Origin of the sequence: Candidatus Nitrososphaera evergladensis SR1, assembly GCF_000730285.1 — an archaeon.
GTDB classification, from domain to species: Archaea; Thermoproteota; Nitrososphaeria; order Nitrososphaerales; family Nitrososphaeraceae; genus Nitrososphaera; species Nitrososphaera evergladensis.
On sequence record NZ_CP007174.1, the window covers coordinates 1,744,274 to 1,798,974 of the forward strand.

General features: G+C 51.0%; 66 protein-coding genes, 2 tRNA genes and 1 pseudogene (2 of these 69 running past the window's edge). 28 read left to right on the forward strand and 41 right to left on the reverse strand.

Features of this window, described 5'->3' with window-relative positions:
* Nucleotides 1–981, forward strand: partial view of a sensor histidine kinase gene (locus tag NTE_RS09485; protein WP_158385369.1) — the 3' portion only. It extends 822 nt beyond the left edge of the window; only the last 981 of its 1,803 coding nucleotides appear in the window; its start codon lies beyond the left edge, outside the window; its stop codon occupies nt 979–981.
* A gap of 108 nt (nt 982–1,089) precedes the next feature.
* On the opposite strand, the gene NTE_RS09490 is transcribed toward NTE_RS09485, so the two are convergent.
* On the reverse strand, nt 1,090–1,461 hold the full coding sequence (locus NTE_RS09490; protein WP_158385372.1) for a response regulator: 372 nt from the start codon (nt 1,459–1,461) through the stop codon (nt 1,090–1,092).
* 266 nt (nt 1,462–1,727) lie between these two features.
* Between NTE_RS09490 and NTE_RS09495 the strand changes: the two genes are divergently transcribed.
* Both NTE_RS09495 and NTE_RS09500 read left to right on the forward strand, forming a co-directional pair.
* Complete coding sequence (locus tag NTE_RS09495; RefSeq protein ID WP_148700802.1) at nt 1,728–2,246, forward strand: hypothetical protein; 519 nt, start codon at nt 1,728–1,730, stop codon at nt 2,244–2,246.
* 157 nt (nt 2,247–2,403) lie between these two features.
* Entirely contained in the window at nt 2,404–2,691 is a 288-nt protein-coding gene (locus tag NTE_RS09500) for a single stranded DNA-binding domain-containing protein (protein WP_148700803.1), read from the forward strand.
* A 4-nt stretch (nt 2,692–2,695) separates the two neighbouring features.
* Here the strand turns inward: NTE_RS09500 and NTE_RS09505 are convergent, their stop codons facing one another.
* From NTE_RS09505 to NTE_RS09530, 6 genes are all read right to left on the reverse strand, one after another.
* The gene (locus NTE_RS09505; RefSeq protein WP_148700804.1) at nt 2,696–3,493 is read right to left on the reverse strand and encodes a proteasome assembly chaperone family protein; all 798 of its coding nucleotides are present in this window, start codon (nt 3,491–3,493) and stop codon (nt 2,696–2,698) included.
* A 141-nt stretch (nt 3,494–3,634) separates the two neighbouring features.
* On the reverse strand, nt 3,635–4,186 hold the full coding sequence (locus NTE_RS09510) for a hypothetical protein (RefSeq protein WP_148700805.1): 552 nt from the start codon (nt 4,184–4,186) through the stop codon (nt 3,635–3,637).
* Nucleotides 4,187–4,233: 47 nt separating this feature from the next.
* Nucleotides 4,234–5,058 (reverse strand): hypothetical protein, encoded by an 825-nt coding sequence (locus tag NTE_RS09515; protein ID WP_148700806.1) that lies wholly within the window; start codon nt 5,056–5,058, stop codon nt 4,234–4,236.
* A 104-nt stretch (nt 5,059–5,162) separates the two neighbouring features.
* Complete coding sequence (locus tag NTE_RS09520) at nt 5,163–5,444, reverse strand: hypothetical protein (RefSeq protein ID WP_148700807.1); 282 nt, start codon at nt 5,442–5,444, stop codon at nt 5,163–5,165.
* Nucleotides 5,445–5,619: 175 nt separating this feature from the next.
* Complete coding sequence (locus tag NTE_RS09525; protein WP_148700808.1) at nt 5,620–5,877, reverse strand: hypothetical protein; 258 nt, start codon at nt 5,875–5,877, stop codon at nt 5,620–5,622.
* Nucleotides 5,878–6,104: 227 nt separating this feature from the next.
* On the reverse strand, nt 6,105–6,380 hold the full coding sequence (locus NTE_RS09530) for a hypothetical protein (RefSeq protein WP_148700809.1): 276 nt from the start codon (nt 6,378–6,380) through the stop codon (nt 6,105–6,107).
* Nucleotides 6,381–7,081: 701 nt separating this feature from the next.
* Between NTE_RS09530 and NTE_RS09535 the strand changes: the two genes are divergently transcribed.
* Nucleotides 7,082–7,252, forward strand: coding sequence for a DUF1059 domain-containing protein (locus NTE_RS09535; RefSeq protein WP_148700810.1), 171 nt, complete (start codon nt 7,082–7,084; stop codon nt 7,250–7,252).
* A gap of 1,519 nt (nt 7,253–8,771) precedes the next feature.
* Here the strand turns inward: NTE_RS09535 and NTE_RS09540 are convergent.
* Nucleotides 8,772–8,845 (reverse strand) — tRNA-Thr (locus tag NTE_RS09540).
* 87 nt (nt 8,846–8,932) lie between these two features.
* On the opposite strand from NTE_RS09540, the gene NTE_RS09545 reads away from it, so the two are divergent.
* Nucleotides 8,933–9,055: transfer RNA gene (locus NTE_RS09545), tRNA-Leu, on the forward strand.
* A 198-nt stretch (nt 9,056–9,253) separates the two neighbouring features.
* On the opposite strand, the gene NTE_RS09550 is transcribed toward NTE_RS09545, so the two are convergent.
* Together NTE_RS09550 and NTE_RS09555 are read right to left on the reverse strand one after the other, a co-directional pair.
* Nucleotides 9,254–9,514, reverse strand: a complete 261-nt coding sequence (locus NTE_RS09550) for a hypothetical protein (RefSeq protein ID WP_148700811.1) — start codon at nt 9,512–9,514, stop codon at nt 9,254–9,256.
* Nucleotides 9,515–10,162: 648 nt separating this feature from the next.
* Nucleotides 10,163–10,747, reverse strand: a complete 585-nt coding sequence (locus tag NTE_RS09555; protein WP_226986939.1) for a pyruvoyl-dependent arginine decarboxylase — start codon at nt 10,745–10,747, stop codon at nt 10,163–10,165.
* A gap of 431 nt (nt 10,748–11,178) precedes the next feature.
* Here NTE_RS09555 and NTE_RS16635 point away from each other — a divergent pair, with 431 nt between their 5' ends.
* Nucleotides 11,179–11,319 (forward strand): hypothetical protein, encoded by a 141-nt coding sequence (locus tag NTE_RS16635; protein WP_158385374.1) that lies wholly within the window; start codon nt 11,179–11,181, stop codon nt 11,317–11,319.
* A 115-nt stretch (nt 11,320–11,434) separates the two neighbouring features.
* The gene (locus tag NTE_RS09560) at nt 11,435–11,830 is read left to right on the forward strand and encodes a hypothetical protein (protein ID WP_226986940.1); all 396 of its coding nucleotides are present in this window, start codon (nt 11,435–11,437) and stop codon (nt 11,828–11,830) included.
* Between the two features lie 23 nt (nt 11,831–11,853).
* On the opposite strand, the gene NTE_RS16640 is transcribed toward NTE_RS09560, so the two are convergent.
* Nucleotides 11,854–12,015, reverse strand: coding sequence for a hypothetical protein (locus NTE_RS16640; protein WP_158385376.1), 162 nt, complete (start codon nt 12,013–12,015; stop codon nt 11,854–11,856).
* Nucleotides 12,016–12,236: 221 nt separating this feature from the next.
* Complete coding sequence (locus NTE_RS09565) at nt 12,237–12,569, reverse strand: hypothetical protein (RefSeq protein ID WP_148700812.1); 333 nt, start codon at nt 12,567–12,569, stop codon at nt 12,237–12,239.
* A gap of 192 nt (nt 12,570–12,761) precedes the next feature.
* On the opposite strand from NTE_RS09565, the gene wecB reads away from it, so the two are divergent.
* Nucleotides 12,762–13,883, forward strand: coding sequence for a non-hydrolyzing UDP-N-acetylglucosamine 2-epimerase (wecB, locus tag NTE_RS09570; RefSeq protein WP_148700813.1), 1,122 nt, complete (start codon nt 12,762–12,764; stop codon nt 13,881–13,883).
* A gap of 25 nt (nt 13,884–13,908) precedes the next feature.
* Here the strand turns inward: wecB and NTE_RS09575 are convergent, their stop codons facing one another.
* The 8 genes from NTE_RS09575 to NTE_RS09610 form a co-directional block, all read right to left on the reverse strand.
* Nucleotides 13,909–14,742: a class I SAM-dependent DNA methyltransferase gene (locus NTE_RS09575; RefSeq protein WP_148700814.1), complete on the reverse strand. Its 834-nt coding sequence runs from the start codon at nt 14,740–14,742 to the stop codon at nt 13,909–13,911.
* A complete protein-coding gene (locus NTE_RS09580; protein ID WP_148700815.1) occupies nt 14,739–15,749 on the reverse strand; it encodes a glycosyltransferase family protein in 1,011 nt (336 codons plus the stop codon). Before NTE_RS09580 ends, NTE_RS09575 begins: the two co-directional genes overlap by 4 nt.
* Before the next feature lie 84 nt (nt 15,750–15,833).
* On the reverse strand, nt 15,834–17,060 hold the full coding sequence (locus tag NTE_RS09585) for a glycosyltransferase (RefSeq protein ID WP_148700816.1): 1,227 nt from the start codon (nt 17,058–17,060) through the stop codon (nt 15,834–15,836).
* An 82-nt stretch (nt 17,061–17,142) separates the two neighbouring features.
* Nucleotides 17,143–17,514 carry a winged helix-turn-helix transcriptional regulator gene (locus NTE_RS09590; protein ID WP_158385379.1) on the reverse strand — a complete coding sequence of 124 codons (372 nt, stop codon included), beginning with the start codon at nt 17,512–17,514 and terminating at the stop codon, nt 17,143–17,145.
* Nucleotides 17,498–17,905, reverse strand: coding sequence for an SHOCT domain-containing protein (locus tag NTE_RS09595; protein WP_148700818.1), 408 nt, complete (start codon nt 17,903–17,905; stop codon nt 17,498–17,500). The genes NTE_RS09590 and NTE_RS09595 overlap by 17 nt, the downstream gene beginning before the upstream one ends.
* A complete protein-coding gene (locus tag NTE_RS09600) occupies nt 17,902–18,357 on the reverse strand; it encodes a hypothetical protein (protein ID WP_148700819.1) in 456 nt (151 codons plus the stop codon). The genes NTE_RS09595 and NTE_RS09600 overlap by 4 nt, the downstream gene beginning before the upstream one ends.
* On the reverse strand, nt 18,338–18,757 hold the full coding sequence (locus tag NTE_RS09605) for a type II toxin-antitoxin system RatA family toxin (protein WP_148700820.1): 420 nt from the start codon (nt 18,755–18,757) through the stop codon (nt 18,338–18,340). The genes NTE_RS09600 and NTE_RS09605 overlap by 20 nt, the downstream gene beginning before the upstream one ends.
* Nucleotides 18,758–18,768: 11 nt before the next feature.
* Nucleotides 18,769–19,164: a hypothetical protein gene (locus NTE_RS09610; protein ID WP_148700821.1), complete on the reverse strand. Its 396-nt coding sequence runs from the start codon at nt 19,162–19,164 to the stop codon at nt 18,769–18,771.
* 243 nt (nt 19,165–19,407) lie between these two features.
* Here NTE_RS09610 and NTE_RS09615 point away from each other — a divergent pair, with 243 nt between their 5' ends.
* The 3 genes from NTE_RS09615 to NTE_RS09625 all read left to right on the forward strand — a co-directional run bounded on the left by NTE_RS09615 (nt 19,408) and on the right by NTE_RS09625 (nt 22,130).
* On the forward strand, nt 19,408–19,707 hold the full coding sequence (locus NTE_RS09615; RefSeq protein ID WP_148700822.1) for a winged helix-turn-helix domain-containing protein: 300 nt from the start codon (nt 19,408–19,410) through the stop codon (nt 19,705–19,707).
* A gap of 52 nt (nt 19,708–19,759) precedes the next feature.
* Complete coding sequence (locus NTE_RS09620; protein ID WP_148700823.1) at nt 19,760–20,200, forward strand: hypothetical protein; 441 nt, start codon at nt 19,760–19,762, stop codon at nt 20,198–20,200.
* 106 nt (nt 20,201–20,306) lie between these two features.
* Nucleotides 20,307–22,130, forward strand: coding sequence for a sensor histidine kinase (locus NTE_RS09625; protein WP_148700824.1), 1,824 nt, complete (start codon nt 20,307–20,309; stop codon nt 22,128–22,130).
* Between the two features lie 46 nt (nt 22,131–22,176).
* On the opposite strand, the gene NTE_RS09630 is transcribed toward NTE_RS09625, so the two are convergent.
* From NTE_RS09630 to NTE_RS09640, 3 genes are all read right to left on the reverse strand, one after another.
* Nucleotides 22,177–22,374 carry a hypothetical protein gene (locus NTE_RS09630; RefSeq protein ID WP_148700825.1) on the reverse strand — a complete coding sequence of 66 codons (198 nt, stop codon included), beginning with the start codon at nt 22,372–22,374 and terminating at the stop codon, nt 22,177–22,179.
* A 178-nt stretch (nt 22,375–22,552) separates the two neighbouring features.
* Nucleotides 22,553–22,744 carry a hypothetical protein gene (locus tag NTE_RS09635; RefSeq protein ID WP_148700826.1) on the reverse strand — a complete coding sequence of 64 codons (192 nt, stop codon included), beginning with the start codon at nt 22,742–22,744 and terminating at the stop codon, nt 22,553–22,555.
* Between the two features lie 148 nt (nt 22,745–22,892).
* Nucleotides 22,893–23,705 carry a hypothetical protein gene (locus NTE_RS09640; protein WP_148700827.1) on the reverse strand — a complete coding sequence of 271 codons (813 nt, stop codon included), beginning with the start codon at nt 23,703–23,705 and terminating at the stop codon, nt 22,893–22,895.
* A 131-nt stretch (nt 23,706–23,836) separates the two neighbouring features.
* Here NTE_RS09640 and NTE_RS09645 point away from each other — a divergent pair, with 131 nt between their 5' ends.
* The 7 genes from NTE_RS09645 to NTE_RS09675 are packed head-to-tail and all read left to right on the forward strand — an operon-like array spanning nt 23,837 to nt 28,766.
* Nucleotides 23,837–24,748: a formyltetrahydrofolate deformylase gene (locus tag NTE_RS09645; protein WP_148700828.1), complete on the forward strand. Its 912-nt coding sequence runs from the start codon at nt 23,837–23,839 to the stop codon at nt 24,746–24,748.
* 30 nt (nt 24,749–24,778) lie between these two features.
* Nucleotides 24,779–25,495 carry a creatininase family protein gene (locus NTE_RS09650; protein WP_148700829.1) on the forward strand — a complete coding sequence of 239 codons (717 nt, stop codon included), beginning with the start codon at nt 24,779–24,781 and terminating at the stop codon, nt 25,493–25,495.
* Between the two features lie 54 nt (nt 25,496–25,549).
* Entirely contained in the window at nt 25,550–25,780 is a 231-nt protein-coding gene (locus NTE_RS09655) for an LSM domain-containing protein (protein WP_015019730.1), read from the forward strand.
* Nucleotides 25,781–25,796: 16 nt separating this feature from the next.
* Nucleotides 25,797–25,967 (forward strand): 50S ribosomal protein L37e, encoded by a 171-nt coding sequence (locus NTE_RS09660; protein ID WP_075054179.1) that lies wholly within the window; start codon nt 25,797–25,799, stop codon nt 25,965–25,967.
* 48 nt (nt 25,968–26,015) lie between these two features.
* Nucleotides 26,016–26,621 (forward strand): hypothetical protein, encoded by a 606-nt coding sequence (locus tag NTE_RS09665; protein ID WP_148700830.1) that lies wholly within the window; start codon nt 26,016–26,018, stop codon nt 26,619–26,621.
* Between the two features lie 44 nt (nt 26,622–26,665).
* Nucleotides 26,666–27,883: an asparagine synthase-related protein gene (locus NTE_RS09670; protein WP_158385382.1), complete on the forward strand. Its 1,218-nt coding sequence runs from the start codon at nt 26,666–26,668 to the stop codon at nt 27,881–27,883.
* Between the two features lie 43 nt (nt 27,884–27,926).
* The gene (locus NTE_RS09675) at nt 27,927–28,766 is read left to right on the forward strand and encodes a glycosyltransferase family 2 protein (RefSeq protein ID WP_158385385.1); all 840 of its coding nucleotides are present in this window, start codon (nt 27,927–27,929) and stop codon (nt 28,764–28,766) included.
* On the opposite strand, the gene NTE_RS09680 is transcribed toward NTE_RS09675, so the two are convergent.
* A complete protein-coding gene (locus NTE_RS09680; protein WP_148700833.1) occupies nt 28,763–29,224 on the reverse strand; it encodes a hypothetical protein in 462 nt (153 codons plus the stop codon). The two genes, NTE_RS09675 and NTE_RS09680, sit on opposite strands and share 4 nt — an antisense overlap.
* Nucleotides 29,225–29,328: 104 nt before the next feature.
* On the opposite strand from NTE_RS09680, the gene NTE_RS09685 reads away from it, so the two are divergent.
* A complete protein-coding gene (locus NTE_RS09685) occupies nt 29,329–30,183 on the forward strand; it encodes a bifunctional 5,10-methylenetetrahydrofolate dehydrogenase/5,10-methenyltetrahydrofolate cyclohydrolase (protein ID WP_148700834.1) in 855 nt (284 codons plus the stop codon).
* Nucleotides 30,184–30,220: 37 nt separating this feature from the next.
* Entirely contained in the window at nt 30,221–30,754 is a 534-nt protein-coding gene (locus tag NTE_RS09690) for a 5-formyltetrahydrofolate cyclo-ligase (protein ID WP_226987267.1), read from the forward strand.
* Here the strand turns inward: NTE_RS09690 and purD are convergent.
* Together purD and NTE_RS09700 are read right to left on the reverse strand one after the other, a co-directional pair.
* On the reverse strand, nt 30,751–32,046 hold the full coding sequence (gene purD / locus NTE_RS09695; protein WP_148700836.1) for a phosphoribosylamine--glycine ligase: 1,296 nt from the start codon (nt 32,044–32,046) through the stop codon (nt 30,751–30,753). The genes NTE_RS09690 and purD overlap by 4 nt on opposite strands.
* A 34-nt stretch (nt 32,047–32,080) precedes the next feature.
* The gene (locus NTE_RS09700) at nt 32,081–32,389 is read right to left on the reverse strand and encodes a hypothetical protein (protein WP_148700837.1); all 309 of its coding nucleotides are present in this window, start codon (nt 32,387–32,389) and stop codon (nt 32,081–32,083) included.
* 50 nt (nt 32,390–32,439) lie between these two features.
* On the opposite strand from NTE_RS09700, the gene NTE_RS09705 reads away from it, so the two are divergent.
* The gene (locus NTE_RS09705) at nt 32,440–33,204 is read left to right on the forward strand and encodes a metallophosphoesterase (protein WP_158385390.1); all 765 of its coding nucleotides are present in this window, start codon (nt 32,440–32,442) and stop codon (nt 33,202–33,204) included.
* Here the strand turns inward: NTE_RS09705 and carB are convergent.
* Together carB and carA are read right to left on the reverse strand one after the other, a co-directional pair.
* Nucleotides 33,201–36,549, reverse strand: a pseudogene (carB, locus tag NTE_RS09710) (carbamoyl-phosphate synthase (glutamine-hydrolyzing) large subunit). The gene NTE_RS09705 and the pseudogene carB sit on opposite strands and share 4 nt — an antisense overlap.
* The gene (gene carA / locus NTE_RS09715) at nt 36,488–37,699 is read right to left on the reverse strand and encodes a glutamine-hydrolyzing carbamoyl-phosphate synthase small subunit (protein ID WP_148700840.1); all 1,212 of its coding nucleotides are present in this window, start codon (nt 37,697–37,699) and stop codon (nt 36,488–36,490) included. The pseudogene carB and the gene carA overlap by 62 nt, the downstream one beginning before the upstream one ends.
* Before the next feature lie 261 nt (nt 37,700–37,960).
* Here carA and NTE_RS09720 point away from each other — a divergent pair, with 261 nt between their 5' ends.
* Complete coding sequence (locus NTE_RS09720; RefSeq protein WP_148700841.1) at nt 37,961–38,254, forward strand: hypothetical protein; 294 nt, start codon at nt 37,961–37,963, stop codon at nt 38,252–38,254.
* 5 nt (nt 38,255–38,259) lie between these two features.
* Here NTE_RS09720 and NTE_RS09725 read toward each other — a convergent pair whose 3' ends face one another.
* From NTE_RS09725 to ilvB, 4 genes are read right to left on the reverse strand one after another with little or no spacing between them, the layout of a single operon-like run.
* Nucleotides 38,260–39,288, reverse strand: coding sequence for an isocitrate/isopropylmalate dehydrogenase family protein (locus NTE_RS09725; protein WP_148700842.1), 1,029 nt, complete (start codon nt 39,286–39,288; stop codon nt 38,260–38,262).
* A gap of 33 nt (nt 39,289–39,321) precedes the next feature.
* Nucleotides 39,322–40,833, reverse strand: coding sequence for a 2-isopropylmalate synthase (locus NTE_RS09730; protein ID WP_148700843.1), 1,512 nt, complete (start codon nt 40,831–40,833; stop codon nt 39,322–39,324).
* Nucleotides 40,830–41,333 (reverse strand): acetolactate synthase small subunit, encoded by a 504-nt coding sequence (gene ilvN / locus NTE_RS09735; protein WP_148700844.1) that lies wholly within the window; start codon nt 41,331–41,333, stop codon nt 40,830–40,832. Before ilvN ends, NTE_RS09730 begins: the two co-directional genes overlap by 4 nt.
* An 11-nt stretch (nt 41,334–41,344) precedes the next feature.
* On the reverse strand, nt 41,345–43,033 hold the full coding sequence (ilvB, locus tag NTE_RS09740) for a biosynthetic-type acetolactate synthase large subunit (protein WP_148700845.1): 1,689 nt from the start codon (nt 43,031–43,033) through the stop codon (nt 41,345–41,347).
* A 198-nt stretch (nt 43,034–43,231) separates the two neighbouring features.
* Here ilvB and NTE_RS09745 point away from each other — a divergent pair, with 198 nt between their 5' ends.
* Nucleotides 43,232–43,642, forward strand: coding sequence for a YybH family protein (locus NTE_RS09745; protein ID WP_226987268.1), 411 nt, complete (start codon nt 43,232–43,234; stop codon nt 43,640–43,642).
* On the opposite strand, the gene lsrF is transcribed toward NTE_RS09745, so the two are convergent.
* The 4 genes from lsrF to NTE_RS09765 all read right to left on the reverse strand — a co-directional run bounded on the left by lsrF (nt 43,643) and on the right by NTE_RS09765 (nt 48,322).
* A complete protein-coding gene (gene lsrF, locus NTE_RS09750) occupies nt 43,643–44,488 on the reverse strand; it encodes a 3-hydroxy-5-phosphonooxypentane-2,4-dione thiolase (RefSeq protein ID WP_148700847.1) in 846 nt (281 codons plus the stop codon). It lies immediately after the preceding gene.
* Between the two features lie 33 nt (nt 44,489–44,521).
* Entirely contained in the window at nt 44,522–45,568 is a 1,047-nt protein-coding gene (locus NTE_RS09755) for a zinc-dependent dehydrogenase (protein WP_148700848.1), read from the reverse strand.
* A 132-nt stretch (nt 45,569–45,700) separates the two neighbouring features.
* Complete coding sequence (locus NTE_RS09760; RefSeq protein WP_158385396.1) at nt 45,701–47,413, reverse strand: discoidin domain-containing protein; 1,713 nt, start codon at nt 47,411–47,413, stop codon at nt 45,701–45,703.
* A gap of 726 nt (nt 47,414–48,139) precedes the next feature.
* Complete coding sequence (locus NTE_RS09765) at nt 48,140–48,322, reverse strand: hypothetical protein (protein ID WP_148700850.1); 183 nt, start codon at nt 48,320–48,322, stop codon at nt 48,140–48,142.
* Nucleotides 48,323–48,582: 260 nt separating this feature from the next.
* Between NTE_RS09765 and NTE_RS09770 the strand changes: the two genes are divergently transcribed.
* Genes NTE_RS09770 through NTE_RS09780 form a run of 3 tightly spaced genes read left to right on the forward strand, consistent with a single transcriptional unit; the run spans nt 48,583 to nt 50,151 of the window.
* Nucleotides 48,583–48,987: a transcriptional regulator gene (locus tag NTE_RS09770; protein ID WP_148700851.1), complete on the forward strand. Its 405-nt coding sequence runs from the start codon at nt 48,583–48,585 to the stop codon at nt 48,985–48,987.
* Between the two features lie 54 nt (nt 48,988–49,041).
* Nucleotides 49,042–49,260 (forward strand): hypothetical protein, encoded by a 219-nt coding sequence (locus NTE_RS09775; protein WP_148700852.1) that lies wholly within the window; start codon nt 49,042–49,044, stop codon nt 49,258–49,260.
* A gap of 60 nt (nt 49,261–49,320) precedes the next feature.
* Complete coding sequence (locus NTE_RS09780) at nt 49,321–50,151, forward strand: helix-turn-helix transcriptional regulator (protein ID WP_148700853.1); 831 nt, start codon at nt 49,321–49,323, stop codon at nt 50,149–50,151.
* A gap of 24 nt (nt 50,152–50,175) precedes the next feature.
* Here NTE_RS09780 and NTE_RS09785 read toward each other — a convergent pair whose 3' ends face one another.
* The 3 genes from NTE_RS09785 to NTE_RS09795 all read right to left on the reverse strand — a co-directional run bounded on the left by NTE_RS09785 (nt 50,176) and on the right by NTE_RS09795 (nt 51,951).
* Nucleotides 50,176–50,799, reverse strand: coding sequence for a dihydrofolate reductase family protein (locus tag NTE_RS09785; RefSeq protein ID WP_148700854.1), 624 nt, complete (start codon nt 50,797–50,799; stop codon nt 50,176–50,178).
* Between the two features lie 16 nt (nt 50,800–50,815).
* On the reverse strand, nt 50,816–51,253 hold the full coding sequence (locus tag NTE_RS09790; protein ID WP_226986941.1) for a DUF1801 domain-containing protein: 438 nt from the start codon (nt 51,251–51,253) through the stop codon (nt 50,816–50,818).
* A gap of 224 nt (nt 51,254–51,477) precedes the next feature.
* Nucleotides 51,478–51,951 carry a hypothetical protein gene (locus NTE_RS09795; RefSeq protein ID WP_148700855.1) on the reverse strand — a complete coding sequence of 158 codons (474 nt, stop codon included), beginning with the start codon at nt 51,949–51,951 and terminating at the stop codon, nt 51,478–51,480.
* Between the two features lie 208 nt (nt 51,952–52,159).
* Between NTE_RS09795 and NTE_RS09800 the strand changes: the two genes are divergently transcribed.
* Complete coding sequence (locus NTE_RS09800) at nt 52,160–53,563, forward strand: dihydrolipoyl dehydrogenase family protein (protein WP_226986942.1); 1,404 nt, start codon at nt 52,160–52,162, stop codon at nt 53,561–53,563.
* A 101-nt stretch (nt 53,564–53,664) separates the two neighbouring features.
* Here the strand turns inward: NTE_RS09800 and NTE_RS17145 are convergent, their stop codons facing one another.
* On the reverse strand, nt 53,665–54,078 hold the full coding sequence (locus NTE_RS17145) for a DNA-directed RNA polymerase subunit K (protein WP_148700856.1): 414 nt from the start codon (nt 54,076–54,078) through the stop codon (nt 53,665–53,667).
* Between the two features lie 132 nt (nt 54,079–54,210).
* Here NTE_RS17145 and NTE_RS09810 point away from each other — a divergent pair, with 132 nt between their 5' ends.
* A complete protein-coding gene (locus NTE_RS09810) occupies nt 54,211–54,573 on the forward strand; it encodes a cyclophilin-like fold protein (protein WP_158385399.1) in 363 nt (120 codons plus the stop codon).
* 3 nt (nt 54,574–54,576) lie between these two features.
* On the opposite strand, the gene NTE_RS09815 is transcribed toward NTE_RS09810, so the two are convergent.
* A protein-coding gene (locus NTE_RS09815; RefSeq protein WP_158385402.1) for a MarR family transcriptional regulator crosses the window boundary here: on the reverse strand, nt 54,577–54,701 show its 3' end. 193 nt of this gene lie beyond the right edge of the window; the window shows 125 of its 318 coding nt (coding positions 194–318); the start codon falls outside the window, past its right edge; its stop codon occupies nt 54,577–54,579.

Below are 54,701 nucleotides of genomic sequence, written 5' to 3' on the forward strand. Positions count from 1 at the left end.
TTGGACGGAAAACAGTTTGGAGCTCTTTACGTCATAGCCTCCCATGCACAGGCGTCCGATACTGCGGCGCTGGTCAACGCGCAAAAGAATCTTTCCACAGGCGTAATCGGAGTCATCGGGGCTTCGGCGCTGGGGATAATATTTGCAATTCTTTTATGGAACAAAAGACTGGAAGAAACCGTAAGTGCACGGACCGGCGAATTAAAGACCGCAAATGAGCAGCTAAAAGCTCATGACAAGATGCAGACAGAATTTGTCAATATTGCCGCTCACGAACTGAGGACGCCTGTTCAGCCTATTGTTGGGATGATTGACATGCTAAAGTACAGGCTTGATAGCAACGGCAGCGGCAATGGCAAGAGCAGAGTAGAAGTGACAGAAGAACAACTCGCATTGATGGACAGAAACGCCAGGCGGCTTCAGAAACTGTCTTCTGAGATTTTGGACGCCACGAGGATTGAAGCAGGCACGCTCAGGCTGGATATGGAAGTGATGGACATCAATGACAAGGTAAGAAGCGTGATTGCAGATGCCAAGAGCATGGTTCCTTCGGATCAAAGCATAGACATACAATTCAAGCCGGCCACAGATGATTCGGGCCGGCCCATTCCGCTGCTTGTCAAGGCCGACAAACTCAGGATATTTCAGGTAATTTCAAACCTTGTTAGAAACGCAATCAAGTTCTCAGCCGAAGGTGGTGTCATCACAATTACAACCGACAAGAGAGAAGATGGCTATGCAATAGTGTCAGTCAAAGACCAGGGAGCAGGGATAAGCGCGGAGGTGCTTCCAAGGCTGTTTACCAAGTTCTCAACGGACAGGGAAAGGGGAGGCACGGGCCTTGGCCTTTTCATTGCAAAAAACATCGTCGAAGCTCACGGTGGAAGGATATGGGCGGAGAACAACAAGGATAACAAAGACGGCGAAAGAGGCGCCACTTTTTCTTTTACTCTGCCGCTTGCTGCTACAAAGCCTTGTTAATTTTGAAAAAGATTTTGGCAGATATGGCGAAAGTGGAACATTGTGTTTTTTGTAAATGCAACCAAGTTGCGTTATAGTATAAGGGGCGAAAGGTCAGATTTCTTGCATCTAGTTCTTTTTGTGATACGTTTCCAAAGTCTTGGCCAAGCTCTCCGGGGAAAATGGCTTTCGGAATACCTTCATCACGCCTGCGTCTCTCATCAGTTTCTCGCTCTCTGGTGAAATATCCATGGCCGTAATGACAAACACCGGCTTTCTTCTGAGGATCCCTTTGTACGCAAGAGCCCTTAAAGAATCAAAGCCATTGATTCCTGGCATCGACAAGTCCAAGAGAGCGACGTCGAATGAACCCTCGCTGCTCATGGCTTTCAGGCCATCCTCTCCATTGTTGTATACTCTGCAAACTTCTCCCCTCTCTCTAAAATAGTCGGCAAGCGTTTCTGTAATGTCGGGGTCATCATCGATTATCAGGATTTCCAATTCCCTTGTTTCTTTTATACCGAGAACATAGCATTAAGTCTTGTTAATCTTTCGTCATTAGCTTTCTATTGTAGGTTTTGTCGATGGCAAATACAAAAGTTGCTCTACTTTCGTTCTTTTTGATATTCCTTTTTCTATCTTCGCCTGTCCTCTCTATTGATGTGGCTAATTTGTCTTGCACTTCTCAATCATTATAGAAGAATTATATCGAGTGTTTTTTCATGCTTTGCAACAACTATAATAGTCATAGAGGGAGTTTGAGCTCTATGTCGGAAAACGACAATGTTTCCATTACATTCCGCGTTGATTCGAGAAGAGTCGATCAGCTGCGCATAATCGCCGCTGAGCAGGGCATGAGCTTGAACCTTCTTGTGTCGCATATACTTTCAAGTTACTTGGAGTGGGAAAGCATTGCCCCAAAGGCGGGGCTGGCCATTGTCCAAAAAGAAGTAATAAAGGCGTTCGTCAACCAGATGGGTGACGACGAATTAAAAAAGACCGCAATAAAGGCCGCAGATAGTTTTTTGGAGACTCTTCTTCTAATGACTGGCAAAAAGGACGTGGATTCCGTTCTCTTTGTACTTCGAAGTAAATTCAAGAGATCGGGATTCACCATAAGATCTTTTGAAGAAACCGATGGAAGGAAAATATTAGTTCAGCATGATATGGGGAACAAAGTATCTATTTTCTTCAAGATGTATGTTGAAAGACTTATCAACAATGCAGGCAGTCCTGTTAAAATCGACACCACCGACAAGAGTCTGATAATAGAGATTCCAAACTAGAGTAAAAAATTGCTGCGATAATTTTTTTTACTCCACTATCATAGCGACATCGGGCGACAACGACGGCAAGCTATCTGCGATCTCTTTCGTTATCCGCTCCTTCTGACTAAATCTGTAAAGCTAACCTTTATTACGAGAATATTCTCATCCTTCTGGCATGAAGATAAGCGAACTGAAGCCCGGTATGCGCAACGTCAGCGTCACCGCCAAGGTGGACTCTGTCGGCCAGCCAAGGACCGTGAACCTAAAGGCAGGCGGCACAAACACCGTGGCCGATGCCATAATTTCTGACGACAGCGGCAGCATAAAGCTGTCCCTGTGGGGCGACGACATCAACAAGATTCAGGCTGGCGACAGGATATCTGTAGAAAACGGCTACATCAACACGTTCAAGGGCGAAAACAGCATCAGCGTCGGCAAGTTTGGCAAGCTGACAAAAGCTTGATCGGCTAGCTGATGTATCCCGTGTTGCGCGGCTTTTGAGGCTGCTGCTGTTGCTGGCCTTCTTGGGCCAGACCGCCTCTTCCAGCTGCCATCTGCTGTTCTATCGTTTGTATCAGCATCTCTGTGTCTTTTGCGCGTTTTTCAAGGTTTGACATGTCCACGTTGATGCCTATTATCGAAAGCAATGTCTCAAGCACCGCCTTGGACGCCTTGGCATCAACCACATAGCCGGATGTCTCGCCAAGCAGGCACGTGCCCTTTATGCCACGCAGTTTTGCTATCCCGATGACAAGGCCGTTCATGCCCGTGATGCTGCCGCTGTCCATGAGGGACACGCCATGCGATGCAAAATTCCCGACAAGGGAGGCATCCGTGGCAGTCCCAAAGACGCGGGGCTTATCCACAAAGACGCCCGTTATGTATGCGGCAAGGGTAAACACCTGCTTTGCGCCAAACTGCGCGCCAAAGTCAAGTATGTGTTCTGCAAGCGCGTATTCAGAGTCAGGATCTGACGGTTGCGAGTCGCCTGTAAGAAGGAGCAGGCTAGTTTCTTTGCCCTGCCAGGAAAATATGCTGTTTTTCATGAGATCTGCCGTGCCGTCGGTGCGTATCATCACCTGCGGGGGAAAAGAGCTTGAATAGATATCCGCAAGGTGTGTCGCATGGAGCTCCTGTATGAGGTGGTCTATTGCCAGCTTGCCGACATAGCCCGAGCCGGGAAAGCCGCACACTAGGCGGGGCTCGGTCGCAAACTTGGGCATTTCCTTGGCAGAATATACAAACTGGATCTCGCCGGCAGGCACTATGCTCTCTTGAGCGCCTCATGCTCTTTAAAGCCTTTCCTGCAGGCAAAAAAATCCACGCCAAGAAGTGTCTTCATCTGTTTTTCTTGAGCTCGTCGCTATCCTTTATGAATGGATAGTGGTCTTTTTCTGAAAAGACTGCTAGCTGTCGTCATCATGCAGGCTGGCGGCACTACTGCCATACATCTGGGCCAGCGCGGCATCAACCTGCCCTTCCGGCACGCCAAAAAAGGAAAACACCTCTGCCATGCTTGCCGCATAGTACTTTCTTTGCCCTGGTGCCGCGGAAGCGACATAGGCGTTTGAGGCTTCTTCAAGCAGCAGTCTTGCTTGCCTGTTCCACTCTGCGACATCGCCTGCCATGACAAGTGGGCCGAGCCTTGCAAAAGCCGCTATGATGCCTATCCTGTATTTTTGCAGCTGCACCTTGACAGGGTTCTTGTCGGCAAGTGACGGGGCGAGTGCGCATATCTTGCTCTGGTACTCGTCAAGGTTCTTGGCGATGCTGAACGTCTCGCCGAGCGCCGGCACGCTTTTTCTAGCCGCCCTTGCGTCGACGGACACGCCCTCTTCAATGACGCCCAAAAGCGGCAGGAGCACAAAGTCTGGAGAGGTTATGCCGTCGCCGGCAAGAAATTTTCTGCACTTTGCGGCAGAAATGTGCGCAACTATTGCGGCAAGAATTGTCATCATGCGCGTGCATGTGGCGCGCGTCGGGAGTATAAATTGTATAATAATGATTAGATTAACCCTGCAGCGGTTTGTTCTTTTACCGACAGCGTCTTGGCACCTTTCAGCCTAGAGTACGTATTGAGCATGGCTCCTGCAAAGCAGAGGTATGAAAGGCAGTAGAGCAGATCCCACTCTGCTCCCTCTGCAGATCTGTCTTGCAGTGCTACATAGCCAAAACCCGTGTCTGCCACTGCAATGGAAATGAGCGCCGCAACAAGCATGATGATCGAAAACTTGTCGATGAGGGCCGACCTGTAACCGACCACGATGACTGCTGCAGGCACGATGAGCGCGCCGTCAAGAAGAGGGTAGGCTACGCTTATTGCAAGCACGACAGGATCGTTGTTGTTGCCTGCCGTACCAAAACCCATCGCGCTTTCGACTATTTGTATCAAGAACAAGTTCAGAAACAGCGCCTCGACTGTTACCGCCCCGACAAGCAGGACCATCCTGGTTTCCTGAGTTCTTGCGGCAAGCGTCCTGTACAGCGAAAACACCACGTATGCGGCAAATCCGTATCCTGCCAGGTACAAAAGGTCGGCCGCCGACGGGTACGGGTCAATATCGAGCACAAAGAGCATGTAACTCCATGCCAGCTCTGCGGCAAGCCATGAAAACAGCGCGGCCGCAAGAAAGCCCACGAGCCTCTTTCCGGCCGGAACCTTTTGGGCCCTGACGGCAAAAACCGACGAACCTGCCGCCGCTATTGCCGTGGCGTTTATGCTCATGTCCCTTGCAAGGTCGCTTTTGTCACCTGCAAGCGCTATGCTTGCAGCTATGGCCGCCATTGCAGCCGTAATCGCGGCAAGCGTGAGCCCATGCGCTTTTTGCAACAATGACAGTGTGCGTATGCCGGTTGCAAGGGCCGGTAAAAATACTACACTACTCTTGCCGCATAAAAGCCCAAGCCGGCCCGTCCGTGATCTAGGCTCTCCCTCTAGCGTCCATCTGGAATGGCTGTCTTCTTTTTTGTGTTGTCTGCAAAAAATTCTAAAAGGACCATGGTGGCGCCTGCCTCGTCGGCTGTTAGGTTCACTAATTTATAGTCGTATGCGCCCAATATGAGTCGCCAGTCTTCAAGCGTCTGTTCCTTGGTTATCTTGGCACGTTGCCGCGCTACAAATCTTTGAAACGTCTTCGTAAATGCAATGTCAGTTTGGTATTTTTCAACGGCATGGGCTTCAATCAGCTTTTGGATCAGCCCATTCTCCACCCACAACAATTGCCAATAATGGCGACTATTAGCACTCTATTAACCATATGCGGAGCAAAATCTAGATAAATTATCAAGAGTCTGTGCTTTAATGGGATTATGCATCATGCGTGAGGTTGCAAACGCAATACAATAACAATAATAATACGACACCCGCCGACCTGACTCCTATATACACGCGTCAATAGTTTTTTCTGCGGTGCACCGTAGAATAAATGAAAAGCGACAGGATGGCAGATATCTCTTCGCTTGACAGACCGGAAAGCGCCGGATGGTAGCTGGACATGATTGACCGCCAGTTTTCAGTCGTCTTTGGGTTGTTCTCACATACGGCTCTGAACAACATCCTGCTAAATCCCGCGTTAAATGCGATGTTCTCCTTGCCCATTTGCACTGCGTGGACTTTTTGCAACTTGCTTACTAGGCCGTTGATCTGCATGGCAATTATGGTGGTATATGTGCCATTAATAGGCAATGTGGTCAACTAAATATCCCATAAACGCAAAGCAGACAGTATTATTGAGGTTAAACCTTATTTGAAAGCAAAAGTATGGCGGATTGCGCAAGCCGATTGGTCAAATACATGGGGGGGGGGAAAGAAAAGGATGGAGAAAACCTGGCAGAAACAGGACGCCACTGTGTGTATATACTTGCGCGTGTCTGCTCCTAGCGCTCATCTACAATAGCCCGCTGGGCGTGGTTCAGGTAATAGTCTAGCAGCATCACGGTTGCTTCTATCTCCTCCGTTGTCAGGTTTGCCAGGGAAGATTCGAAATTTGCTAGGATCTCGCGCCAGCCTTGGATGGTGTCTATCTTTATAAAACTGCAAGATATGCTGCAAAGAAGATACCCGCCAAAGGAATTTGTAAAGGTAAGTTCGCCGTCGCGTTTTTCGGCTACTCGCGCTTTCAGCAATTTATCAATCAGTCCATTGACGAGCATGAGGCATTACAATGTCTGACCCTATTAACGCCCTATGACCAAAACACGTCCTATAAAACGAGCATTTTAACTAAGAAACCTGCTTTATATGCCGCGCTTGTTACATTAAATGAACCTAGTAGAATATCCCTGAATATTGTTCTTTGATTGCTAGCCTGCTTATAAGCGCCTGGCCGCATCATCTGGATCGCGCCTGCAAGTGCTAAAATGTTTTTAGTACACGATAATCTTATTATTGACAAACTCCAAGAGATCCTAGGGGAGCTTGCAGCCCCTTGAATCCGTAAGGAACTGCGCCGGGGTCAGGCTCTGGCCGGTCCAGTCCGTTCCGTCTAATCAAAACGTCTGTTCCGACCCGTCCTGATCCCGATTGATTTTTCAATAATGCCTCGTGCTATGTGTTGCCCATTTATGCGTCGCGCCAAGATATATGCTGATATATTCTGCCGTTGTACAGGTATAACTGCGGAGTAGGCCTTTCAGGGACGCCCTTTTGCCCTAAAGAAGCTCTTGGACGTTTCTTGTTGCATTTGACATGCTGGTCTACTCCGCACTTTTGGTTCTTTATTAAATGACTACGTTCAATCATGTGTGCGTGATTTAGGAAACATACATGCTGATATTCTATAACTTGCACAGGTGTTTGATCAACTGGAAGCAGATTAGATCACGCTTAAAGTAAACGCGCTCGTAAAGATGCCATGGAAATGAAATGTAGAGACGTCGGGTTTAACTGCGACTTTGTGGCAAAGGGTAACTCGGAGCAAGAAATCATGCAGCAAGCCGCAGCGCACGCACAAAGGGACCACGGCATGAAGCCAGAAGAAATCACCGAGGATTTACAAAACAAAATCCGTGCAAACATTCACTAGAGATTTTTTTCCCTTTTTTGTAAGGAGCAAAAATCTCTGCGTATCTGTTAATTTCGCTTAGTTTTTGACGCTTTCTTTTATACGTCTGCAAGTTTTGGCAGATGTCGGTAGGGGCCTTTAGCGCATACGCTGCCATTTGCTATGTTGAAATGAATGCCGCAGTTTTTGATGGCTAACACGGACAAATTCGATATCATATTGGTCAGGGAGCGCCAGATGGGCAAAATGAATTCCCACCATGGCCCCGCCCTGACCGTTCGTCTGAGGCAATCTTGGCAGCTTCTTTGGCTTGCTTCGACTATGACATTATTGCCACATAATGAACTAAAACAGATTCGGATACTTTGAATTAAATTATTAAACAGTTATCGATAATTGTGTGTATACGTGCAGACGGGCTTAGATAGCATGAGACTGTCTCTCTTTATCATGAATTCCGTGGGTACGTACCCTTTTGCCGCAGGTGGGACAGTAGACCGTGTTGAGCGGTCTTAACACCTCGCATACGCTACAAAATGTGTTTGATGAATAATCGATCTTCATCTGCCGTAATTTTCTTCACTCTAATTAAAATGAGATTTGCTTGAATCCCGATCTGTGTTATCATTTGTCATTTTTCTGATTCAGAACGTTATCTAAAGCCAACATTGTAATCTGTCTTACTGCTTTTTTCAGATTTCTAACTTCATTCTATATTGCATTTTTATGATCATTTGCGTATGTGTCTTCCGATCGAACTTGTGGTGAAGGCATATGTAGCATTATGTGCCAATTCCACCAGATCAGGGCGACCAAGGCGGCAATGAACCACACCTTGACCAGTTATCCCTGATCTCGTTCGACCTAACTGTAGTGGGGTAAGATGCGCTCAGTATCTGCATGAGTAATTAAAACAGTTAGGGGTACAGTGCAATCATTTCTGCATCAAAAACGTGGGTTCCCTTGCATCGATTCTTTTCTCTTATCATATTTCTTGTTGCTATTGTTGCAGCGGGCATCATCTGTCTGTTTTTTTTGCATCTGTTTGCTGTGTATACCTGATGGTTTTATGATAGGCAGATAATCCTAGTTTACTCTCAAATGTGGGCGGCCTCGTCGGACCCACCTATAATGCTCTTTGGCATCCGGCGGGGCCATATGTACAAAAAGAATATCAGACTAGACTATTCCATGTTTCTCTTCGAGCTTATCTTGTAAATAGCAAAGAGACTGCCAGCAATTGCCACCAGTATGCCTATGACCAAAAGATCTTGATTGCCCATTTGTCTTTCTCTACGGCCGTAAAACTCGCAGTCCCAGAATATTAGATAATGAGGAATGGACTTAGTAGAGAATTTTACACGCGTATACAAATACGAGATGGCAGGTCGGGATGGCGCAATGAAATTCCACAATACGCGTATATGTGCACCTTTCAAGTGACACTGGACCTTTTGATCTGCCCGGTGTCTGGCGATTTTTTCAGCACAATATAATGTCAAGCACGCTGGCATAATGATATGCGTGTGTATAGGAAAAGAGCCTTGGACGGGATTTGGACCCGTGACCTCTACCTTACCAAGGTAACGCTCTACCAGGCTGAGCTACCAAGGCTCAACGTTCAAAAAACACGAGGGTTTGATTAAGGTATCGAAGATACCGCCAAGATTTAATTAGTGACAGAGCTTTTTTCGGCTGTGCGCGGGGGTTGTAGAGCCCGGCCAAATAGAAGAAAGATGCAGTCTTGGAGACGCGGGACTTAAGATCTCACAATGGGTTATCCCGTCCCTCAGGGGTCCGTGGGTTCAAATCCCACCCCCCGCACTTTTTTCATTGCTTCATGTTTGAACCCTTTCAAATCTAGGCTTAAAATTGTCCCACTTTGACGGACAAGATTTTGCTTGTATATCAAAGATGCGCTAAAACGCTACTATCTGCCTGTATGTAAAATACAAAAAAAGTGAGAAGGTAAAGCGCGCTCTTCTTTTTACGCCACTGTCTAATGCTGCCCGCCTTTGCTTGCTATGCGCTTTCTTCTTCTGACCTGGACGCATAGCCGCGCTTCTCAGAGCCGCCTTGGCTTCCCTCATTACTACTGCCACCGCCGTGAGAAGCCTGGCCCCCTTCTCTTGCTACTCTTTCTCTTGTTTGTTCATCTGCAGCCTGCAGTCCTCTTTCCTCATGCGGCGCTTCTCCGCCAGCACGCGCTACCCTCTTTCTTGTTTGTGCGTCTGCAGAGGCCAAACCCCTCTTGCTGCCCCTGTCGCGTTCTGATGATGGCATGGTACGCTCCTCTTCCACTTCATTTCTTTAATTAGTCACGGTACGAGATTAGCAGGAAATCTGCTTAAACAAGTTAGCGTGCAATTGCAGGTAAGAAAAAGAACAAAATTGTTGTCTGTTGTTTTTTACTTGTGTTACATTTCGTGATATGTGCAATGGGAATTTGCGCATGACGATCACAAAGGTTTTTGCCTTTTATGGTCTACTGCCAGTAGCGGCGCCGTTGCCAATCACAATTTGTTTTACACAAAAATCTGCATGTGATGCGATCAAGGGTCAGGGGTGGCTGGCGCAAATTGCAAGCCGTTGCTCACAAACCAGCCCGAGCCTGACCCTGTAGTCTACTTCTGGTGTCGGTACATACGTGTATGTGTGCATGGTGTAGGGTGTCGCCGTCGTCTCTATGGCAGTAACGATTATGCTAACTAATAGGCTGCATTATCGAATAAAAGATTCGCGATTACAATGAGCTATTATTATTGCACTGAGCTGCAATCATTCAATTTGATTTTGTCGCAGATTCCAAGTAGCACGTATGTATATTCCATATCTCCGCTCTCTTGTGCCTCTTGCTACTCATAGCACATCACAGTCAGAATCATGTAAACTAAAAAGAATGATGTGTAAACGGATTGACAAAAAAATCTCTTACAGGATCAGAACGGCAGCGCTTACTACCGTAGTCCATAAACCGTCTTTGTTGCCCTCTGCAGACTGGGTGAAATTCTGCGTCTTGTAGATCTTGCCTGAAAGCTTCCACTGTTCCTCCTTCTGGTCCCACGTAAGGCTAGGGTCGTTGGGCAGCCCAAGCGTGGTGGCAAGCATCTCCATGGCCATGTCCTCTGCATAATCTCCGGCTTTTTGCGCAGTTTCGCCTGTTGAGTGGTGTTCTGACAGGTACCCGTACTGGCTGTCATCAGCAGGCATTGCAAGTCCGATCGATGCTGCAATCAACCGGTTTGGTTCGTTTGTGGCCGAGCGGGCCATGATTGTAAATACTATCTGGCCGGGACGCAGGTGGGTTCTTCCTTCTTTTGTGCTGGTGATCTTGCAGTGAGGCGGCTTTATGCTAGAGACGGCGACCAGGTTGAGGTCGGCAATTTCGGCATCTCGTAATGCCAGCTCGAAACTTGTAAGATTGTCTTTGTGGATGCCCTTTCCTTTTGTAAAAAACATCATCTTTGGTACGTACAGCAGGGGACTGGCAACCGGCATGTTGCTGCTTGATTCCATATCATAGTTTGACAAAATGATCTAATTAGCGTGTATGCTATCCTCCTCTTCTTGCCTGTATATGCGCCGCGATTCAAGCCTGATCTGCCAAAATTGACAAAAAGTTTTTTTCCCCTGCAGGCTCGGCGAGATCCCTGCACCTTTGCAGATGCAGTTCCTCTCACCTGCCCTGCGAGGGTTTTCCATGCGCTAATAGTGGCATTTCGCAAGCCTAAACTTGCTTCGTGCCATTTTCGCACACGGTTAAAAGTCCTTCACAGTTATCATTTAAGAGAATTTCTGGCGGTTTTTAGTCGTCGTTTGTGCATTGGATTTTTGTGAAGTCATATACCGGCATGGGCAAATTGCGTACGCTTGTTTTCAAGCTCAAGTCTTTTAAGATATCCGCGGGATAATACAAGCAGTAGAAGGAGGAGCAAAAGCGCACACACATGTCATCTGACGCTGCTGCTGACGTTACAAGTTGTCCGCAATGCGGGATGGTATTTGATTCCGTGGAATCGCTTCGAGAACACCTCAAGAAAGAAGAAGAGCAGGCCGTTCTTCATACAAACGAAGACGCCGCAGCCTGATATTGATTCCAAGTATTTCAAAAAAGCTAATTAATATAGAAAGAAAGGATTCACTTGACTCCATCCCGTACCATGAACATGCTGCAGTCCCTGCGTTGCAAGTCTTTTAAATATATTGGAACAGGCATTAACGGCAGCATTTGTTATACATCATTTTGACCAATGTACATACTTGATGGCATATGTGTATCACAGCATAGATGAGATAATTAGAGCGGCGATTGTGAGCAAAAACATAATTGAATTTAGCTACCATAACCACGACAGGATCGCAGAACCCCATGTTTATGGAATACATAACGGCAGAAAGCAGCTGCTGGTATACCAAATAGGAGGCCAAAGTTCTTCTGGCAACATTCCCGGGTGGCGTCGGGTGAATGTCGATGAGATGACTTCGGCTAGGATTACCACGCAAACATTTGCTGGACCGCGGCATTATCCGTCTGGCCAACATGGCAGTTTTGACGAGATTTTGGCTGTCGTGACGTATAGGGATGAAATAGCCGAGTAATATTAGAAACGCTTTAGGTGCCACTACTCTACCTTTCTTGTGCCCTTTCGCTTTTTCTGATCCGTCTCGGCTGCCTCTGGAACTGGCGTATTGCCTGCCTTCCTTACAGGCCTTGCCTCCTCATCTAGCTCTAGGTCCTTGGCCTCTTCGGTCCCAATCCCGCCTTCATTCACATCTTTGCTCATGCCGGTAAACTCCACTTGATGATATTTATCACATTGGGATCAGAGCTTTGTGCGTATTTCTCTTGCGTATATATGTCTGTGCGTGTGTGTTTCCAGCGGACTACAAATACAAGCGTAGTTGTAGACGATGCTGTTAGTCCTTTTGTGTACGCAATGCTTTTCAAAATAAATAGGACTCCCTCATGGCGCTCGTACAAAATATTTTTTCTCTGTATGTCGTGTTACCTTCCCAGCGACACTCCGGCCACCTTTAGTTGCTTCATGACATACTCTACGTTGGCTGCGGTGATGCTTCCAATAGTAGTTGAGGTTTCGCCTGTTCTGCCCCGCGACCTTATCATTGAATTTATCAGCTGCGATATCATCTCTGAATCATAAAAGGCTCCGGTTTCAGCCAAAAGCTCTGCCACTTTGGCCGCGTCGGTAGCTCCGCTTATCTTGCCCGACGTTATGAGGCTGCCGAATTTCTGGACCGACTCGTACACGCCGACGTTGTATGCTATGAACGCGATCTTTTCTGCTGGCAAGATGTCGTCCATTCCTGAAGAACTCATTTGCAGCCTTTTTTCACGCAATCGGGATAATAGGGCTTTTTCTTTGTGGCCTGCAAAACCAGCTTTTGACCTTATTCTTTATTGTGCAGAGATGGTAAAGGGATTGTCACTCTGCTGCAAGCCCTCTGTTATCCTAGGCGATTTGGTGACAAATAATAATACTGCTTCTGACTATCTTTTTCCTGAAATAGATTGAAAATAGCATCTATCGTGGGGGCCCGTCCCAATTTTATCAAGCTGGCCCCGGTCCACAAGGCGCTTTCCAAGAACCCTGAAATCGAGCACACGATTATCCACACCGGCCAGCACTATGACTTTGAGATGTCGGAGATATTTTTCAAAGAGTTCAAGCTTCCAAAACCAGACATCAACCTGCAAGTGGGCTCCGGCACTCCTGGATATCAAACAGGGGAGATGATAAAGAGGATCGAAAAAGAGCTACTGCGCTCAAGTTTTGATCTGGTACTGGTCTACGGCGACACCAACTCTACGCTGGCAGGGGCGCTGGCCGCTGTTGGATCAAGAACAAGGCTGGCCCATGTTGAATCGGGACTACGAAGCTTTGACAAGCGTATGCCTGAAGAAACAAACAGGGTCCTGACAGACCACATCAGCGATTATTTGTTTGCATCAACGCGTATGGCAGTAGGCAACCTGCGCAAAGAATCAGTCCAGGGCCGCATAATCTACAGCGGCGACTTGTCGGTGGAAATTGTTGATGAAGCGGTCAAGGCGGGCGCCAAGTCAGACGTCCTTGACAGGTTATCCTTGGAGTACAAGTCGTACGTCCTTTTGACAATCCACAGGGTGGAAAACACTACCGCATCGCCGCATAACCTGGCCACAATAATCAAGGCGATAGAGGCGCTCAAGGACACGACAATAGTGTTTCCGATACACCCACGTACGCTACAAGCCATCAAGGACAGTCACCAGCTTGCTGCTATTTCGCGCTGTCAAAATCTAAAGCTGATAAAGCCTCTTGGATACGTCGACTTTGTCAGGCTGGCGCACGACGCAAGCAAGATAGTCACTGATTCAGGCGGCGTCCAAAAGGAAGCTTTCCTTTTGAAGGTTCCCTGCATCACTGTCCGCCAAAACACTGAATGGGTCGAAACAGTCAGCCTGGGGTGGAACAAACTTGTAGGCAGCAGCGATGCACGGGCGATAGCCGAGGCAGTCCAGAAATGGATGCCCGCAAGAAAAAAACCCCAAGCCGTATTTGGGCAGGGCAAAACCTCTGCAATTGTTAGAGACAGGATTGTGTCCATGCTACTGCAAGATCAAGAAAAACCAGAACGTCGCAAGCCTTGATTCTTCTGAGAAAAGCCACCTCTCATCATTTTTGCTCTTGTGCTTTTTTGCAAATGATGAGCTCAGTTGACGGTCCCTTGTCAGTCACCGACAAAAGCAGGCATTCTATGGGGTATGTTGCGGCGCCTACTGCAAATCCCATTGACTCGCCCTGGCTGACAAGCCTTGTAAGCACCCTCCAGCAACGCTTTCTCATCTTTGAATCCGAGTTGACAGGGGCGTTCATCAGAACAAACATGGGCGTTCGCTCGATTATCTGAAACCCCGTATCTTCAAGCAGCCTTTCGATATGCTCTTTTGACCTGTTTACCTGAAACTCGGCTCTTGACAAGTTGGAATGCACAAAGTTTTCCGACAGGACAAAGATCCCTGCCGGCTCCAGAAGGGAGTAAATGTTCTGTATCGCCCGCTTGTACTTTTCATCGTTGGTGATGTGGAAAAGCACGTCAAACGCAGATATGATGTTGTACGTTTTCTTGCCAAACATTTCCAGCACGTTGCTCTCGCCAATGTCTGCAACGTAAAACTGCGAATCGGGGTATTTCTTTTTCATTCTTTCAACTGCGACGGCAGTGATGTCAACTCCGTCAACTGCCGCCGCCTTGCCTTGATACAATTTCTTCCAGAAATCAATGTAAAAGCCAGTCCCGACTCCGATGTCTAGTATCTTTGTGGTTCTGCCAAGGTGGCGATGATAATCATAATCAAGCTTGCCTAGCGTTTTGAGCAAGACGTGCCTGCGGACCCTGTACATCCATCTGTTGTAGTTCTTGCCAAGAGACGAAAAACCCACGCCGGAAAGGTCGAAATTCTTTGCAAGCCTCTCTTCCCAGTATCCCCTTGTCTCTGAGTTTTTCATACCTGCTGCAGCCTCCTCCTTGCGCCCCTGCTGTTCTCTAGCAGGCCGTGATAGATGTCGACAAACCTTGACGCGACGTTGTGCGGATCGTGCTCTGGCGGCAGCCGGGTGTGTATGTTTGCCTGGTAGTCTATTACTTTCAAGCCGCACGCAAGGGCTTCAAGCGCGGTCTTGCTCAGGTTTTCCAAGACCTTGCCGTTTACGTATCTTATATCGACATACGCCCCGTATTTTCTCAGAAAAGCCGGCATGTCCTGGTATTTGATTGGGTCCTTTGTCCTGTCATACACCTCCAATTCGTAAGGCAGCCTGGTTTTTTCAAAATGCTGCATAACCAGCTGCAAATCGGCAGTCTCGGTGTTGAATGTGAGGGCTTTTGTACTATTATTATCATCATTCTGGCCTGTGCTCTTGCCCGCAGAAGAGGTTTTCATGGCAGGCCGAAAGTGATCCACGTCTACTGGATTTGAAACGTACACCAATGAAGGAGGCGCGCGTTCCAGAAGGTCGGGAGTCGCTACGACAACCAAGTCAGCCATTTTCTGCGCTTGCGGATTTGTGTTCCTGTTCCTTATCCTTCTTGCCGTATAGATTGCCGCAACGGCAATGTCAGAAGCAATCGACCTGTGCGGAAGGTTGTATTTCTTCTTCAATCCCCGGATGTCCGTTCCGTGGTAATGGAGGACGATGATTCTTGAATTGCCAAACCTCTTGCGCAGGATGGGGACCATCTCGGCTCTGCTGTGGACGTGAATTACGTCTGCTTTTTCCGCCTTTTTCAGGCACGTTTCGGTGAACTCTTCCGGTCTGGCAATGACGTCGACAATATTACTGTCATCATCATCGCCACCACCACTATTGTTGCCGCCGCTGTAAAAGTCATAGATTCCAAACTTGTCTGCATTGCTTGTTATCACGACTTTGGACTGGCACCCTTGTATTCTCTGGTATTTTGCCAGGACGCAGGCCACGCCTGCCTGGTCCCAGACGTGCAGTATGTTCAACATTTTTTTACGACCCTGATCGCCTTTGCCGCAAGCAAGACTCTCCTATCATATTATTATCAACACACGCGTACATACGCATACCAGCTAGCTCAGTTGGTAGGCCCTCAGTATTTCGGGCTCGAAATTCTCCCATACCAAGTTGCTGTGCGCAAATTCGTACGTCTTGACCCTCTTTTTGTATAGCTCTTCCATGTTTTCGTCGTAGTATTCCAGCTGCGACGCCAGGTCCTTGTAGTCGTCAAAAGTCGTGCAGTTTCCTTGAAATGTTTCAATCACCGTGTCAAATGACGAAGTGCACATTACATGAAGGCCCGCATGGGCATATTCATAGACCTTGTTTGGATTGACAAAGTAATGAGACCAGTGCCGCTTCCACGGCAATAGTCCTATCGAATGGTTTGACATTTCCTTGAACATTTCTTTCCTCGAGAGAAAGCCTGCAAATTCAACCCTTGAGGAAGGATCGGTAGTTGTTCCCTGCCAGCCGAGTATTGTCAAGGTTCCTGTGTTTTTGTTGCTGCTTGAGCTATCATTGTTGAACAAGTCGTATAGGCCATCCATGTTGCGGTTGGGCAGCCTCCTGCTGCCATTGCTCTGGCCGTCGCTTCCGGAATAGACGGAGGACAGCCTGTCAAGGTACCTGGGTTTCTCCAGATCGCTGGTCTCTTGTTTTGTCGGATAGTTCGGTACAACGACAATCCTTGAACTGCTGCCGCTTCCAGAAGCAAGCCTGAGCTCTTTTGCGATTCTGTTTGAAACAGTGATAGTGGCTGCCGATGAATCTAGCACCTCCTTTTCCCACTTTGCCCACAAGCCAGTCGTACGGCGGTTTACGGCGCTCCTCTTGGTTCGCGCCGCCATGGACATGATGGAATGCACCAAGCTACCGCCGCTGCTTGCATTGCTGACGTATTGCTGCGCCTCTTGTTGTTGTACTGCCTCTTCCATTTCGCTTAGGAGGAGGGAATGCTTTGACCATGACTCGTGGTCATCGTATACAAAACGCTCTCCCAGGTCCTGCACAAGCTTTGCCGAAAAGAGGTTGTGGGCGTGGACCATGTCCGGCCTGACTTGTTTGATGACCTTGGCAAGCTGGTTCCTTACCGAATGCCAGTAGTATGGCATTCCGCAGAGCGCCTTTGCCGTCCAGTTTATCTCGTATGCCTGGCTGAATACTTTTGTCGCATCATATCCGTCAGCGATTTTTTTTCCTGCAAAAAATACTTCGTAACCTTGCTTTGACGAGGTTAGTGCAGATTTTTCAACCCGCCAATCCGGCAGGCCGTCGTGAGAAAGGTGCAGTATCCTCATATGCTGTGTGTTTACCCGCTATAGGTAGCGATCTAAATCTAAAATGAGTTTCACAGGCAATCCGTTTGCGGCCCGAAACTCTTTAAAGTAATTGCATTTTGCCCTCGCCCCCTTTCAGGAGGTTTTTCTCTCTTTTCCACCTGACCTGCCACCTGCCAATTTCATCCATAATGGATTGAAGCTCTCTTGCACTGTCTGAAAGCTTGTATTCAATCTTTGGCGGCCTTTTGTAGATCTTTTTGACCACTAGGCTCTCGTGTTCCAGCTCTTTCAGGCGCTCTGACAGTACCGTGCTGCTGATTCCTTCAAGGGCGCGCTTTAGGTCGTCAAAACGCGCCGCTTCTCTTGCACTGATGTTTTCAAGGATCAAAAGGGCCCATTTTTTGCCAAGCACCCTTGCGATGCCTGTGGCGCCTGCAAATCCGCCGCTGCTTTTGTCAAGGACGATGCTCATGTGTACTCTGCGCTCCATCTTGCCCTCGCAAATCGCACAGCATCTGCTCAAACTGCTCTTTTGTGATCTCGCCCCTTGCGTACCTCTCCCTGACAATCGACACCGCGTCTGCTCCCTGCTGCCGTGGGTAGTAGTAATAATAGCCTCCCCATCCCCTCCTCCAGGGCCAGAGCAGCCACCTTGCTATCCACAGGCCTGCAAATATCAGGAAAATGCCGCCGAGCCAGCCAAAGTGGAACGGAAAGAATGGGTAATAAAAGGCTCCCGGCGGCCGTGGGACAAGGTAGGAGTATATCGCAATCGATGCTATTGTCATTACCACTGCCGCTATCACTCCTATTATGCTCCAGCCTGCAATCTGCCTGATGCGATTTGGTCCTTGGTAGCTCATGCCATCCTCTCCTCCTGCTGCTTTGACCTATTGTGTACAAACGCCAGTACTGCAAGTGCCACAACGGAAATGGTTATCAGAATCGTCCCCACCACTATATGGCCGTTATGTGAAAGCCCAAACCCGATGCCGGAAGCCATGTGAATCTCGTGCGGTGCTGACTTGTAAAAGAGGCCTACTCCGATTACCGCCCCTGCTACAAGCAGATATTTCATCGGCACGCCAGCCCTGGCTGCGACTGCGACTACTGCGACAAGCCCAAGTCCGTAAAGAGCGTCTGCAAAAGGAGTCAGAGTCGCCAAGCCCGATTCTATACTGATGACACCTCCCAGAACCAGCCCTATGCTGATGACCCCAAGCGCAAATCCTGTCAGGTGGATAGCAAGACCAGCTGCTATCCCGTACCTGGGCGCACCGGGTACAACGTTACTACTACTGCGTTGCTCTGGCAATCCTCTCTAGCGCCTCCTCTGTCCCCTTGGCGATGTTGTTTTTCACGTTGCCCCTGAACAGCACAGGGACTCCGGGCACCTCAATGTCCCAAGAGATGTCTATCTTTGTCGCCGTGCCTCCGTCAAGAGGGGTCAGCGTGACCGTCCTTTTGCCCGTCATGACGCCTTCTCTCATGATCACCTCTACTGACCTCTTGGGGTTCAGCATCACGGTCTGCTTTCCGTGCGAGTTCCTAAAGCCCACCGTCACCTCTCTTTCGATTACGTTGCCGTTTGTACTGATGTTTCTGACGGAATTGAGCCCTGGGTAGTACTTTGGCTCGCTGTCAACGTCTGCAATTATTTCCCACACCCTGTCAAGGGGCGCCTGCACTTTGCGGCTGGCGTTTATTGTCGTCATGGCGCAATATGTCACCTCGCAGCAGTCGCCGCCGATGGTGATGACGGCGGCATCGCCCTCGCACTCTTTATGCCCTTTGCAATGCCAAGCCCGAGTATCCCAAGCCCATAGATCACTCCCAGAATTGGGCCGGGAACTACGATGAAGGCAAAGAACCCCGTCGCTATCGTGGCAGGTATGATGACTGCGATGCCGCTTGCGGCAAGCAGTCCTGCCATCAAAACCGACCTCTGGTTCCAGCCCACTATAAATGCCGCTGCGGCCAATGGGATGGTCATCGTGCCAATCAGCGCCACGTTTCTCAATACTGCCTCAACTGCCAGCAGGCCGCCCAAGGTGTTGGTCAGGGCCAGTGCAAAAGTAGCCGCCGCCAGTATCAATCCGATTACAAGTCTTGCGTTTGCCATAAACAAACATGCATGGGAATTATTTTAACGGTTGTCAACCAAAGACACGTAACTTAGTTACCACACCCTTAATCTACTTCCGCCAAAAAGCCCTTTTAGTAAGATTGAGCTACAATAGTGGTGCTATATTAATGATGGTCATGCCGCTTCTTCTTGCTGATGGCAAAAAATTTGCTAATTCTGTTAACAATAATCCTGTATTGACCGCTACTACTATCGCCAAATCCGGAAAACCTGGTTAAATTGGTTCACGAATACCGCGACAGGATCTACATCCGCAAAGACATCATGCTGAAACTGTCAGAATACGGCGAGCTTAACCAGAGCAAACTGATGAGCTACTGCGGGCTTAACAACGTCAAGCACAGGGTAATAATCGACGACATGGTGGAAAAAGGTCTGCTGACAAGGTTTGAAGAATTGTGGGGCAACAAGACGATAATAAAGTACAAGCTGTCAGAAAAGGGCAGGGCAATATTGAATGAGATATTGGAGCCGTACGAGGCCCTGTTTCCAAGGGAGAGCGGTGGCAAGTCACAATGACAGGTAACTTTGTTACCAGCATTTTTTATAACGCAATGGGGGCATGTAGCTCGTGACGGCACCGCCGGGCAGGGACGATGAATCTCGTGACAGCCCATTTCGGATAATGGACGAGATAATCTACCAGCTGAACAAGACCAAAAGGATGTTCATCATGATGATAATCACCATCATCGTGATAGTGCCGGTGTCAATCGTCGCCATATTTGCCACGTTCGGTCCCATTGGGGGCAGAGGAGGCGGGTGGTGGTGGCATGATGGCGTTGGCGGCGGCCCGCCAACCTTTAGCCCTGCGTTTGATGCGGTGCGCCTGTTAATAACCGTGGTCGTCCTTGTGTGGCTGGTGCTTGGCATAAGGCAGTGGTTCATACTGTCAAAGTGGACCAAGAAATACGAGACCTACAAGGAGCTTCAGAAAAAGATCGAAGACAAGCTGGACTTTGAAAAGGATGATGACGAAGAAAGGGAAGAAGGCAGAGACAATAACAGATAGCTATAGCAGCTTCTCTGCTGCTCCAATTCCCGGCTACGCAGCCGTTGGCGGCGGCAAAACTAGCTAATAAGGTATAAAAACCAAAGACGCATTCTTACGCAAAGAAGTGACCCTGCAGGGTAAGCGTGACTCAATTTTTGCAAGCGCGCGGACCGGATTTGCCATAATAGTTGCGATAATTGTCATGTCCTATGGCCTGTTCTTTTACCTAGAGACGTCTGCCGAATTTCAGATCCGCGGCATACAGTTTGAGCGCAGCAAGGACAACCAGGTGGTCATTACGGAAGGCATCGCCAACCGTCTAGAGTCGTCCGTGGAACTTGCGACTACAAAATTCCGGGTCATGGCGTCTGAGATTGAAGAGATCGGCGACTCTGCGCAGCTGTCTGCGCGACTTGATCAGATAGAGTCGCTGTACGTGGACAGGCTGCATAGCGGCCTTGCGGCCATGCTTGACAAGGACGGGGCCATCGTCTGGCTTGGCGGTGGCGGTAATAATAATGGCAGCGGCAAATCCGGCTACTATGGGTGGAACGTGGGGAACAACCTTTCGCAGTACTCATGGGTTCAAAAGACAAAGGATGCGCTTGCGCCCGTCTTTACGGGCGAGCACGCGCCTGGCAATAATAATATCGATCTTTTGGTGATGACCCATCCGCTTGTGCAACACGGCCAGTACCGGGGCCAGCTTGTCCAGTTCCTGCCCGCCGGCCCAGTCGCGCAAGATGTGGGGCAGAATCTCCCGGAGGCGCAGGCCTTGAGCGTGCTTGACCTTGACGGAAAATTTGTCCTAAGCTCCGACGAGTCGCTGCTGCATCAGCAGTTCTTCTCATCGGAGCAGGGTCTCAATACCGTTGGCGGCGAAAGCGAGGATCTAAGAAACGCAGTGGACGCAGGATTGCGAGGAGACACGAATCCGCAGCGGGTGCTGTACAGAGTCGACGGCGAGGAGATGCTGACGGTGGGCGTGCCCGTGACTGAGGGCGCCGCCGCCAGTAACAACGCTCCTGTCTATTACCTGCTGGTGACCACGCCGGTATCGTTTTTTTACAAAGAGATAAACCAGGTGCTTGTCGCGCAGAGGCTCCAGGCGTTTTCCATACTTGCCGGCACGTCAGTGTCTGTCATCATACTGGCAGTTTTTGTAAACCGCGCCGCCAGCCTTGACAGGGAGGTGCGCAGGCGCACAAGCGAGCTGCAGGCGTCAAACACGCTCATAACGCAGCAGAAAAAAGAGCTGGAAAAGGCAAACGAGGACCTGAAGCAGCTGGACAGGATGAAGGACGAGTTCCTCAACATCGCCGCGCATGAGCTTCGCACGCCCATCACTCCGATACTGATGGCGGCAGAAGAGCTTGAGGACGAGCTGGGCAAGCGCTCTGACGTGCGCATGATAGCAAGAAACGCCAAGAAGCTCCAGCGGCTGGTGCAGAACGTGCTTGACCTTGCAAGGATAGAGAACAACACCTTCAAGCTGGCAAAAGAGCCGGCAAACCTAGGCGAGGTGGTGTACGCCACGGTGGAGGATTACCGCGCCCAGCTGGAGGACAAGGCCGGGTCTGCAATAGTTTATGACATGACAGACGTGCCGATGAACCTGGACAAGACTAGGATCATGCAGGTCCTTTCAAACCTTCTGGGCAATGCGATAAAGTTCACAAAGCAGGGCACGGTGACAGTCAGCGTTACAAAGGATGCCGCCGCTGGCAAAGTCACCGTCGCAGTCAGGGACACTGGCAAGGGGATTGATCCTGAAATAATGCCCCGGCTGTTCCAAAAGTTTGCGACCAAGTCGGATAGCGGCACCGGCCTTGGCCTGTACATATCAAAGAGCATCGTAGAAGCGCATGGCGGCACCATGTGGGCTGAAAACAACGCAGACGGTGCAGGCGGCGCGACGTTCTACTTTACGCTTCCGCTGGCACAATAACGCATATGCACACAATCACGCGTGCGCGCAAAATAACATATGCTTTTTAGTTCATCGGTTTGCACTGGTTGCGGTCTTTGTGCTCGTGGTAATGGGCCTGGCAAAAGTCGTTTCCGCACTCGTAGCAGTGCCAGCCGGAGAGGGTGTAGCAGACGACGCACTTGCCTATTGGCTTGTTATAGTCATAATCCTTTCTTGAGCTCTTTGGCGTCTGCTGCTTTTGGGGTTTCTGTGGTGGCCTCATGTCTGCTCAAAGTTTTGGGGTTTTGGCGCGTGGAAAATGCATTGGCTAGGGAACCTCAAAAGTACTTGCCTTTATGCAAGCCTCGACGTACAACAGGCTCAATTCACCCTACCATTATTTAAGGATGATGTATCAGGAACACACTCGCTCTTGCGATGGCAGGAAAAAATCCGTCCGACTATCCACCACAGCCCTTGCCAAACAACGTGCGGTGTTTTTCCGCAAGGGATGCTATGCCGTGGTAGATGTCCTCCAGTTGATCTGCCGAAAGGTTCATCTTTCTTATGGCTTGGACATTTACTCCAAGCGTTCCGAGTTTGTCGTAGGCATCTGCAATCCTTTCCTTTTTGTCAGATAGGTGGCGGGCCATGTCGTTAGCTCAACTCTGATCACGTGGCTCTGCAATGGTGCATTCTTGCACGCAGGCAGAACGATGAAATTTTTTGCAGGCAGTCCTTCTTGTCATAAGGTGGCACTTGTGTATCGAGCACCACCATAGCCGCTGCTTGTTGATTGTGCTATGCGAGTGCATGTGTATGCCCTGACTTGGAATATACGATAAAGGGCTGGTCCGTTATGACATGGTCGTGCGCAAGCACTATGTTTGTAAAGTCCTTGCTGGCTTGGTCGGCGCTGTAAGCGCAAAGAAAAGACCTGCTCCGTCCATTGTTGCTGCCCGCTGCTGTCCCCCTGCGCACGTAGCGGCTCTGCGTCGCTTGGTCTTTTGATGGATGGTAGTAGTAATGATGCTTGCAAAACACCAGATTGCAATAGGTCCGGCCGCCCGCAGTTATGTTGCCGTCTCTGTCATACTTGATTATCGCTGATCCAAAGCCGTCCGTTGCTGTGGTAGTAGTGGTATTATTATTTATCAGCCTGCCGGCGTTTACCGGCTTGAAAAATGAGTCCAGTATCTCTTGCTTGCTGCTATAGTTATTGTGGATAAAGACCGCATAGCCGTTTCGCAAGTTGCGGACGAACCTTAGCGCCTCAAGCTTGTGGGCTTGGCGGATTATTTCTATCGTCGAAAGGGAATGGTCAAGGTGCGGGAGGCTCCTTAGCAGGTTCGCCCTGATCTCGTGCATGAACACCTCTGATCCGTATCCAAATGTCTGGCTTATTGCCTTGGATACCAGATCATACCTTGTCAGCACTATGTGCCTTGGGAGCCTGTATATTACCGACAGGTGGTTGATGAGGAGGCCGGCGCACGACTCTCCGAGGAGCTCAAATGCCCTGATTATGGCGTCATACACCAAGTCGCTAACCATTGCGCGGGGCTTGTATCCTGCATCCAGCAGAGACTCGTGGATTCTGTCCATCTCGACCATATGCGTACTTTCTCCAGTAGAGTCACACCTCGTATATGGTAAAAAGTGCCTGTTTGTTCACCTGTACGAGCTTGTTCGTGTGCATATTATGTGCAAGATTTATTTATCATGTCAAGACGCTACTGTCTTGAATGGTTGCCGCCTCTTCTTCTTCCGCTGCAGGAAACAAGACGATAATCGAAGTCACGGTAGTCGGGAAGGACCGCAAGGGTGTGGTGGCCGACATCACCAACTTTATCTTCCAGAACGGCGGCAACATCGAGAAGATAAACCAGAACGTGGTGCGCGGCCTCTTTGGGATGCAGCTGGAAGCATCATTTGCGCGGGCCAAGAGAAAGGAGCTTGACGACGGCCTCAAGGACCTTGCCAAGAGGCTCCAGATGGAAATCAAGGTCCATTACCAGGAACCTGACAGGCTGAGAAACGTGGCAATCCTTGTCAGCAAGGAGCCTCACTGCATCAACAGGATACTTGCGGGCCGCAAAAAGGGCGAGATAAAGGCCAACCTTGCGGTCGTGATTGGAAGCGAGCCATCGCTCAAGCCGGTCGCCGACGAGGCCGGGATCCCGTTCCATTCTGTATCCCACACAGACCAGGCAGAGGCGGAGCGAAACATCCTTGACCTCATCGAAAAATACAACGTCGACCTGATAGTGCTTGCGCGCTACATGCGCATCCTCACGCCAAACTTTGTCTGGCGCTACCCAAACCGCATAATCAACATACACCCGTCGCTTTTGCCGGCTTTCCCCGGCGCCTACGCGTACGTCCAGGCGTACGAGAGGGGCGCCAAGATAGTGGGGTGCACGGCGCATTTTGTCACAGAAGACCTAGACCAGGGTCCGATAATCTGCCAAGAATCATTCAAGGTGTCAGACAGCGACACGCTGGAGACCATACGGAAAAAGGGCCGGGAGCTGGAGGCAGCGACGCTCTTTGAGGCAGTCAGGCTGTACCTTGAGGACCGCCTTGAGGTGTACTGGGGCAAGGTCCTCGTACACAAGTCGCCCAAAGGCAAGGCAACAACGACGACAAGTTCTTAACGCCGGCATAGTGCTTTTAGCTAAATACACATGTCCTCTGTCTTTGGCATGAGCGACCCTGAATTCTGGAGCGCGCTCAAAAAGACTAAAAGGGCGATAATCCCGATCGGCTCGATGGAGCAGCACGGCCCCCACCTGCCCGTGTCGACCGACGCCCTCATTGCAGAGCACGTCTCAAAGCTGGTCGCGCAAAAGGTAGGCGCATTTGTGCTTCCTGCCATAGCCTACGGCGTCTCGTTTGAGCACGATCCAATGTTTCATGTCTCGCTGCGCAACTCTACCCTGTCTGCGCTCGTGTGCGACGCCTGCGCGGCCCTTGCCAGCCACGGCGTCAAGGAGATTATTGTGATAAACGGTCATCACGGCAACATTGGCGCGCTGCAGTACATCGCCCAGGACCTTGCCGGCAGGATTTCAAACGACGTTTCCGTTCATGTGTTGCATTACTGGCACCAGATGAAAAACGACGAGCTGGGCCACGCCGGCGAGGTAGAGACATCCCTTGTGCTTGCCATCGCGCCAGAGCTGGTAAAGATGGAAAAGGCGCAGGCAGGCGCAAAAAATCCGACTGCAAAGTCAAAGGCCGCCTACGCAAGCATAACAAACTCGCCCGGCTCGTTTGTAAAAATAACTGGCAACGGCGTATGGGGCGACCCCAAGAAGGCGTCTGCGGAAATGGGCCAGCGCCTGCTAAAGGAAATAGTTGCCGGCCTTGCCAAGACGATTTCCGAGCTTGGCGACGATTAAACGCGTGCGAATTTTAATATATGGCATTTAGGCGCCTTACTCTAGGTAAATCGCATGTCCGTTGATATGGCAGTTAAGGTTCTCGACGAGAGCCTTGGAAAAGTTGTGCTTATCAAGTTGAAAGGTGGCAAGGTCATCAGGGGAAACCTCCACGGGTTTGACCAGCACATGAACCTGTTGCTTGAAGATTCCGTGGAAATCCTTGAGGAAGGCAAGTCAAATGACCTTGGAACTATTGTCGTAAGGGGCGACAACGTGGTCATCATTTCTCCTCCTCCAAAGTAAAAGGTGAAAGAAGAAAATGACGAAAGGCACAACTTCGATGGGTAATTTTACCCGCAAAAAGACTCACATACGCTGCAGAAGGTGCGGCCACAACTCGTACCACAAGCGCCACAAGCGCTGCTCAAAGTGCGGCTACCCTGAAGCTACGATGCGCAAATACACCTGGATAAAGCGCCAGGTGCTCTAGCAAAACTTTTTCTGCAAGCTCTTACACACTGGTTTGTAGGAGAACTTTATGTCGGGCGAGCTAGCCGTCATTGCAGGCTCTTCTGTGGCAGGCGCCATTTCAGCCGCCCTTATTGACAGGGCGGCCGCAGCAGCAAGGGCGAAAAAACCCAGGAACGACAAGCAACAGCCGCAGGAGGAAAAAAGGACTGCAAGCAATGCCAAGGCAGAACTTGCTTCTCTTGCATTTGAAAAAACGCTGGCCGCCGAGGCGATAACCCGCGTCTACGAAGCCGCACAGGATGGCAGAATAGACCACCTTGAGCGCGACCGCCTGCTTGTAAAATACAAGCACGATCTTGACGCTCTCAACGAAAGAATAGCGACTCTAAAGCCTGTGGCAGAATACGCTGAACTTGCCGACATGCGCAACAACCTTGCGTCGCTCCTTGAGAACAAGATATCTGCCCTTGACCAGAAACTTGCAGAAATGTCAAAGGCAGGCGCGGCACCGGTAGTAATAGAGCGCGTGCAGGTGATGCCCATACCGGAAAAGGTTCGCGACGACTCTGAAAAGAAGCAGTTCAAGGCGGAGGAAAAGAGCATCGAGCAGCTGCAAAAGGAGATTGTGCAGGCGCTGACGCGCCTTGAGCAGGTCGAGCTTGACAAGGACTAGCTGACTAACTAAAATAAATAAGGACGATGTTATTTTTTCATGCAATGCCTGCCGCTGTCGACTATGATGCAATAGCAAATATTCTAACGCTGCGCTACAATCCTCGCAGGTCCCCTCCCAAAAGGCCACTTGCCGCATCAGACTTTGCGCCTTCCAAGGTCGATGACAACGTAGAATCGCAGATACTGAAAATCATCGAAAGCGACCTTGCACGCATCAAGGAAAAGCGCGTCTCTGTGCTTTTGAGCGGCGGCGTGGATTCTGTCCTCACTCTTGCCGTGCTGAGAAAATTCCGGCCTGACATCAACGTCTCGTGCGTCAGCATGGGGTTTGGAGAAGATGACGACGAGGTGTCGGCGGCACGAAATATTGCAGAAGCCTATGGCTGCGACTTTTGTGCACTTGTTTTGGACGATGTTTTGAGCGGCCTGCCGAGGCTGATAAAAATCGCAAGGGAGCCGCGGTGGAATCTCTATCAAGCATATGCGTTTGAGGCGTGCAAAGAAAAGACGATATTTTCTGGCGACGGAGGCGACGAGCTGTTCGCCGGCTATACTTTCCGGTACCAAAAGTACCTCTCGCTTTTTTCGCAGAAAAAAAATGGGTGGAAAGAAAAGGCAAAGCTCTACGTGTCGTGCCATGAGCGGGACTGGGTGCCGGATCAGGAAAAGGTCTTTGGGCCAAAGGTCAGGTTCTCATGGGACAAGATCTATGGACTTGTAAAGCGCTATTTCAGCAACAACGGGCTTGACCCGCTCGATCAGGTGTTCCTTGCAGACTGGAACGGCAAATTGCTGTTTGACTGGCTGCCTGCCAACCTGGCGTTTTCCAAAGCATTTGAAATCAAGATTCAATCGCTTTTTCTTTCAGACCGTATGACAAAATTTGCCACGCACCTGCCCTGGCGCATAAAATACGACCAAGATTCTGCCACGGGCAAGCTGCCCCTGCGCGCCATACTAAAGGGTGAGCGCCTGCGGGTGGAGCCTGTCAAGAAGGGCTTTTCTGCAAACGCTGTATCGCTGTGGAAAAAGAGGGGGCAAGAGATCGTAAAACAGTACGTCAACAACAGCGGGGATTCCGAAACAGTCAGGGCCGGTGTCATAAATGGCGACTGGGTTCAAAAAACAACTGAAAAGCTGCTGCAGGCACAAGAGGAGCCAGACATACGCTATGTCAACAAGATGCTGGCTGTGCTTGCGCTTGAGGTGTGGTGGCGGCTCTTTGTCAGCAAGACCCTGAAGGGAAACGAGAAGCTCTAGCCGACAGGAATTTATTCCAACCTTGTCTAATCTCACATGCGTCTTGAGTTCTTATTTTGTGATAGTGACGTGCAGAAACTCTGAGAACAACATCGAGGAGGCGCTGCTCTCGCTTCGGGCCCAGACAGTTCCGCCTTCTTATGTCATTGTAATAGACGACGGCTCAAGAGACCGGACTGCTGACATATTGCGGCAGCTGCAGTCGGGCTGGCCTTCTCTGCACATAATCACAAACCCGGATCTTGGCTACAACATAGCAAGGGTGGTGAGCAACTGGAACAAGGCCATTCAGTATACAAGAGATCACCGCCTGCCTCGTACAGACTACCACATGATAAGCACGGACGACACTGTCTACGAGCGCGACTATGCTGAAAAAATGATGCGCCACATGGACGCGGACGGCAAGATCGCAATTGCATCGGGCAACTATGAAGACAAACCCGCCATTGCCCCGCATGGTGGCGGCAGGTTTGTCCGAACAGAGTTTTTCGACAAGCACCACGGCCTGTACCCTGAAAAGATGGGCTACGAGTCGCTCGTGCTCTACTCTGCGACTCGGCACGGCTACACCTTCCAGGTGTTCGACGATGCGAGGTTTGAGCACACGCGCCCGCTTGGTAAGAACCACCACTTTTACGAGTTTGGCGCAAGCATGAGGACGCTTGGCTACCACCCGCTTTTTGCGCTAGGCAGGTTCTTTCTGTATTTTGCAAGCGGAAAACCGACAGGCCGGCTTGGCGCAATATACATGCTCTACTACTATTTGTCGTACAAGCCAAAAGAAACGGGCTATGACAGCATGCATGACAGCGAAATAAGGCGGTACATACGCAACTACCAGTTTACGCGCATAAAGAAAAAGCTTGGCGTCCCTGGCTAGGAAGATGAAGAGGAGGATGGCGGAGCCTCGCGCTTTAGGATGTCCTCAATATAGTGGCTCATCAGTGCGTCCTTCTTTTGCCTCTTTAGTACGCCTTCTAGGAATTCCTTGACCTGCCGCGTTTCTTCAGGCGTCGCCTTGCCTTCTATCAGGCGGATCTCGTACATCATTATCCATGCCCATACCCAGTTCTCCTTGAGCAATGCTTCATTTTCTACCGAGTACTGGTTCCTCCTGTGCCAGTAGCCTATGGCAACGGCGGCTGGCACATAAATCGCGACAAATATGATAGCCCATGTCCCCATGCTTGGGAACACTGTCTTTAGCACATCAAAGCGCTCTATCCCAAGAGTATAGGTAGTGATTACAAACTGCAGAAACGCCATCGTAAAGACAAGATAGATGCTGTGGCCGTTTCTGAAATCCAGCCAGCGCCTCTGGAAAAATTTGGCGTTCATTATTGACTCCTTCTAACTTGGCAATTCTTCTTAATTTAGTTTGCCATTTTTCTTGCAAAGAATCGGAAAAGCAAAATAGCGCCCGGCCTTTTCTCTGTCTCTGCTTGGTAGCTCAGATAATAAGCGGGCTTACTGTCGCTCAGGACGTCAAAGAGCGCGTGAAAAAGGCGGTCGAGGAGCTAAAGACTTCAGGAATCATCCCATGCCTTGCGACCGTGCTCGTGGGCGACGACCCCGCTTCCGCGACGTACGTCAACAGCAAGCAAAAGACCGCAAAGGAGCTTGGCATCGCTACCCGAGACCACCGCCTTGCCGCGACCTTCAAGCAGCATGAGCTTCTTGAACTCGTACAGCTCTTGAACAACGACCCTGAGGTGCATGGCATTCTCGTACAATTGCCTTTGCCAAAGCACATTGACGAGTTTGCGATAATAAACACCATCAGCCCGCTAAAGGACGTAGACGGGCTGACCCCGTACAGCGCCGGGATGCTCCAGAACGGCATGGCGCTGCTAAAGCCCTGCACTCCCTCCGGCGTGATGGAGCTTCTCGATTATTACAAGATAGCACTTGAGGGAAAGGACGTCGTTATAATCAACAGGAGCAACCTCGTGGGCAAGCCGCTTGTGTTCATGCTCCTTGAGCGCAACGCCACCGTGACCGTCTGCCACTCTAAAACCAGGGATCTGCCGGCGCGCCTGAGGCAGGCCGACATCATCATAACTGCGGTTGGAAACCGCGAGCGCTTTACTCTGAAAGCAGACATGGTCAAGGAAGGCGCGGTTGTGATAGACGTTGCGACAAGCAGGATAAACGGAAAACTTGCCGGCGACGCTGACTTTGAAGCTGTAAAGCAAAAGGCGTCATGGATAACCCCCGTCCCCGGAGGCGTGGGCCCGATGACGATAGCGATGCTCATGAAAAACACCGTGACTGCGGCATCGATCTTGCGAGGATGACGTCTGGCTGAACGACACGCGTAAAGAAAAACAAAGGATCCGCCGCGCGGCATTGGCAAGGCGCGACGCCCTTGCGCCCTTGGATATAGAGCAGCAGAGCGTTCTGGTGCAGGAAAGCGTGGCTCAGAGCAAGGAATTTGAGCAGGCGCAGGTCATTGGCGCCTATTATCCAAAGGGCTCCGAAGTCCGCACTGCGCTTTTGATAGGCATTGCAAAGGATCAGGGCAAAAAAGTGGCGCTTCCAAGGACCGAGGGAAGCGACATGCGCTTTTATGAGTATGAGCCGGCAGACAAGCTTGTTCAGGGCAATTTTGGCATAATGGAGCCGGCGCCAAAAAGGCTTGTACAACACATAGACCTGGTGCTTGTACCCGGCGTGGCGTTTGACCGCAAGGGGTGCAGGATAGGCTATGGCAAGGGCTATTACGACCGGTTCATCTCGGAGGGCAGGTCGTCATTTTCTATGGGGCTTGCCTACTCTATCCAGATCGTAAACGAAGGGCTCCCAAGCGGAAGGCTTGACAGAAAGCTGGACGCGCTTGCCACAGAAAACGGTATAATGTACTTTTAGGGGCGCGCCCTTCTTGCAATGTCGGTCCTGTAATAGTGTCCGTTTTCGCCCCAGCGTATCTTTCTGACCGCTGAATACGCGTTTTCTATTGCGCACCTTGCGTCCTTGCCTGTAGCCGTGACGCCAAGGACCCTGCCCCCGTTTGTCACTATCCTGCCCTGCGCGTCCTTGGCAGTGCCGGCGTGGAAAACCGTGGTGTCAGGGCCAAAGTCGCCAAGGCCTTCTATGACTTCGCCTTTCTTGTAGGCTCCCGGATATCCGCGGGAGGCCATGATGACGCACACGGCCGTCCTGTCGTGCCACTCTATCGGCGGCATCGAGCCAAGCCTGCCGTCCACCGCCGCGTCAATGTATTCATAGAGGTCTGATTTCATGCGCATCATTATGGGCTGGCACTCGGGGTCGCCCATGCGCGTGTTGAACTCTAGCACGTACGGCTCGCCTGTCTTTTCGTCGACCATGATTCCTGCGTACAAAAAGCCGGTAAACGGTGTGCCCCTTGCATTCATCTCTTTTAGCACGGGCTCCATTACCCGCTTTACTATCTTTTCATGCAACGCCTTGTCGACTACTGGCGCAGGCGAGTACGCGCCCATGCCTCCGGTGTTTGGGCCCCTGTCGCCGTCAAACACCCGTTTGTGGTCCTGGCTTGAGGCAAGCGGCATGATTGTCTTGCCGTCGCACAGCGCAATGAAGGACGCTTCTTCGCCTACAAGCCTCTCCTCGATTACGACCTTGCCGCCGGCAGCTCCAAACTCTTTTGCGATCATTATCTTGTCTACCGCCTCGATTGCCTGCTGGGTGCTGTCGCACATAATGACGCCCTTGCCTGCCGCAAGGCCGTCTGCCTTGACTACCAGCGGCTTGTTTTGTCCTGCGATATAGTCCTTGGCCTTTTGCGCATCGGAAAACGTCGCAAACGCCGCGGTGGGGATTCCTGCCTTTTGCATGAACTCCTTGGCAAACACCTTGCTTGTCTCAAGCATTGCAGCCTGCTTTTTGGGGCCGAAAAGCCGCAGGCCCTCCTTTGCAAAGGCGTCTGCGATGCCAAGCGAAAGCGACTCTTCCGGCCCTACAACTGCCAGACAATCTCCTTTGTCCTGCCTTTTTGCAAACTCTACCAATTTTTCGATCTCGTTCTGCTTGATGTCGACGTTTTCAAAAGTACCGCCATTTCCCGGCGCAAAATACACCTTTTTCACCCTGGGGCTCTGGGCAAGCTTCCACCCAAGCGCGTGCTCCCTTCCACCGGAGCCTATCACGATGACAGTAGTTGTTGCAGCTGCAGGCACAGCCCGGGTAACTGGGACTGGATGTAATAAATGATTAGCGCAACAGCTGGCTGGCGCTGTCCTGTACAAGCGCCTGCAGAAAGGCAGTGTATTCGTCGTCAGAGAATTCAAAGGCTACAAACTTTTCATCCAGCATCGCCTTGTGCACGCTCTTTAGGTGGTAGCACGGCTCGCCCTTTGTAAGCGAGGAAAAGTAAAAGTCCTTGCAGGAGCAAAAGCCCAGCTCCGGGTCGGTCCAGTACTCGCTGTCCCTGCCCACCACAATCCACAGCGTGCGGCCGCTTGGCGCAAACCTGAGCATCTTGACACTTCCCGACTCTACCGCGCTGTCGATCCTTGACATTTCCTCTCTCGTGCAGTTTATGTGCGAGTTGAGATATAAAATATATCGACGTGAAGGTTCGACCGCTCCACCCGCATGCAGCGCTCCTGGCAGAGGACGAAGCCAGGCGCTATGTCGTAGTGTCAGACCTGCACATCGGCCTTGAGGCAGAGCTTGGCGCAAGGGGCATAACGGTGCAATCAAGCCTGATGCGCGAGATGCAGGAGGAGCTGTTGTCGATTTTGTCAAAGGAAAAGGCTGACGGCCTGATACTCCTTGGCGACATAAAAAACACGGTGGGCGCAATCAGCAAGCAGGAATGGGACGACATACCTGCGTTTTTCAAGAGCCTGTCGTCTGCTGCGGATGTCTACCTTGTGCCTGGAAACCACGACAGCAACATCCGGCACCTTGTCCCTGACAGCGTCAACGTTGCGGCAAGCAAGGGCATGGCAATTGGCGACACGCTTTTTGTGCACGGCCACAGTATGCCGTCTGAGACGCGCTCGCACGTGCGCAGGATTGTCATGGGGCACGTCCATCCAGTGTTTTTGAAAAAGGGGAGCGTGGTGAGCGGCGAGCGGGTCTGGATATCAATCCAGGCAAAAAAAGAGGCGCTATTTCCTTCAGAGCAGGGAGCCATCGACATTGTTGTTGTTCCAAGTTTTAACAAGTACCTCTATTCGTCAGGCGAGCGAGGATACCACCACCGCAAGTCTGTCTCACCAATAACGTCGCGCATAATGGACGCCAATGCGGTTGAGAGGTGCATGGTGATAACGCTGGACGGCTCTATCGTGGGCGATGACGAGTCAATGCTTGCAAGCGTGCTCTAGGACAGTTTTGCGTAATTGCCAAGAGGCCCAAGCGTCGGCGTGTTTGAGCGCAGCCACTGGAGCGTCTTGATGAACGAGCTGGCAGACTCTACCGTCGTGAGCACTGGCACACCCATCTCTACTGCCTTTCTGCGAATCAGGTATTCGTCCTGCAGCATGCCGACGTACTTTTCAAGCGTTGAGGTAGCCGGTATGTTGATGATAAAGTCCAGTTTTCTTTCGTAGAGCATGTCTGCGATGTTGGGCTTGCGGTTTGGCTCGCTTATCTTGTGCACAAGCTCGACGTCTTTGACGTTGTTGTGCTCCATAAACTCGGCCGTGTGCTCTGTCGCAAGGATCTTGTAGTTCATGGACGCAAGCATCGATATCAAGGGCAAGAGTTTTTCCTTGTTCTTTTGCCCGCCGATGGTTATCAGCACCGAGCCTGAAAGCGGGAGCGAATACCCTGCCGCCATGTACGCCTTTGACAGCGCGTCGTAGAACGTGTTGCCAAAGCACGCGACTTCGCCTGTCGACTGCATCTCTACTCCTAGGACAATGTCAGAGCCTTCAAGCTGCATGAACGAGAACTGCGGGACCTTTACTCCAAAGCCAGGAGCTTTGAGCCACAGGTCTTTTGCCTTTGCCGGCAGCGGCCTGCCAAGCATCGCCTTTGCGGCAAGGTTGATGAGGTTTACGCCGGCAAACTTGGACACAAACGGCATCGAGCGCGACGCCCTCACGTTTGCCTCTATGACAAGCACCTGCTCGTCCTTGACGAGGTACTGGATGTTCAGCGGCCCCTTGACGTTTAGCGCCCTGCCTATCTTGACTGAATAATCTGTTATGGTTTCCATGATGTGCCTGTCAAGCCTCCACGGCGGTATGCTCATCATGGCGTCGCCAGAGTGCACGCCTGCGTTGTCAATGTGCTCGATTATTGCGCCGATGAGCACGTCCTTGCCGTCTGCGACTGCGTCGACTTCGACTTCTGCCGCGTCCTGCAGGAACTTGCTGATGACAACAGGATGCTCGGGGTTGACGTTTGTGGCGTCGGTCAAAAAGCGTTCCAATTGTTGTTCGGCCCACACCACCTTCATGGCCGCGCCGGAAAGCACGTACGACGGCCTGACAAGGACAGGATAGCCAACGGTCTCGGCAAACTCTTTGGCCTCTGCAAGGTGGGTAAACTGCCTCCATGCCGGCTGCTTTATGCCAAGCGTATCGAGAAGCTGGCCGAACTTGGCGCGGTCCTCTGCCCTGTCAACGTCTTCGCTGCTCGTGCCGACTATCTTTATGCCGTTCTTTGCCAGCTTTGGGGTCAGGTTGTTTGCAGTCTGGCCTCCGACGCACGTTACGATGCCTGTTGGGTGCTCCTTGTCGCAGATGTCAAGCACGCGCTCTAGCGTCAGCTCTTCAAAGTACAGCCTGTCGCAGATGTCATAGTCTGTCGACACTGTTTCGGGGTTGCAGTTGATGACCGATATCTCTTTGACGCCGTTTTCTTTTAGGCCCCATACCATGTTGACCGTTCCCCAGTCAAACTCGACGCTGCTTCCGATCCTGTACGGGCCGGCGCCGAGGACTACCATTCTGCTGCTACTACTGCTATTGTTGCTGCTCTTTTTTACGTCCTTGACTATTACGTCGTCTTCTCTTCCGCCATAGGTGAGGTAGAGGTAGTTGGTCTTGGCAGGCCACTCTGCGGCAAGCGTGTCTATCTGCTTGACTACCGGCTTTATGTCAAATTTTTCGCGCATTGCGCGCACCTGCATCTCGTCTGTGCCAAGGCACCTGCCGATCTGCTTGTCTGAGAAGCCAATCTTTTTGGCGTCCCTGACCATGTCGCCGTCAAAGCTGCCTGCCTTTTTCAGCTTCTCCTCCATGTCGACGATGTTCTTTATCTTTTTCAGAAACCACGGGTCTATTGCCGACAGCTGGTAGATGCGCTCGATGCTCATTCCTGCCTTCATGGCCCGAACGACGTTGTAGATTATCTCGTCGCTTGGCTGCAAGAGAGATTGCTCGATGCGCTCGATGTCCTCTTCCTTCTGCGCGTCGTTTCCGTTTGCCACAAGGCCGTCCTTGCCGGTGGCAGACATCCTGATGGCCTTTTGCAGGACTTCTTCAAAGTTGCGGCCAATCGCCATCACCTCGCCGACTGACTTCATGGCGCTCCCAAGCTTGCGCTTGACAAGCTCAAACTTGCTGAAATCCCACCGGGGCATCTTTAGAACGCAATAGTCAAGCGAAGGCTCAAAGCACGCCGTAGTCACCTTGGTTATCCTGTTGAGCAGCTCTGGCAGTGAATAGCCTAGGCCGATTTTTGCCGCCATGTACGCAAGCGGGTAGCCGGTGGCCTTGCTTGCAAGCGCCGACGACCTTGAAAGCCTGGCGTTTATCTCTATGGCAGTATATTGCTCTGACGTCGGGTCAAGGGCGAACTGGATGTTGCACTCGCCGACAATTCCGCAATAGCCTGTCGCGCGGATGGCCGCAGAGCGCAGCATGTGGTATTCATAGTTGTTGAGCGTCTGCGACGGCGCAATCACGATGTTGTCGCCAGTGTGAACGCGCATTGCAAGCACGTTTTCCATGTTGCAGACGATGACGCTGTTTCCGTGGTAGTCGCGCATCACCTCGTACTCGACCTGCTTCCAGTGGCCCACGTACTTTTCGATGAGCACCTGGTGCACCATGCTGAGGTTCAGCCCGCGCTGCGCAATCTCTTGCAGCTCAAGCTCGTTGTACGCGACCCCGCCTCCGCGCCCTCCAAGCGTGTATGCGACCCTGATTATGACAGGGTATTCAAGTTCCTTTGCCGCCTTTAGCGCGTCCGGGATGGAGTTGACTGCGTAGCTCTTGAGCACCGGGACGTCGCTTTTCACCATCGCGTCCTTGAACATCTGCCTGTCTTCGGTGACCTCGATACCTTTTATCTGGGTGCCAAGCACGCGCATCCCGTACTTTTCAAGTATTCCCCGCTCGTGCAGGGCAACCCCGCAGTTGAGCGCAGTCTGGCCGCCAAACCCAAGCATTATCGAGTCGGGCTTTTCCTCCTTTATCACCTGCTCGACGTACTGCGTGTTTATCGGGACGGGATACACCTTGTCTGCAAAGCGCGTGTCAGTCTGTATCGTGGCGATGTTGGGGTTTATGAGTACGCTTTTGACCCCTTCCTCTGCCAGGGCTTTGAGGCATTGAGAACCGGAGTAGTCAAATTTGCGGCCAGTTTTACTGGCTTTCGCCTGCTTCTCCGATTTTTATTGCCCCACTTCCAAGCACGAGGACTTTTTTTATCGACTCATCTCTTGGCGACTTTTCTCCCCTCCTTTTTTCTTGTTGTTTTCTTCTTCTTTTCCGCAGTTACTTTTTTCTTTGGTTTTTCTCTTGCCTTGACGCCGTCCGTGATTCTGCCGCCGGCGTCGATTATCTGCTTGAACCTGTCAAACACGAACATGCAGTCGTAGGGCCCCGGCGACGCCTCGGGGTGGAACTGCACGGCTATCACCGGCTTGCTTGAATGCTCTATTCCTTCCACCGTGTCGTCGTCGGCGTTTGCAAACCACACCTTGAATCCCGTGCCGTCTAGGCTCTCTGGATCGATGCCATAGCCGTGGTTCTGGCTCGTGACGTATGACTGCATGTTGCGCAGGTCCACGCAGGGCTTGTTCTGGCCCCTGTGGCCAAACTTTAGTTTGTAAGTGTCAGCGCCACCTGCAAGCGCAAGGATCTGATTGCCAAGGCATATCCCAAGCGTTGGAGTTGACGTTTTTATCAGTTTCGTTGCCGTCTTTATCGTGCTTGTACAGACCTTGGGGTCGCCCGGCCCGTTGCTAATGACAACTCCTTTTGGGTCGTACGACATTATCTGTTCGTACGGAGCATCCCACGGCATACGCACTACGCGGAAGCCGGTGCGGATTATGTTGCGGATGATGCTGTATTTCGTGCCGGTGTCAAGGAGCACGACGCACGGCCTGTCCTTGTCGCCGTACTCTTGCGGCTTGGATGTCGATACCTCTGGCATAAAGTTGAGGCCCTCGTATTTTGCGCCTGACACGAGTTTTCTCATCCTTGCGTCATCCACCGGCCCCTTGTCAGACACCGCTATTGCGCCCATCATGACGCCGTGCACGCGCAGCTTTTTTGTAAGCTCGCGCGTGTCGATTCCGTAAATGCCGGGTATCTTTTGCTCGTACAGCCACTGGTCAAGCGTCTTGACGCAGCTCCAGTGGCTTGCAACGTCTGATAAATCGTGAATCAGCAGCGCCTTGACCTGTATCCTGTCAGACTCGAAGAACTTTGGAAGCCCGTATTCGTCCTTGACATCAAAGCTAGGCACGCCATAGTTGCCTACAAGGGGATAAGTCATGCAGAGGATCTGCCCCCTGTACGACGGGTCTGTCAGGGTTTCCGTGTAGCCGACCATCCCTGTGTTGAAAACGACTTCGCCTGCTATCTCTGACGGATAGCCAAAACCAATCCCGGAAAAAACAATGCCGTCTTCAAGCATCAGTTTGGCTGCATAGCCCGTGTAGGTCTGTTGAAGTGTCGGAATTTTTTGACCCTCACCAACTGTTTAGATATGGAAATTTAAGTTTTGCTTTGGTCGACTGCGCTTCAGCTACCTGCGCGCACAATGGCAAAGGTAATATTGCATCACTGCTAACGTTCTGGTAGTAATTATCGCATGACAACAACCTGCTCTATATGTGGCTCGCGCTTTGCAGAAAAAAAATGCTATTTTTGCCAGAGCAAGATCTGCACTTCCTGCATGGTCCCGACAGACGTTACCGGGAGTGCAATCACGGTAAAGTGCGTGGCGTGCGACCGCAAGGGCATCAACAAGATCAGCCTCGCCGCGGTGCTCAAGCGCAACAAGTTCCTCCTCGGCGTCATCTTCGGGTACTGGATGTTTGCGATATTCCCGCTGCCGTTCCTGCAGCTGGGCGGCTACGAGGCAACCGCCATAGTCCTCCAGCCTGTGCTATTTGCGACTGCAATCCTGACGATACCGTTTGTATTCATGATAATTGCCTGGCAAAAGCGGGCGCCAAAGGAAAACTAGTACAACTAGGAAAACATCTCTTTTGCCACGAGATCCGTAAACTCTGTGGTGGACAGCCTGCCTCCAATGTCTTTGGTCTTTTTGCCCTGCTTTAGCAGGCTGACTATGGCCTCCTCTATGCGGGCGCCCTGCTCTGCCGCTTTTTTGTCCTTGTGCCTGTCGGCGAGCCATTCAAGCATCATCTTGGCGGAAAGCAGGATCGACGACGGATTTGCGGCGTTTCTGCCGGCTATGTCAAACGCCGCGCCGTGAACCGGCTCAAAGAGCGCAAAGCCTTCGCCAATGTTTGCCGCCGGGCCCATGCCAAGGCCGCCTACAACCTGCGCGGCCTCGTCAGACAAAATGTCGCCAAAGAGGTTTGTGGTGACTATTACGTCGAATTGTTCCGGGTTGCGGATGAGGTTCATCGATGCCGCATCGACATAGAGCTCGCCGTATTGTATCTTGGGGTACTTTTTGGCGACTTCTCTGCACACCGACGCAAAGAGCCCGTCGCCCTTGCGCATCACGTTTGCCTTGTGCACCGCCACTACTTTTCGCTTGTTGTCGCGCATCATTGCCGTCTTGAACGCGTACTCGGCAATCCTCCTTGACGCCTTTTCCGACGTGATCCTTAGCGCAACTACAGTGCCCGGGTCGGCGTTGAACTCCCATCCAAGGTAGACGTCCTCCGTGTTCTCCCTCACCATGACCATGTCTACTTTTGGAGAAAGAGCCGGGATGTTCGGGTACGACTTGGCCGGTCTGACGTTCGCATAAAGGTCAAACATGCGCCTCAGAACGATGATGACGTCAGCCGCGCTTTCGCCCACCGGCCCTTTCAGGCACGCCTGCGAGTTCTTGATGGTGTCGACCGAAAACTCTGGAAGGGCCTTTCCGTGTTTGGCAAGGGCCGCGTCGCCTGCCTCGACCTCGTTTATTTTGAATTTTGTCGAAGTATTGTCGCTTATTGTTTCGAGGATCTTTTTAGCGGCCGCTGTCTGCTCGGGTCCTATTCCGTCCCCTCTGATGAGCGAAATGACGTACCTTGCCAACTATCTATCTTCCTGAGTAAGTGGATGCTTATATTAGCTCTTGGAATAGAGCACCTTTTTCAGGAGCACCTTGTTGATTGCGTCCATCAACGCCTCTACCGATGCGACGACGATGTCCTCGTTGGCCTTTCTTGCAGAGACGATGTTGCCGTTCTTGTCTTCCACCTTGACTGACACTTCTGCAAGAGCGTCCGAGCCTCCGGAAATGGAATCGAGCCTGTACTCGCGTATCTTGATGCTTGCCACGTCTGAGGCTATCTTTTGGATTGCCTTGAGGGCCGCGTCCACCGGGCCGACGCCTGTGTCAGAGGCGAGGAGGTCCTTGCCTTCAGCGTTGAGCCTGACGACTGCTGTCGGGATGATGTTCATGCCTGTGAGGATGTGAAAGTCATAGAGCTTGAAGCGCTCCTCAAACTGCGAGTTGTGCATCACCTCTCCTGCTATCGTGAGCAATTCTGACGTCGTTATTGCCTTGCCCTTGTCTGCAATGTCCTTTTGCTTCTCTACAATTGCGTGCAACTGCTCCTCAGTCGGGTTTATGCCAAACTCTTCAAGCATTGCCCTTATGCCGTGCGCGCCGGCGTGCTTGCCTGCCTGTAGCCAGCGCTTTCTTCCCACAAGTTCGGGGCTTATGGGCTCGTAGGTGAGCGGGTTGTTGAGGACGCCGTGGGTGTGGATGCCAGACTCGTGGCCAAAGGCGTTTTCGCCGATGATTGCCTTGTTTGGCTGGACAATGATTCCCATCGTGTTAGAGACGAACTTGGAAGTCTCGTAGAGCAACTGCGTGTTGATGTTGTGCTTTTTTTGATAGAGGCACTGGAGCGCCATCACGAATTCTTCAAGCGACGCGTTGCCTGCACGCTCGCCAAGGCCGTTTATCGTGACGTGCGCGCACACCGCGCCTGCGTTGATGCCTGCTATCGAGTTTGCCACTGCAAGCCCAAAGTCGTCATGGCAGTGCATACTTATTGGCAACCTCGTCGCCTCCTTGACTTCCCTGACAAGCTCGGTGATGTCTTGAGGCTTTGCATAACCTACGGTGTCGGGTATGTCGACCCTGTCGGCCCCTGCCTGCGCCACCGCGCTGAACACCTTTATCAAAAACGCCCTGTCGGACCTCGTGGCGTCCTCTGCTGAAAACTCTACCCTGAGGCCGTGCTTTTTGGCGTACTCGACTGCGTGCACCGCCCTTTCAAGCACTTGATCGCGAGTCATCTTGAGCTTGTACTGCATGTGGATGTCAGAAGTCGCAATAAACGTATGCACGTACTTCAAGTCGCACTTTATGGCGGCGTCAATGTCGGCGTCAACTGCGCGCGCAAGGCCGCAGACTTCTGCCTTTAGCCCAGAGTTTGCTATCGTCTTGACGGCGTACATCTCGCCTGTCGACACCACTGGAAATCCCGCCTCGATTGCGTCTACTCCTAGCTCATCAAGTTTTTGTGCAATGTGCACCTTTTGCTCCGGAGTCACCGTCACGCCCGGCGACTGTTCTCCGTCACGGAGGGTGGTGTCAAAAATCCTTACCTTTTCTTCGCCGCTCAAAGTTCAACTCCTCTTGGCAACGCCGATACGCCTGTCCTTGCCAACTGTGTTATGCCATATTGATCAACCAGATTCTTAAAGGCATCTATCTTGTCGGGTGTGCCCGTTATCTCGACGGTTATAGTCTCCTTGCCGATGTCAAGTATGTTGCCCCGAAAGATGTTGGCATAGTTCATTATCTCGCTTCTTGTCGTTGGATCGACTGCCTTCATCTTTATCAGCGCAAGCTCGCGGTACACAGTCTTGTCTGTGTCAAGCACCTTGACTTCGACTACGTCTATCAGCTTTCTCAACTGCTTTACAAGCTGGTCAAGCGTCTTTTCGTCGCTGCTGGTTGTTATCGTCATCCGTGAAAGGTCCTGCTGCTCTGTCGTGCCTACGGTTATCGATTCGATGTTAAAGTTGCGCGCCCTGAAAAGGTTCGTCACACGAAAGAGCACGCCGGGTTTGTTCTCAACTATAGCCGACACGATGTAGAGCTCGTTATTGCTGTTCTCCATCTCTCTTCTCTCTAGCCTCCTGTTATCATGTCCTTGAGGCTTGACCCTGGCGCCACGAACGGGTACACATCCTCGTCTGGGTCAATCGGAATGTCAATCACAGTTGCAACGTCGCTCTTTATCGCAGTCTTTATCGCCTTTTCAAGCTCTGCCATCGACTGGGCGCGAATCCCCTGCGCGCCGTACGCCTCGGCCACCTTGACATAGTCAGGGCACTGGTGCTGGTGCACGCCGCTGTACCTGCGGTTGTAGAAAGTGCGCTGCCACTGCGCCACCATGCCGAGCATGTAGTTGTTCATGAGGAAGACTATGACGGGCAACTTTTCAATCACCGACACCGCAAGCGAGTTTTCAGTCATGTTAAACGAGCCGTCGCCGGCAATGTCTACCACCGGCACTTCGGGCCTTGCCGCCTTGGCCCCTATCGATGCTGGAAATCCAAAGCCCATTGTGCCAAGCCCGGTCGAGCTAAAGAACGTGCCGGGGGCTATCACGTCAAAGTGGAGCGAGGCCCACATCTGGCACTGGCCCACCTCCGTGGTCACAATCGACTGCGCCGGCAAGAGCTCGCGCAATTTCTTGAGTGACTTTTTGGCCGTTATCTCGCGGGGGTAGTCCTTGAGGCTCTCTGCAAAATACTGTACAAGCTCCTGCTTGCGCCGAAGCCACGGGTTCTCCGGGTCCTTCTTTGTCACCTTTTTCGCAAGCAGCTTGACCAGCGTGCGCAATGACGATTTTACATCTCCCACTATTGCAACGTCTACTGACTTGTTCTTGCCTATCTCTGCAGGGTCGATGTCCATGTGGATGATGCTCATGCCCTTGCCAAACTCGTCAAAGCGGCCCACCGACCTGTCGGAGAACCTGGAGCCGACCGCGATTATGCAGTCGGCCTCGATGATTATCTTGTTGGCCTCTGCATGGCCGTGCATGCCTATCGGACCCATTGCAAGCGGGTGGTTCTCGGGGAACGCACCCTTGCCCTTGAACGTAGTCACTACGGGTATCATGAGAAGTTCTGCAAGCGCCTGGAGCTCGGCAAACGCGCCTGACAATATGACGCCCCCGCCGGCCAAGATGATTGGGCGCTCGGCCTTCAAGATGAGCTCCACCGCTTTTCCAATATCTGAAAGGTCGGCATCTATCACGGGGTTGTAGCCCCTCACCTTGATGAGGTCAGGAAACCTCATGTCTGCGCTCTGCTGTTGCACGTCTTTTGGAATGTCGATAAGCACGGGGCCGGGCCTTCCGCTCTCAGCAATGTAGAATGACTTTTTCACGACTTCTGGAATCTCGCCGGGCGTCCTTGGCTGGAACGAGTATTTCGTGCAGGGGTTTGCAATGCCGATGATGTCGGTTTCCTGAAAGGCGTCCTTGCCTATCATTGGCAAAGAAACCTGCCCTGTCACTGCGACCATTGGTATGGAATCTGCATGGGCGGTGGCAAGGCCGGTGATAATGTTGGTGGCACCCGGGCCAGAGGTGGCAAAGCACACGCCGGATTTCCTCTTTATCCTGGCATAGCCGTCGGCCATGTGCGCGGCAGACTGCTCGTGCCTCACAAGTATGTGGCGGAGGTTAGCGCCAACGAGCGCGTCGTATATCGGGAGGTTTGCTCCGCCGGGAAGTCCAAAGACTACATCTACGCCCTCCTTCTCAAGGGCATGGATCAACGCTTTTGCGCCGGTCATTTCAACCATTTTTTACATTGTCACCATGATTCTTCAAGACAAACGCCCGCTGGTCAGCAGAGATTTGTCTAGGCAAGTAGCAACAGGACCAGAATCTTAACCTTGTGCCTAGAACTTTCGCTGCCTGTGTGGGGCATCCAGAACAGATTGCAGTGATATAATTTATAAAGTTTTGTGCTATACCTGTCAGCGAACATTATATTGTCCGTGACGGATTCTACTAAAATCAGGGACCTGATTTACAAATATTTCCAGATAGCCAAGAGCAAGGAGATCGAGCATATACCCGCCTTTTTTGCAGAACGATTCACAAAGTTTGGCGACTCGCCACCGTACGACCTGCGCGACGCTGACAGGGCGCTCATGCTGGAGCAGCTACAGTTTGCAAGCATCTCTGACTATGATTTCAAGATAAACGACCTAAAGATCGAAATAGTGGCGGGCGAAGTCGCAATCGCGACGTTTGCGTTAGAGAGCACCGGCATCATTGTCGACGACTATAGTTTCCGCGGGACTGCAATCAACAACAAGTCCCGCGTCACAATCATGTTTCAAAAGGACAAAAAGAAAGAAGAGTGGAAGATGCTCCACCAGCACTTTTCCAGAATGCCTAGCTAGTCAATCAAAGTCGGCAGATCTGCTTATTGCCTTGACTATTTTCTGCGGCTCTTTTGCCTTGGACTTTTCGCGCTCGCGCAGGAACACGTCATAAGCCTCCTTGACGTCTGCCTTGCCGTGCACGATTGCCTTGACTGCCTTTACCATGGCAACGGGGTAATCAGACTGCCAGATGTTTCTGCCCATGTCGACTCCTGACGCGCCATGGGTGACCGAGTCGTGAGCAAGCTTTAGCGCGTCCATCTCAGGCAGCTTTTTGCCTCCTGCCACCACTAGCGGGACGGGGCACGCCTCGACGACTTTCTCAAAGTTGTCGCAATAGTACGTTTTTACAACATGCGCGCCTAGCTCTGCCGCGACCCTGCACGCAAGGCCCAGGTAGCGGGCGTCGCGGCCCATCTCTTTTCCCACCGCGGTGACCGCAAGGACAGGGATGCCGTACTTTTCTCCCTCGTCGACGAGCTTGCCAAGGCTTGCCAGTGTCTGGTGCTCGTACTTGCTTCCGACAAATATTGAAAGCGCAAGACACGACACGTTAAGCTTGATTGCTTCCTCGATGGAAGTCGTTATCGTCTCCTTTGACAGGTCCTCGCCGATGATGCTCGTCCCGCCAGAGACGCGAAGCACTATTGGTATGTCTCGCTCTGCAGGAACACAGTTGCGCAAAATCCCCCGGGTAAGCATGAGAGAATCAGCGTACGGGAGAAGTGGGGCTATGGTCTCGGCAGCATTTTCCAGGCGCTCCGTGGGGCCAAGGAAGTAGCCGTGGTCGACTGCAAGCATGAGGCAGCGGCCGTCTTGAGGGCGAATTATCTTTGAAAGGCGGTTTTTCATTCCCCAGTCCATTTGTTATCGGCGGGAAATGGCTGTTTTTATTATTTATATATTGTTCCCCGTGGTCACGATGACCTTCATCGCGTCCTTGGCTTCGTGCGCGCACTTTATCGCCTCAGACGCGTCGCTGATGTCAAAGCGGTGCGTAATGAGCGACGCGATTTCGATGCGCTTTTCTGCTATCAGTTTTATCGCCTGGTTTGTCTCGACTTCTGACGCTGCATAGCTTGGTATAAGCGAGTGCTCGTTAGAGTACAGTTTGCTCATGTCGTACGACACTGCCGAGCCCTTGGAAGGCACGCCAAACAGCATTATCTTGCCCGCCCGCCTCGTCATGTCAAACGACTGCAACAGCGCCTTGGTGCTTCCTGTCGCCACGACTGCAATGTCGACCCCGCGTCCCCCTGTCTGCTCTTTGATCTTCTGGGCAAAGTCGGGAGTTGAAATGGAATTGAATGTCTCTACTCCGTACTTTTTCCTGGCAAAGTCAAGCCTGAAATCATTGATGTCAGATACAAACACCCTGCCTGCGCCAAACGCCTTTGCAAGGATGACATGCATCAGCCCTGCAGGGCCGGCGCCAAGCACCGCAATGTCGTCGCCGCGCTGGAAATTGCACTTGTTCCATGCCCTGATGCAGCATGCCAATGGCTCGACAAGCGACGCCTCGTCAAACGTCATGCCTGCGGGCAGTTTTATCAGGCCGCCCCTTGACACGTTCCACTCGGGCACAATGAACTGCTCTGCAAGGCCGCAGGGTGCAATGTTGCTTTTCTGGTACTCGGGGCACATCGTATAATCGCCGTGCAGGCAGTAATGACAAGAGTAGCATGGCACGTGGTGGTGTATGAACACGCGGTCGCCGGGCGCAAAGCCCTTGGCGTTCTTGCCGACTGCGACTACCTCGCCGGCCGGCTCATGACCCAGCCTGCCAGACGACATGCCGTACTCCCCGTAAACCTTCTCCAAGTCAGAGCCGCAGAGGCCGCAGGCGCGCATGCGCACAAGTACGTCGCCCTCGCTTGCCATCTCTGGAGCCTTTATCTCGTCGACTGAAACAGCGCTGTGGCCCTTGACAAAAACCGCCTTCATGCCTTTTGGGGATATGCTTGCGGTCTATAAATAGCGTTTGAATGAATCGGCGCGTCTTTTTTTGCGTGTAAAATCATGTACAACGTTTCTTATGGCAAGCAAGAACAATCTTTTATCGAGAAAGAAAAAAAGTTAGGAGAGAGGATCGATCTCTCTTATTGTAAAGTCCGAGTACGCCATAGTTCCGTATTCGTGCCTTGCGTAGACGGTAAGCATGGGCTCTTTTGATTCACTGCTGCTGTTTATGAAAGAGTGTATGAGTGGCAGCGCAGGGTTTACGCCTGACCTGCACGCGCCGTGGCCATTGCCAAAGTTCTTGCCGCTGTCAACAAACTCTGTCACCTTTTGCCAGTTGCCTCCGTTTGCTCCTCCCGTTGTGTCGCGGTACAGCTCCAGCTTCACCTTGGTGTTGTCGTCCATGTTGCGAAGGACGTACTTGAAGCCCACCCAGGTGTTCTTTGGAAGGTCGCCAGAAGGCCTTTCGCCTGCTGCGCCAGCATAGCCGTTGTCCAGGTGGTGTGCAGTCTCTTTTTCAAAAGACCATTCGCCGTTGATGTTTACGAGGCCGCCGTAACCACGGTCATCGCATAGGTTTGACTCTTCGTTGCCGTTTGTGCCATGGTTTGTACGGGCAAACACCTGGAGGCCAGAGTAGTCAACGGTCCTTGTTTCACTGATCCTCTTGATGTACATCGTTATTTCCAGGTTCTCTGACCATTCCCTTTCCTTGGCAGGGTCATGCACGTACATCCGTACAAAGTCTCCAGATGCTGTCAGCGTGCCCTTGCCGTCGATGGCGTACCTTCCTTCCCCGTGTGCTGCATCGAACCACTTGTCGTCAGGGTCTATCGCGTTTCCAATAGTTCTGGCGTGCCCGTTGTCCCAGCTTGAAGACCATTCCATTCCGCCGGCTGCGGTTGGATTGATCTTTGTAATGCCAAACCTGTCCTTGGTCGGTGTGGGGCCTGGGCCTGGTGGTGTTGTCGGTGGCGACGGCGTATCCGCCGGCTTTTGGGAAACCTTTACTGAAATGGTAAATACCTGCTGGTTTCCTGCATTGTCAGTTGCGCGTGCAGCTATTTCGTGGTTTCCAACTGCCAGTGTACGAGAATTAGTCCACGTTGACCAGTCACCCGGGGAGGCAGGCGACGCAGGCTGGTACGCATTATTGTCGGTTCTGACTTCGACCAGCTTTACCCCGCTGGTAGAATCAGATGCCTTGCCCATGATGTTGACCGTTGCAGTGGTGGCGGTGGAAGACGACGTGACTATCTCGCTCCTGTCTGCCGGCTGGTCTATGGTTACAAAGGGCCTGATCGTGTCCTGCGTACCGCCTGAAACATATCCGTACACCTTGATTTCCGTGATGGATGCCCAGTTGTTTTCTGTGTTGCCATTCACCGTAATCCTGACGAACCTTGCGCTGACGTCTGCAAAGTTGTATCTCTGAAGGCTGGCTGTCGTGCCCGAGCTTTTGGCAGAATAGTCTTGGATGTAGGTCCTGCCGTCAGGAGAATGCGATATTACAAATGTGTTCTGCCTCGTGTCTCCCTTGTACCAGGCAATGTCTACATAGCAGACGTTTACAATCCCTCCCAGGTCCATTGATATCCAGGAGCCTTTGCCAAGGTTTGACCATCTTGTACCAAGCTTGCCGTCAATGGTGTTTTTTGGCACGTTCCCGTCATTTCCTGATGCAGACACTTTTGTCACCTGCAACGCCACGCAGGCCGGGGCTGCGCTTGCGTAAGGAATCGCCCCTGCGGCTGCCGGCAGAGAGAGCACCAGCATCGCGCCTACACTTAAAAAAACAAGTCGCTTGCTGATGCCTCCTCTGTCCGGCATTTTCATTAGGTGGTTCACCGTTGCTGAGATTCGCATGGTGGTGTGACGGCTGACAGTAGATTATTCATTAATAACATTAGGTAAGCAACTTCTATGAGTTTCTTATAAGGAATATTAGTAATGACAATATTCGTTTTAAGTAATACGTTAAATTTCACAATTTTGCTAAACCTGCATAACTGCATTGCTGTTTTCATGCTGTTATTGGTTTTGCTTGTCCACTCGGCACACGGAGTGAACTATGCCAAGTGATGGTCTTTGTTATCGATGTCTATGGCCGTTACAAAGCACTCTTGCCGCCTCAAAAAATGCGAAACTAAAGTAGTAGCAGGATCAGGAAGAACTGGGATGCAACTGATGATGCACCGCCCGAATTTTACCTTTCTGAACTGGAATTGTCTTCGAGTGCTGACTCTGGCAACGACAGTTGCCGCATAAGAAAATAAAAGGTTGCTGAATGCAATGAGTCTATATCATTGCAATTGACCTCGTTTGAGATTTTTTATCGTGTTGACGTGGCGTGCATCTTTACCCTGTGATCTTCAAGCTCTGCCTCTGTCTTGAACTTGTCGCCGCAGACTGTGCACTTGAACTTTTTTCCAAATGACGGGAACTTCATCTTAGCTAAGAATATTGTTCTTATGATATTTACGAGGTTCGATTGGGGAAGAGGTATGTGCATGTTTGTACGGTTATGCAGAGTATGTACAGCTTGAACCTGGAGAATCAAACGTACCCGTCTTGACTTTTTGTGATGAGGTAGAGCATTGCCTTTAAGAGCTCTCTTGCTTGCTCATCGCTTAGGAATTTCAAAAACTCTGGATCCACTCCAAGCTCGATCAGCTTACGGCGGTCATACTCTTTGTCTTCCTTTTTTGTCAGGACCTTTGTTGAGGTGCCTTCTTTCATTTTATTGGCAGTATTGTCTCATCGCTCTCTTAATATATATCTAAAGGATTCGATGAATTAAATAATCATCAAGGTATTTACTGTATGCCCAAAAAAGCACGAAATGAGCAATATGTTGCATTTTTGCCTGATCTCGCAAACAAGCAATTGACAGGGGGTCGCCTTTTTCATGGCCTGAAAAACTTTCGTGCACGACTTGTAGGATGTTGAATAGTAACTGTTAAATAGAAAAAAACCAAAGTTGCCTCTGTTCACAAAACATGCTCCTTCCCTCAGAGATCGAAGCAAAGTCGCTCATTCCTGCAGTGAGGGCGATCCTTGCCAAGAAACTGATAAAAGAGTATTCACTCAAGGAGGAAGACGTCGCCAGGGTGCTTGGCATCACGCAGGCTGCGGTGAGCAACTATGTCAGGGGAACAAGGGGCGACATCGAACTCATCTCAAAACTGGAAGGCATCCGCGAGGTGATGCGCATGATCGACGACATTGCACGCGAACTTTCTACCAACAAGGCGTACACCCCTAGCACCCTTGCAAAGTTCGTCGGCCTGACAAACTACATGCGCTATTCGCTCCTCATATGCGACGTGCACCACAGCATCGAGTCGAACATTGACGAGACCGTTTGCGAGCAGTGCAGGGGCACACTCATTCGCGAGCAATAGCAATCGCTTCTGACAAAAATTAATATACAGTCCCTAGTGATTTTTGATTCAATCATGGAACGGATCAACGGCGAAACAATCGCAGGTGCCGCCCTGGCGCTTCTTGGAGCGCTTTTCATGTTTGCCGCGCAGATGAACACGACGTGGGCTGCTGCAGTACCTGCAGCTCTTGTCCTCATTGCTGTCGGCATCGCACTCGTCGTGCTTGGCAGGTACACCACGAAGAAATCAAACCGCTCTCATCCTCACACAGAGGAACATTCGCACCACTAAAAACCAGCAGTCAACCGGCAACGCTTAAAATGATGTCGACCTGTTGGTTTATTATCCCATATGCCTCCTGCCCAAGACGAAGACCTTGTGAGCGCCTACGCCAACACTGAAAAGACGTTTTTTGAGCTTGCAAGCGAGCAGCGCCTTTCGATTCTCTTCAGGCTGAACGAGAAAAAGGCCAAGATATCGCAGCTTGCCAAGGACCTTAACATAACCATGCAGGAAGCCCACAGAAACGTCAACCGCCTTCAGGATGCCGGCCTGATAGAGAAAGACCCTGAGGGCATATTCTCGCTCACGACCTTTGGCAACACGATAATCAAGCAGATCCCGACGTTTAACTACCTGTCAAAGCACAAGGAGTATTTCTCCGAGCACATCCTCGGCGAGCTCCCGTTCAAGTTCATCATGCGGCTTGGCGCGCTGGACCAGTGCGAGTTTATCAAGGGCGTGGTCGCAATACTTGAGCGCTGGAAAGACATCTACCGAGAGTCTGATGAATACATCTATGAAATAGTGCCGCAGGTGCCTATCGACCTTATCGAGCCGGCGCTCAGCAGGGTCAAGGAAAAAGGAGTGAAGTACAGTTACGTGCTTCCAAAGAACGTCATCATTCCAAAGGGGAGAAAAGACCTTTTGAAAAAACTGGGTCACAGCGAGCTTTTGACCAAGGGCGCAATAGAGCGCAGGATGGTCGACAGGGTGCAGGTTGCGGTTATCCTGAACGAAAAGCAGGCCGCCGTGATGTTTCCCACACAAAAAGGGGAGACTGACATGAACATGATATTTTTCAGCACCGACCCGCTTTTTCACGAGTGGTGCCTAGACTATTTCAGGTATAGATGGTACGGCTCGGACATATTCGATGAAAGCCACCTGAAAGAGATCTAGGCGCCAGCAACCCAATGACCCTTATTAATTTTTCTTTACGACGCGGAACCCAAGGTGCGTCACACGTGGGGACTCTATTACCCTGGTTCTTTCCAGCTCAATGTGTCCTGTGTCGATATTGTCGAACATCCTCCTACCGCCGCCGAGCAGTACGGGCACTAAGTGAACCTGTATTTCGTCAAGCAGCCCTGCTTTTAAGTACTGCTGGATGATGTTTGCGCCACCTAATACCAGGACATTTTTGTCGCCGGCGGCTTCTTGCGCTTGCCGCAGAGCGCTTTCAATGCCGTCGGTGACAAAGGCAAATGTCGTGCCCCCTTGTTTGACCAGCTTTTCTTGCGCATTGTGCGTGACTACGAACACCGGCATGTGAAAAGGAGGGTTGTCGCCCCAATACCTTTCCCCAAGGTCAAACATTCGTCTGCCCATAACAAATGCTCCTGAAGTGTTGAATGATTCTTCAAGAATCTCGGCGTCGCGGCTCGTCTTGCCGCCGGCAAGACCGTGGAGTTTGCGCCAGCTCGCCAGATCGTATAACCATTCGTGGAGCCGTTCGCCGCCATCGCCCAGGGGCCGCTCGACATCGTCATTTGGCCCGGCAATAAATCCGTCCATCGACATTGACATGCCCGCAGCAACTTTTCCCACTATTTTTCATCTCTAGTCATTTTTTCATTTTATTATTGTTGTACGCAACTGCAGCACGAATGAGATCCTTCAAGGCAGACTCGTTAATGCCATCGCCTTCGTGAAAATCGATTGCCCTTGTCGCCTTTGCTTCAAAGCCTGCATTGAACAATTTGTGCGGATCTTCCAAGGAGGCGCCCTTGAAAAAGTTAATCTTGATGTGATCCTTGAAAGCTCCTGCTGCACAAACAAGCCCGTTATCGTGAGTCCAGACTGCAGTATTCCACTTCCATTCTTCTTTAAGGCTTGGATCCGCTTCATGGACAAGCTTGCGCAGCTTTGCCAACATTTCACCGCGCCAATCGGCCATGTCTGCAATTTGTTTATCAATCAGTTTTGATGGATTATTCTTGTTCATAGTTGCCCTATGCCAGATAATATAAAAGGCATTCCGCCCCAAGGGGTGGCTTGTCAATCAGAAAAAGGATCGCCGGCGATGTTTGCCAGGCAAGGGCAAAACAAGACGGAAATATGCGACGCAATATCCAGAAAGCATCATAATCGAGCTAGGATTTTTTTTGTTGCATGACAACCATCGGAAAAAAGCCATTTTGACACTGCGTTAATTATTATCTTGTACTATATGCTGTGCACCAGCCGCATGTTTTTAGTCATTAACAACTAGCGTGCCGCGCACGACTAGATTCCGGTCGCCCCCTTGTGCACGTCTGCACGATGGGTTTGAAGACTGTCGGCGTCATCAAATTTTTCTGCACACATGTCGCAGCTATATTGGGTGTCGTGCGGCAGGCCCTCCTTTGAAGGCGTAATGGCAATATTTTCTTCCAAAGGCTTTGTCGCTTCATAATGGATTACCTGCTTTTTGAATGGAATCTTTAGCTCTGATTCTGCCTTGCCGCTTACAAGCTCTGAATTAGGCTCGCCTTTTAAAATTTCATAGCCGTGCTTGAGCTGCTCTCTGCTCAAGGCAAGCTTGACAACGGCCGACTTTTCTGTTGTCTGGACATCCAATATGGCATCAAGTGGGATCCGGTACTCTTCGTCAACTGTGAGCCCTTTCTTGAAAGTCGTAAAATATTCCGTGTCTACCCTAGTTACCCTGCCTGCACTCTTTTTGTCTGACGTGTAGACTTTGGCGTTCCCAAGCTCCATATTCCATTGACGCGTACATGCCTATAATGACTTTACAGAATCGCTTTTTTCTTGCCACAATTGGTTTGTTTTTGTAAATAATCCTGAAAAGGTGCTTTCAAAAACGCTTGAGGCGATTTGTTGTCGTTAATAATATTTTGTCCGCTGCTACCTCGCCGTTTGCCGCCTTTGACCGGATGTTATATGCTAGAGATCATAAAAAGTACTTGTGGCACAGGAAAGGTCCAAAAATATCGTCGAGAAATTCGATCTGATTGTGGTAGGAAGCGGCGCAGGGCTGGACGTGGCTAACGCCGCTGCGCAGTCTAGGCTCAAAGTTGCCCTAGTTGAAAAAAGCAAGATGGGTGGAACTTGCTTGAACAGGGGCTGCATACCGTCCAAGCTTCTGATACACAGCGCAGATGTTGCCCAGACTATTCGCACCGCGGAGCAATTTGGTATAAGGGTGGAAAAATTTTCAGTAGACTTTGAGAAAATAATCAGGCGAACAAACGGCATAATCGACTCTGAATCTGACGGGATACGAAGTGCACTTTCTGAAATAGATAATCCGCGGCTATTCCCGGTGGAGTGCCGGTTTGTTGGGAAAAAAGAGATCTTGGTAGGACAAGACCATATCATCACTGCTGAAAGAATCCTCTTGGCATCCGGTACGAGACCTATGATTCCCAAAATAGCGGGGCTGGAAAAAGGCGTGTACATCACAAGCGACGAGGCGCTTCGCCTGGAAAAGCAGCCGCGCGTTCTTACTATTATAGGCGGTGGATACATTGCGGCTGAACTGGCGCACTTTTTTGGCTCGCTTGGCACAAAGATAAACATAATCCAGAAAAGTGACATGTTGTTGACCCGAGAGGACGAGGAGGTGTCGCACAAGTTCACCGAGATACTTTCAAAAAAGTACAATGTGTATCTTGGTTTTGATACACAGCTCATAACTAGAAGAAATGATAAGATCATAGTCTCGGCAAAAAGAAGCAAGACAGGGGAAGACATAGAGATTGAATCTGACCAGCTTTTGCTGGCTACAGGCAGGGTTCCGAATTCAGACACGCTCGCACTGGATCTTGCGGGAGTTGGAACCGACAGCAGAGGCTACATAATAGTCGACGAATTCCTTGAAACGAACGTAAAGGGCATTTTTGCCCTTGGTGACGCAGTAGGCAAGTACCAATTTAGGCACAGCGCAAACCTGGAAGCGCAGTATGCGTTTAACAACATTATTTCCCATCCTGACAAAAAGATTCCTGTCAATTATACTGCGATGCCGCATGCGATTTTTAGCTCACCCCAAGTCGCAGCCGCTGGCTACACCGAGCAGGAACTGCGAGAAAAAGGGGCAAAATATTCAAAGTCGGTTTATCCGTACGCGCAGACTGCAATGGGCGAAGCTATTGAGGACAACGATGGTTTTGTTAAGTTCCTTGTAGACAAAAATGACGGGAAAATTCTTGGATGCCACATTCTTGGCACAGACGCGTCGATCCTCATACATGAGGTACTTGTTTCAATGAGGGCAGGCAGCGGAACCATAGGGGACATACAAAGGACCGTCCACATCCACCCAGCTTTGTCAGAAGTCGTCTCTAGAGCCGCCGATGCCATCGGATAATGTATAGCTTTTCACAATCAGCCCTAGCCGGGCGGCAAAAAGATTATTGTGTGTGATGGGCCAGCATAACGTAACCAATTGATTGATGATGATTATTACCGTTATTTCATCCAGTCGATAGGTATGTCCTGGTACATGCCGTTTGGCAGGATGCGGCGTATCGATATTGGGAGCGCCTTTTTCTCGACTTCAAGCATCGCAAGCGCAATGGATGTGTTTGCACCGTCTGGCTTTATCAGAGGCGGCGCACCCAGTGACAGCTGCAGCGCGCGGGCTCCAGTTATCCTTGCGCGCTCAAACCTTGTGAGCCACGGCAGACCAATGAGGATCTTGTTTCCTTGCGCCGGGACTTCTTTCAGCTCGTACTCTTGCTCTGAATAAGTCACCACCTCGTCGGCTGGGCGGTTCGACTTCTTGGTCTCCTCTACTTCCTCTTCCGCGCCCTTTTTACCCTTGGTCTTGGACACGGCAGACTTGCGTGCGGCAGGTTTTTTTGTAAAGCGCTTGATTACCAAGAATGTATGGAAAAGTTGGTTGCTATCTAATTAAATGTTGCGAATTTTTCAAGATGCTTTTTTGCGGTTTTCCAGAAACATTTTCATTACATCGACGCTTTTTCAGTCGATGTGCAGGCTACTGGTGGTTCAGTGTCAAGGGTCCGGCTGGTGGCAGAAGTTGCGGGCAAGGGCTCTGCAGAATGCGAGCTGGTGCGACACCTTGCGCCGCTGACCACGAGCGCGCTGCTGAAGGGTCTGCCTGTGCAGGACAGAGTGCACAGGCTTGAGGACAAGTTCGTCTACATCGAAACCGGCCTTGTCATTGGCGCGGAAAAGGCAAAGACGCAGTTTAAGCGTGGCGACCTTGCGTTTCTGCCGTCAAACGGCGCCATCTGCTTTATCATAAAGGACTGCACGACGCAGGCAATGAACGCAATAGGCAAAATAGTGAACAATATGGAAATTGTCGAAGACGTGCAGACAGGCGACGTTATAGCCGTAAAAAAGTTATAGCTGCTACTTGACCTTCGCGTAGACCCTGTGGCCGCTGTACCCGCCGACCTTCTTGACTACTCCCTTGGCTTCAAGCGTCTTGACAAGCGAATTTGCCACCGAGATCTTGACTCCTGCAGCCTTGGCAA

What these genes read in the sequence shown, in the direction of transcription:
- NTE_RS09495 (WP_148700802.1), top strand. Translation starts at nt 1,728, where the DNA reads ATGTCGGAAAACGACAATGTTTCCATTACATTCCGCGTTGATTCGAGA.
- NTE_RS09500 (WP_148700803.1), top strand. Translation starts at nt 2,404, where the DNA reads ATGAAGATAAGCGAACTGAAGCCCGGTATGCGCAACGTCAGCGTCACC.
- NTE_RS09510 (WP_148700805.1), bottom strand. Translation starts at nt 4,186, where the DNA reads ATGATGACAATTCTTGCCGCAATAGTTGCGCACATTTCTGCCGCAAAG.
- NTE_RS09525 (WP_148700808.1), bottom strand. Translation starts at nt 5,877, where the DNA reads ATGCAGATCAACGGCCTAGTAAGCAAGTTGCAAAAAGTCCACGCAGTG.
- NTE_RS09530 (WP_148700809.1), bottom strand. Translation starts at nt 6,380, where the DNA reads ATGCTCGTCAATGGACTGATTGATAAATTGCTGAAAGCGCGAGTAGCC.
- NTE_RS09535 (WP_148700810.1), top strand. Translation starts at nt 7,082, where the DNA reads ATGGAAATGAAATGTAGAGACGTCGGGTTTAACTGCGACTTTGTGGCA.
- NTE_RS09550 (WP_148700811.1), bottom strand. Translation starts at nt 9,514, where the DNA reads ATGCCATCATCAGAACGCGACAGGGGCAGCAAGAGGGGTTTGGCCTCT.
- NTE_RS09555 (WP_226986939.1), bottom strand. Translation starts at nt 10,747, where the DNA reads ATGGAATCAAGCAGCAACATGCCGGTTGCCAGTCCCCTGCTGTACGTA.
- NTE_RS16635 (WP_158385374.1), top strand. Translation starts at nt 11,179, where the DNA reads ATGTCATCTGACGCTGCTGCTGACGTTACAAGTTGTCCGCAATGCGGG.
- NTE_RS16640 (WP_158385376.1), bottom strand. Translation starts at nt 12,015, where the DNA reads ATGAGCAAAGATGTGAATGAAGGCGGGATTGGGACCGAAGAGGCCAAG.
- NTE_RS09565 (WP_148700812.1), bottom strand. Translation starts at nt 12,569, where the DNA reads ATGAGTTCTTCAGGAATGGACGACATCTTGCCAGCAGAAAAGATCGCG.
- NTE_RS09575 (WP_148700814.1), bottom strand. Translation starts at nt 14,742, where the DNA reads ATGAAAAACTCAGAGACAAGGGGATACTGGGAAGAGAGGCTTGCAAAG.
- NTE_RS09580 (WP_148700815.1), bottom strand. Translation starts at nt 15,749, where the DNA reads ATGTTGAACATACTGCACGTCTGGGACCAGGCAGGCGTGGCCTGCGTC.
- NTE_RS09585 (WP_148700816.1), bottom strand. Translation starts at nt 17,060, where the DNA reads ATGAGGATACTGCACCTTTCTCACGACGGCCTGCCGGATTGGCGGGTT.
- NTE_RS09590 (WP_158385379.1), bottom strand. Translation starts at nt 17,514, where the DNA reads ATGAGCATCGTCCTTGACAAAAGCAGCGGCGGATTTGCAGGCGCCACA.
- NTE_RS09595 (WP_148700818.1), bottom strand. Translation starts at nt 17,905, where the DNA reads ATGAGCTACCAAGGACCAAATCGCATCAGGCAGATTGCAGGCTGGAGC.
- NTE_RS09605 (WP_148700820.1), bottom strand. Translation starts at nt 18,757, where the DNA reads ATGACGACAATAAACGCCAGCCGCAAAGTGCAGGCGCCCCTTGACAGG.
- NTE_RS09610 (WP_148700821.1), bottom strand. Translation starts at nt 19,164, where the DNA reads ATGGCAAACGCAAGACTTGTAATCGGATTGATACTGGCGGCGGCTACT.
- NTE_RS09630 (WP_148700825.1), bottom strand. Translation starts at nt 22,374, where the DNA reads ATGAGGCCACCACAGAAACCCCAAAAGCAGCAGACGCCAAAGAGCTCA.
- NTE_RS09635 (WP_148700826.1), bottom strand. Translation starts at nt 22,744, where the DNA reads ATGGCCCGCCACCTATCTGACAAAAAGGAAAGGATTGCAGATGCCTAC.
- NTE_RS09640 (WP_148700827.1), bottom strand. Translation starts at nt 23,705, where the DNA reads ATGGTCGAGATGGACAGAATCCACGAGTCTCTGCTGGATGCAGGATAC.
- NTE_RS09645 (WP_148700828.1), top strand. Translation starts at nt 23,837, where the DNA reads ATGGTTGCCGCCTCTTCTTCTTCCGCTGCAGGAAACAAGACGATAATC.
- NTE_RS09650 (WP_148700829.1), top strand. Translation starts at nt 24,779, where the DNA reads ATGTCCTCTGTCTTTGGCATGAGCGACCCTGAATTCTGGAGCGCGCTC.
- NTE_RS09655 (WP_015019730.1), top strand. Translation starts at nt 25,550, where the DNA reads ATGTCCGTTGATATGGCAGTTAAGGTTCTCGACGAGAGCCTTGGAAAA.
- NTE_RS09660 (WP_075054179.1), top strand. Translation starts at nt 25,797, where the DNA reads ATGACGAAAGGCACAACTTCGATGGGTAATTTTACCCGCAAAAAGACT.
- NTE_RS09665 (WP_148700830.1), top strand. Translation starts at nt 26,016, where the DNA reads ATGTCGGGCGAGCTAGCCGTCATTGCAGGCTCTTCTGTGGCAGGCGCC.
- NTE_RS09670 (WP_158385382.1), top strand. Translation starts at nt 26,666, where the DNA reads ATGCCTGCCGCTGTCGACTATGATGCAATAGCAAATATTCTAACGCTG.
- NTE_RS09680 (WP_148700833.1), bottom strand. Translation starts at nt 29,224, where the DNA reads ATGAACGCCAAATTTTTCCAGAGGCGCTGGCTGGATTTCAGAAACGGC.
- NTE_RS09700 (WP_148700837.1), bottom strand. Translation starts at nt 32,389, where the DNA reads ATGTCAAGGATCGACAGCGCGGTAGAGTCGGGAAGTGTCAAGATGCTC.
- carA (WP_148700840.1), bottom strand. Translation starts at nt 37,699, where the DNA reads ATGCTTGAAGACGGCATTGTTTTTTCCGGGATTGGTTTTGGCTATCCG.
- NTE_RS09720 (WP_148700841.1), top strand. Translation starts at nt 37,961, where the DNA reads ATGGTCCCGACAGACGTTACCGGGAGTGCAATCACGGTAAAGTGCGTG.
- ilvN (WP_148700844.1), bottom strand. Translation starts at nt 41,333, where the DNA reads ATGGAGAACAGCAATAACGAGCTCTACATCGTGTCGGCTATAGTTGAG.
- ilvB (WP_148700845.1), bottom strand. Translation starts at nt 43,033, where the DNA reads ATGGTTGAAATGACCGGCGCAAAAGCGTTGATCCATGCCCTTGAGAAG.
- lsrF (WP_148700847.1), bottom strand. Translation starts at nt 44,488, where the DNA reads ATGGACTGGGGAATGAAAAACCGCCTTTCAAAGATAATTCGCCCTCAA.
- NTE_RS09755 (WP_148700848.1), bottom strand. Translation starts at nt 45,568, where the DNA reads ATGAAGGCGGTTTTTGTCAAGGGCCACAGCGCTGTTTCAGTCGACGAG.
- NTE_RS09760 (WP_158385396.1), bottom strand. Translation starts at nt 47,413, where the DNA reads ATGCCGGACAGAGGAGGCATCAGCAAGCGACTTGTTTTTTTAAGTGTA.
- NTE_RS09765 (WP_148700850.1), bottom strand. Translation starts at nt 48,322, where the DNA reads ATGAAAGAAGGCACCTCAACAAAGGTCCTGACAAAAAAGGAAGACAAA.
- NTE_RS09770 (WP_148700851.1), top strand. Translation starts at nt 48,583, where the DNA reads ATGCTCCTTCCCTCAGAGATCGAAGCAAAGTCGCTCATTCCTGCAGTG.
- NTE_RS09775 (WP_148700852.1), top strand. Translation starts at nt 49,042, where the DNA reads ATGGAACGGATCAACGGCGAAACAATCGCAGGTGCCGCCCTGGCGCTT.
- NTE_RS09780 (WP_148700853.1), top strand. Translation starts at nt 49,321, where the DNA reads ATGCCTCCTGCCCAAGACGAAGACCTTGTGAGCGCCTACGCCAACACT.
- NTE_RS09795 (WP_148700855.1), bottom strand. Translation starts at nt 51,951, where the DNA reads ATGGAGCTTGGGAACGCCAAAGTCTACACGTCAGACAAAAAGAGTGCA.